The 56964-nt window shown below is 65.1% G+C and carries 53 protein-coding genes and 1 pseudogene (2 of these 54 running past the window's edge); 34 read left to right on the forward strand and 20 right to left on the reverse strand.

Annotation, left to right across the window (positions count from 1 at the left end; all coding sequences use genetic code 11):
* The 11 genes from I6F09_RS13965 to I6F09_RS14015 form a co-directional block, all read left to right on the forward strand.
* Nucleotides 1–172, forward strand: partial view of an SDR family oxidoreductase gene (locus tag I6F09_RS13965; RefSeq protein WP_225188297.1) — the 3' end only. Its footprint begins 578 nt before the window's first position; 172 of the gene's 750 nt are visible here — the last part of the coding sequence; its start codon lies beyond the left edge, outside the window; it ends in the stop codon at nt 170–172.
* Nucleotides 169–1605: an NAD(P)/FAD-dependent oxidoreductase gene (locus tag I6F09_RS13970; protein ID WP_225188298.1), complete on the forward strand. Its 1437-nt coding sequence runs from the start codon at nt 169–171 to the stop codon at nt 1603–1605. The genes I6F09_RS13965 and I6F09_RS13970 overlap by 4 nt, the downstream gene beginning before the upstream one ends.
* Before the next feature lie 119 nt (nt 1606–1724).
* On the forward strand, nt 1725–3344 hold the full coding sequence (locus tag I6F09_RS13975) for an ABC transporter substrate-binding protein (RefSeq protein WP_225111837.1): 1620 nt from the start codon (nt 1725–1727) through the stop codon (nt 3342–3344).
* A 28-nt stretch (nt 3345–3372) separates the two neighbouring features.
* Nucleotides 3373–4407 (forward strand): ABC transporter permease, encoded by a 1035-nt coding sequence (locus I6F09_RS13980; RefSeq protein WP_036005288.1) that lies wholly within the window; start codon nt 3373–3375, stop codon nt 4405–4407.
* Nucleotides 4404–5252 carry an ABC transporter permease gene (locus tag I6F09_RS13985; protein WP_036005271.1) on the forward strand — a complete coding sequence of 283 codons (849 nt, stop codon included), beginning with the start codon at nt 4404–4406 and terminating at the stop codon, nt 5250–5252. The genes I6F09_RS13980 and I6F09_RS13985 overlap by 4 nt, the downstream gene beginning before the upstream one ends.
* Entirely contained in the window at nt 5249–6919 is a 1671-nt protein-coding gene (locus I6F09_RS13990; RefSeq protein WP_225188299.1) for an ABC transporter ATP-binding protein, read from the forward strand. Before I6F09_RS13985 ends, I6F09_RS13990 begins: the two co-directional genes overlap by 4 nt.
* A 149-nt stretch (nt 6920–7068) precedes the next feature.
* Nucleotides 7069–8673: an ABC transporter substrate-binding protein gene (locus I6F09_RS13995; RefSeq protein ID WP_225188300.1), complete on the forward strand. Its 1605-nt coding sequence runs from the start codon at nt 7069–7071 to the stop codon at nt 8671–8673.
* 17 nt (nt 8674–8690) lie between these two features.
* A complete protein-coding gene (locus I6F09_RS14000) occupies nt 8691–9632 on the forward strand; it encodes an ABC transporter permease (protein WP_036023577.1) in 942 nt (313 codons plus the stop codon).
* Nucleotides 9629–10552, forward strand: a complete 924-nt coding sequence (locus I6F09_RS14005; protein WP_036034858.1) for an ABC transporter permease — start codon at nt 9629–9631, stop codon at nt 10550–10552. The genes I6F09_RS14000 and I6F09_RS14005 overlap by 4 nt, the downstream gene beginning before the upstream one ends.
* A gap of 31 nt (nt 10553–10583) precedes the next feature.
* Nucleotides 10584–11573, forward strand: coding sequence for an ABC transporter ATP-binding protein (locus tag I6F09_RS14010; protein WP_036023586.1), 990 nt, complete (start codon nt 10584–10586; stop codon nt 11571–11573).
* Nucleotides 11570–12562 (forward strand): oligopeptide/dipeptide ABC transporter ATP-binding protein, encoded by a 993-nt coding sequence (locus tag I6F09_RS14015; protein ID WP_225188301.1) that lies wholly within the window; start codon nt 11570–11572, stop codon nt 12560–12562. The genes I6F09_RS14010 and I6F09_RS14015 overlap by 4 nt, the downstream gene beginning before the upstream one ends.
* 251 nt (nt 12563–12813) lie before the next feature.
* Here I6F09_RS14015 and I6F09_RS14020 read toward each other — a convergent pair whose 3' ends face one another.
* From I6F09_RS14020 to I6F09_RS14070, 11 genes and pseudogenes are all read right to left on the reverse strand, one after another.
* A complete protein-coding gene (locus I6F09_RS14020; protein WP_036034851.1) occupies nt 12814–13101 on the reverse strand; it encodes a YciI family protein in 288 nt (95 codons plus the stop codon).
* A gap of 76 nt (nt 13102–13177) precedes the next feature.
* Nucleotides 13178–14152: a sugar ABC transporter substrate-binding protein gene (locus tag I6F09_RS14025; RefSeq protein WP_036034848.1), complete on the reverse strand. Its 975-nt coding sequence runs from the start codon at nt 14150–14152 to the stop codon at nt 13178–13180.
* A 41-nt stretch (nt 14153–14193) separates the two neighbouring features.
* Entirely contained in the window at nt 14194–15171 is a 978-nt protein-coding gene (locus I6F09_RS14030) for an ABC transporter permease (RefSeq protein ID WP_036005199.1), read from the reverse strand.
* Entirely contained in the window at nt 15168–16118 is a 951-nt protein-coding gene (locus I6F09_RS14035) for an ABC transporter permease (RefSeq protein ID WP_225188302.1), read from the reverse strand. The genes I6F09_RS14030 and I6F09_RS14035 overlap by 4 nt, the downstream gene beginning before the upstream one ends.
* Nucleotides 16111–17634: a sugar ABC transporter ATP-binding protein gene (locus tag I6F09_RS14040; protein WP_225188303.1), complete on the reverse strand. Its 1524-nt coding sequence runs from the start codon at nt 17632–17634 to the stop codon at nt 16111–16113. The genes I6F09_RS14035 and I6F09_RS14040 overlap by 8 nt, the downstream gene beginning before the upstream one ends.
* A 10-nt stretch (nt 17635–17644) precedes the next feature.
* Nucleotides 17645–19037 (reverse strand): annotated as a pseudogene (locus tag I6F09_RS14045) (FAD-linked oxidase C-terminal domain-containing protein).
* Between the two features lie 50 nt (nt 19038–19087).
* Nucleotides 19088–19972 carry an intradiol ring-cleavage dioxygenase gene (locus I6F09_RS14050; RefSeq protein WP_225188304.1) on the reverse strand — a complete coding sequence of 295 codons (885 nt, stop codon included), beginning with the start codon at nt 19970–19972 and terminating at the stop codon, nt 19088–19090.
* Between the two features lie 14 nt (nt 19973–19986).
* A complete protein-coding gene (locus I6F09_RS14055; RefSeq protein ID WP_225188305.1) occupies nt 19987–20889 on the reverse strand; it encodes an NAD(P)-dependent oxidoreductase in 903 nt (300 codons plus the stop codon).
* A 20-nt stretch (nt 20890–20909) separates the two neighbouring features.
* Nucleotides 20910–22274: an amidohydrolase family protein gene (locus tag I6F09_RS14060; RefSeq protein WP_225188306.1), complete on the reverse strand. Its 1365-nt coding sequence runs from the start codon at nt 22272–22274 to the stop codon at nt 20910–20912.
* A gap of 4 nt (nt 22275–22278) precedes the next feature.
* Complete coding sequence (locus I6F09_RS14065) at nt 22279–23358, reverse strand: maleylacetate reductase (RefSeq protein WP_225188307.1); 1080 nt, start codon at nt 23356–23358, stop codon at nt 22279–22281.
* Nucleotides 23355–23678, reverse strand: coding sequence for a Dabb family protein (locus I6F09_RS14070; protein WP_036034831.1), 324 nt, complete (start codon nt 23676–23678; stop codon nt 23355–23357). The genes I6F09_RS14065 and I6F09_RS14070 overlap by 4 nt, the downstream gene beginning before the upstream one ends.
* Before the next feature lie 107 nt (nt 23679–23785).
* On the opposite strand from I6F09_RS14070, the gene I6F09_RS14075 reads away from it, so the two are divergent.
* The 7 genes from I6F09_RS14075 (at nt 23786) to I6F09_RS14105 (ending at nt 32301) form a co-directional block, all read left to right on the forward strand.
* Entirely contained in the window at nt 23786–24709 is a 924-nt protein-coding gene (locus tag I6F09_RS14075; protein WP_036005170.1) for a LysR family transcriptional regulator, read from the forward strand.
* Nucleotides 24710–24720: 11 nt separating this feature from the next.
* Nucleotides 24721–26166: a xylulokinase gene (gene xylB / locus I6F09_RS14080; RefSeq protein WP_225188338.1), complete on the forward strand. Its 1446-nt coding sequence runs from the start codon at nt 24721–24723 to the stop codon at nt 26164–26166.
* Nucleotides 26167–26304: 138 nt separating this feature from the next.
* Nucleotides 26305–27828, forward strand: coding sequence for a sugar ABC transporter ATP-binding protein (locus I6F09_RS14085; protein ID WP_057029954.1), 1524 nt, complete (start codon nt 26305–26307; stop codon nt 27826–27828).
* Nucleotides 27821–28861: a ribose ABC transporter permease gene (locus I6F09_RS14090; RefSeq protein ID WP_225128960.1), complete on the forward strand. Its 1041-nt coding sequence runs from the start codon at nt 27821–27823 to the stop codon at nt 28859–28861. The genes I6F09_RS14085 and I6F09_RS14090 overlap by 8 nt, the downstream gene beginning before the upstream one ends.
* Nucleotides 28862–28961: 100 nt before the next feature.
* Complete coding sequence (locus I6F09_RS14095) at nt 28962–29909, forward strand: ABC transporter substrate-binding protein (protein WP_036023609.1); 948 nt, start codon at nt 28962–28964, stop codon at nt 29907–29909.
* Nucleotides 29910–30059: 150 nt separating this feature from the next.
* Entirely contained in the window at nt 30060–30527 is a 468-nt protein-coding gene (locus tag I6F09_RS14100) for a MarR family transcriptional regulator (protein WP_225172487.1), read from the forward strand.
* A 67-nt stretch (nt 30528–30594) separates the two neighbouring features.
* On the forward strand, nt 30595–32301 hold the full coding sequence (locus tag I6F09_RS14105; protein ID WP_225172488.1) for an FAD-dependent oxidoreductase: 1707 nt from the start codon (nt 30595–30597) through the stop codon (nt 32299–32301).
* On the opposite strand, the gene I6F09_RS14110 is transcribed toward I6F09_RS14105, so the two are convergent.
* The 3 genes from I6F09_RS14110 to I6F09_RS14120 all read right to left on the reverse strand — a co-directional run bounded on the left by I6F09_RS14110 (nt 32266) and on the right by I6F09_RS14120 (nt 36557).
* The gene (locus tag I6F09_RS14110; RefSeq protein WP_225188308.1) at nt 32266–33798 is read right to left on the reverse strand and encodes a hypothetical protein; all 1533 of its coding nucleotides are present in this window, start codon (nt 33796–33798) and stop codon (nt 32266–32268) included. The genes I6F09_RS14105 and I6F09_RS14110 overlap by 36 nt on opposite strands.
* A 29-nt stretch (nt 33799–33827) precedes the next feature.
* Nucleotides 33828–35003, reverse strand: coding sequence for a glycosyltransferase family 4 protein (locus tag I6F09_RS14115; RefSeq protein ID WP_225188309.1), 1176 nt, complete (start codon nt 35001–35003; stop codon nt 33828–33830).
* Between the two features lie 207 nt (nt 35004–35210).
* A complete protein-coding gene (locus tag I6F09_RS14120; RefSeq protein WP_036005142.1) occupies nt 35211–36557 on the reverse strand; it encodes a polysaccharide biosynthesis C-terminal domain-containing protein in 1347 nt (448 codons plus the stop codon).
* 409 nt (nt 36558–36966) lie between these two features.
* Between I6F09_RS14120 and I6F09_RS14125 the strand changes: the two genes are divergently transcribed.
* Nucleotides 36967–38184: an NAD(P)/FAD-dependent oxidoreductase gene (locus tag I6F09_RS14125; protein ID WP_225188310.1), complete on the forward strand. Its 1218-nt coding sequence runs from the start codon at nt 36967–36969 to the stop codon at nt 38182–38184.
* Between the two features lie 20 nt (nt 38185–38204).
* On the opposite strand, the gene I6F09_RS14130 is transcribed toward I6F09_RS14125, so the two are convergent.
* Nucleotides 38205–39341 (reverse strand): GNAT family N-acetyltransferase, encoded by a 1137-nt coding sequence (locus I6F09_RS14130; RefSeq protein ID WP_225111852.1) that lies wholly within the window; start codon nt 39339–39341, stop codon nt 38205–38207.
* A 174-nt stretch (nt 39342–39515) separates the two neighbouring features.
* On the opposite strand from I6F09_RS14130, the gene I6F09_RS37550 reads away from it, so the two are divergent.
* Entirely contained in the window at nt 39516–39647 is a 132-nt protein-coding gene (locus I6F09_RS37550) for a hypothetical protein (RefSeq protein WP_276573861.1), read from the forward strand.
* 6 nt (nt 39648–39653) lie between these two features.
* On the opposite strand, the gene I6F09_RS37555 is transcribed toward I6F09_RS37550, so the two are convergent.
* Nucleotides 39654–39776 (reverse strand): hypothetical protein, encoded by a 123-nt coding sequence (locus I6F09_RS37555; RefSeq protein ID WP_260346694.1) that lies wholly within the window; start codon nt 39774–39776, stop codon nt 39654–39656.
* A 236-nt stretch (nt 39777–40012) separates the two neighbouring features.
* On the opposite strand from I6F09_RS37555, the gene I6F09_RS14135 reads away from it, so the two are divergent.
* Both I6F09_RS14135 and I6F09_RS14140 read left to right on the forward strand, forming a co-directional pair.
* The gene (locus tag I6F09_RS14135; protein ID WP_128262436.1) at nt 40013–40273 is read left to right on the forward strand and encodes a hypothetical protein; all 261 of its coding nucleotides are present in this window, start codon (nt 40013–40015) and stop codon (nt 40271–40273) included.
* A 166-nt stretch (nt 40274–40439) separates the two neighbouring features.
* Nucleotides 40440–41651: a c-type cytochrome gene (locus tag I6F09_RS14140; protein ID WP_249784482.1), complete on the forward strand. Its 1212-nt coding sequence runs from the start codon at nt 40440–40442 to the stop codon at nt 41649–41651.
* Between the two features lie 30 nt (nt 41652–41681).
* Here I6F09_RS14140 and I6F09_RS14145 read toward each other — a convergent pair whose 3' ends face one another.
* Nucleotides 41682–43652: a 4Fe-4S binding protein gene (locus tag I6F09_RS14145; protein WP_225188312.1), complete on the reverse strand. Its 1971-nt coding sequence runs from the start codon at nt 43650–43652 to the stop codon at nt 41682–41684.
* Between the two features lie 164 nt (nt 43653–43816).
* Here I6F09_RS14145 and I6F09_RS14150 point away from each other — a divergent pair, with 164 nt between their 5' ends.
* The 10 genes from I6F09_RS14150 (at nt 43817) to I6F09_RS14195 (ending at nt 52986) form a co-directional block, all read left to right on the forward strand.
* Nucleotides 43817–44557, forward strand: a complete 741-nt coding sequence (locus I6F09_RS14150; protein ID WP_225188313.1) for a biotin/lipoate--protein ligase family protein — start codon at nt 43817–43819, stop codon at nt 44555–44557.
* Complete coding sequence (locus tag I6F09_RS14155; RefSeq protein ID WP_225188314.1) at nt 44554–45093, forward strand: DUF6505 family protein; 540 nt, start codon at nt 44554–44556, stop codon at nt 45091–45093. The genes I6F09_RS14150 and I6F09_RS14155 overlap by 4 nt, the downstream gene beginning before the upstream one ends.
* On the forward strand, nt 45090–46097 hold the full coding sequence (locus I6F09_RS14160) for a DUF6352 family protein (RefSeq protein WP_225188315.1): 1008 nt from the start codon (nt 45090–45092) through the stop codon (nt 46095–46097). Before I6F09_RS14155 ends, I6F09_RS14160 begins: the two co-directional genes overlap by 4 nt.
* Nucleotides 46094–46609 carry a DUF3305 domain-containing protein gene (locus I6F09_RS14165; protein WP_225188316.1) on the forward strand — a complete coding sequence of 172 codons (516 nt, stop codon included), beginning with the start codon at nt 46094–46096 and terminating at the stop codon, nt 46607–46609. Before I6F09_RS14160 ends, I6F09_RS14165 begins: the two co-directional genes overlap by 4 nt.
* Nucleotides 46606–47229: a DUF3306 domain-containing protein gene (locus I6F09_RS14170; protein ID WP_036005117.1), complete on the forward strand. Its 624-nt coding sequence runs from the start codon at nt 46606–46608 to the stop codon at nt 47227–47229. Before I6F09_RS14165 ends, I6F09_RS14170 begins: the two co-directional genes overlap by 4 nt.
* A gap of 129 nt (nt 47230–47358) precedes the next feature.
* On the forward strand, nt 47359–48138 hold the full coding sequence (locus tag I6F09_RS14175) for a molecular chaperone TorD family protein (RefSeq protein WP_036005115.1): 780 nt from the start codon (nt 47359–47361) through the stop codon (nt 48136–48138).
* Between the two features lie 29 nt (nt 48139–48167).
* Nucleotides 48168–48377: a twin-arginine translocation signal domain-containing protein gene (locus tag I6F09_RS14180; RefSeq protein ID WP_036005112.1), complete on the forward strand. Its 210-nt coding sequence runs from the start codon at nt 48168–48170 to the stop codon at nt 48375–48377.
* 14 nt (nt 48378–48391) lie between these two features.
* Nucleotides 48392–51334: a formate dehydrogenase subunit alpha gene (locus I6F09_RS14185; protein ID WP_225188317.1), complete on the forward strand. Its 2943-nt coding sequence runs from the start codon at nt 48392–48394 to the stop codon at nt 51332–51334.
* A 13-nt stretch (nt 51335–51347) separates the two neighbouring features.
* A complete protein-coding gene (fdh3B, locus tag I6F09_RS14190; protein WP_036005105.1) occupies nt 51348–51944 on the forward strand; it encodes a formate dehydrogenase FDH3 subunit beta in 597 nt (198 codons plus the stop codon).
* Between the two features lie 40 nt (nt 51945–51984).
* Complete coding sequence (locus tag I6F09_RS14195; protein WP_036023646.1) at nt 51985–52986, forward strand: formate dehydrogenase subunit gamma; 1002 nt, start codon at nt 51985–51987, stop codon at nt 52984–52986.
* A gap of 15 nt (nt 52987–53001) precedes the next feature.
* Here the strand turns inward: I6F09_RS14195 and I6F09_RS14200 are convergent, their stop codons facing one another.
* Both I6F09_RS14200 and I6F09_RS14205 read right to left on the reverse strand, forming a co-directional pair.
* A complete protein-coding gene (locus tag I6F09_RS14200) occupies nt 53002–53202 on the reverse strand; it encodes a hypothetical protein (RefSeq protein WP_036023649.1) in 201 nt (66 codons plus the stop codon).
* A gap of 72 nt (nt 53203–53274) precedes the next feature.
* Nucleotides 53275–53427, reverse strand: coding sequence for a hypothetical protein (locus I6F09_RS14205; RefSeq protein WP_225188318.1), 153 nt, complete (start codon nt 53425–53427; stop codon nt 53275–53277).
* A gap of 108 nt (nt 53428–53535) precedes the next feature.
* Here I6F09_RS14205 and I6F09_RS14210 point away from each other — a divergent pair, with 108 nt between their 5' ends.
* Nucleotides 53536–54615: a HoxN/HupN/NixA family nickel/cobalt transporter gene (locus I6F09_RS14210; RefSeq protein WP_225188319.1), complete on the forward strand. Its 1080-nt coding sequence runs from the start codon at nt 53536–53538 to the stop codon at nt 54613–54615.
* Nucleotides 54596–56908: a TonB-dependent receptor gene (locus tag I6F09_RS14215; protein WP_225188320.1), complete on the forward strand. Its 2313-nt coding sequence runs from the start codon at nt 54596–54598 to the stop codon at nt 56906–56908. Before I6F09_RS14210 ends, I6F09_RS14215 begins: the two co-directional genes overlap by 20 nt.
* 46 nt (nt 56909–56954) lie before the next feature.
* Here the strand turns inward: I6F09_RS14215 and I6F09_RS14220 are convergent, their stop codons facing one another.
* A protein-coding gene (locus I6F09_RS14220) for a UDP-glucuronic acid decarboxylase family protein (RefSeq protein ID WP_225188321.1) crosses the window boundary here: on the reverse strand, nt 56955–56964 show its 3' portion. It continues 1055 nt past the right edge of the window; the window shows 10 of its 1065 coding nt (coding positions 1056–1065); the start codon falls outside the window, past its right edge; it ends in the stop codon at nt 56955–56957.

The following is a 56964-nucleotide window of genomic DNA, read 5'->3' on the forward strand; positions in this document are numbered from 1 at the left end:
CCGCCACGCCAATTCGGACGAGGTGCGCGAGGCCTCGCGCAGCCGCCACGCCATGAAGCGGTTTGGCGTGCCTGAGGAGATCGCGCAAACCGCGCTGCATCTCGCAAGCGATGCCTCGTCGTTCACAACCGGTACCGTGATGGTGGTCGACGGAGGCTGGCTCGCCGCATGAGTGAGGCGCTGGCCCAGCTCGAAGCCGAGATTCACGCCGATCTGGCGATGATCGCGCATCCCGGCGCGGCGTGGCTCGAACCGAAAGCGGGGCCAGACGGCAAGGCGGCGCTGGATGTTCTCATCATCGGCGCCGGCCAGTCCGGCATCGCCATCGGCTTCGGCCTGCTGCGCTCGCGCGTCAGCAACATCCTGCTGATCGACAAGGCCGAGGAGGGCAAGGAGGGCCCGTGGCTCACCTACGCCCGCATGCCGACGCTGCGCAGCCCGAAGGACTACACCGGCCCGGATCTCGATATCCCCGGCCTGACTTACCAGTCCTGGCACGAGGCCCGCTTCGGCAAGGCGAGCTGGCAGGAGCTCGGCCTGATCGCGCGCGAGCATTGGGCGGAGTATCTGCTCTGGCTGCGGCGCACGGTCGGCTTGCCGGTGCGCAACGCTTGCGAGCTCAAGGAGATCGCGCCGGCGGCTAACGGCCTGCTCGCTGCGCGCGTGAAACGGGCAGGAGAGGTCGAAACGCTCTATGCCCGCAAAATCGTGCTGGCAACAGGGCAGGAGGGCATGGGCGGCTGGATGATTCCGGAGCAGCTAGTGCATCTGCCGGCGAGCTCTGTTGCAACCGTCGCCGACGACATCGATTTCGAAAGCCTGCGCGGCAAGCGCGTCGCCGTGATCGGTGCCGGCGCCTCCGCTTTCGACAATGCGGCGACTGCGCTGGAGGCCGGTGCCGCTGAAGTGCACCTGCTGTGCCGCCGTGCGCAGATCCAGGTGATCCAGCCCTATCGCTGGCTGACCTTTCGTGGCTTCCTGCGTCATCTCAGCGATCTCGACGATGCCTGGCGCTGGCGCTTCATGCGCAAGATCCTCGAGATGCGGGAAGGATTTCCGCAGCCGACCTATGACCGCTGTGCGCGTCACGCCAACTTCACACTGCACGAGGGTGCGCCGGTCGAAGCCGCGCGCAAGACCGATAACGGCGTTGAACTCCAGATGCCGCGCGGCGCCATCACCGCCGATTTCGTCATCTGCGGCACCGGCATCGACATGGACTTTGCCGGCCGCGGCGAGCTCGCCCAATGTGCCGGCAACATCGCGACCTGGGCCGACCGCTACCAGCCGCCGGAAGACGAACGCAACGAACGGCTCGGCCGCTTTCCCTATCTCGCCGACGACTATGCCTTCACCGAGCGCGAGCAGGGAATGACGCCGTGGATCGCCGACATCCATCTGTTCGCCATCGCCTCGACCATGAGCTTCGGTCCGTCGGGATCGTCGATCAATGCGATGACGACGGCCGTTCCAAAGCTGGTCCACGGCCTGACGCGCGGCCTGTTTCGCGCCGATGTCGAACGGCACTGGGATTCGCTCAGCGCCTATGACGTGCCGCAGGCCGTGGTGACGCGTCATGCGCGAGAAATGGGGGAATCGCTGTGATCACCCATGCGCCGCCGCGACCTCGCGTCCCTCGAAATGTCCGATCGGACTGGCGCGCAACTTGCTTCCTTCTGAACCTGCCTTGCTGGCGTTCTCGTTCGAAATTCAGGGAAAAACCAATGCGTTTTGTGTCTTTCAGACTGGCGACCTCAGTTCTCGCTACCACTGCGCTGCTGCTCATCGCCACTGCGCCGTCGCAAGCGCAAACCAGGGCAGAGACCTTGCGCTACGTCACCGGCGCCTCCGTCAACACGCTCGATCCCAACATCCCCGGCTCGACCCGCGAATCCTTCGCGTTGAGCATGAGCACCTATGACCGGCTGGTGGCATTCGGCCGCAAGCAGCTCAACGGCAAATGGGTGTTCGACCTCGACACGATCACCGGCGAGCTCGCCGAATCCTATGACGTCAGTCCCGACGGACTGAAGATCACCTTCCGCCTGCGCAAGGATGCAAAGTTCCAGGACGGCTCACCGGTCACGGCCGAGGACGTCAAGTGGTCGCTCGACCGCTGCGTGACCGCGCCGATCCTCGGCAAGGCGCAGCTGCTGACGGGCTCGCTGACGTCGGCCGATCAGTTCAAGGTGATCGATCCCCTCACCATCGAGGTGACGCTTCCAAAACCCGACAAGCTTGCGCTGCCTAATCTTGCTACCGTCTACCCGATGATCATCAACTCGAAAGTGGCAAAAGAGCACGCGACGGCTGACGATCCCTGGGCCACGGCCTGGCTGAAGGAGCACACCGCCGGCAGCGGCGCCTATGCGGTCGAGAGCTTCAAGCCGGGCGAGCAGGTGATCATCAAGCGCAACGAGGCCTGGAACCGCGGATCGCCGGGCAAGCCGGCGTACTTCAAGCGCGTCATCGTGCAATCGGTGCCGGAGCCGGCGACCCGCGCCAACCTCGTCGAGCGCGGCGATGCCGATCTCGTGCTCGACCTGCAGGCGAGCGACGTACAGTCGCTGGAGGCCAAGGGCAAGCTCAAGGTAATCTCGACGCCGCAATACAATGCGGTCACCTACGTCTCGATGAACAACCAGATCCCGCCCTTCGACAACGTCAATGTCCGCCGCGCCATCGCTTCCGCGCTGCCCTATGAGGACATGTTCAAGGCGGCCCTGTTCGGCCGCGGCGCGCCGCTGTTCGGCGCGACTTGGCCGGACGGCAAGCCGGCGAACGGCATCTATCCGTTCCAGCAGCCGGTGAAGATGGATCTCGACAAGGCCAGGGAATACCTCAAGGCTGCAGGTCTGCCCGAAGGCTTCTCGACCACCTTCAGCTTCAATGTCGGCCAGGCCGCGACGGCCGAGCCGATGGCCGCCCTCGTCAAGGAGTCTCTTGGCAAGATCGGCATCAAGGTCGACATCCAGAAGCTGCCGGACGCGCAGATGTCGACGCAGATCAACGAGAAGAAGCTGCCGTTCTTCACCGAAGGCATCGTCGCCTGGCTGCCGTCGACCGACTATTTCTACCGCAACTTCTACACCGGCACTCAGCGCTGGAATTACTCTTCGATCAACAATCCGGACCTTGCCGCGATTGCGCAGGAGGCCCGCTTCGAGCCGGATAAGGCCAAGTACGAGGAAGCCGGCCGCAAGCTCAACGCGATGCATGTCGACCTGATGCCGCAGATCATGCTGTGGCAGCCCAATCAGGACGCGGTGATGGCGCCGTCGATCGAAGGCTACACCTATGAGTTCCACCGCCAGGTGGATTATCGGGATGTCAGCCGCAAGTGACATCCGCGGCCAGCAGGGACGCTGAATGGTGACGACCGGTCTTGGTGCAACGATGGTGCGGGCGGGCAGGCGGCTCTTGTCGTCGCTGCCGGCACTGTTCGGTGTGCTGGTCTTCACCTTCCTGTTGATGCGCGTCCTGCCCGGCGACCCCGCGGTGTTCTTCGCCTCGGGGCCCAATGCCGGCAAGGAGGAGATCGAGCAGATCCGCAAGCAGATGGGGCTCGACAAATCCGTGCCGGAGCAGCTCGTGTTCTATCTCTCCGACATCGGCCACGGCAATCTCGGCCGCTCGATGATGACGGGACAGCCGGTGCTGAAGGACCTGCGCGAGCGATTGCCGGCCTCGCTCGAGCTCACCTTCACCGCACTGTTGATCGCGCTCATCGCGGCCGTGCCGCTTGGGGTGCTGGCGGCGCTGCGGCCGGGATCAATCATCGATCACGGCGTGCGGCTGTTCTGCGCACTCGGCGTCTGCGTGCCGACCTTCGTCTCGGGCCTGCTCTTGATCTATGTCTTCTATTATCTGTTCGGGCTGGCCCCTGATCCGACCGGGCGCATCGACGTCTTCACCTCGCTGCCGCCGCAGCGCACCGGCTTCCTCTCGATCGATTTCCTGCTCGCCGGCGACGTCGAGGGCTGGTGGGCGGCCTGCAGGCAGTTGATCCTGCCGGCGGTGAGCATGGCGCTGTTCGTGATCGCGCCGCTGGCGCGGATCACGCGGGCCTCGATGCTGGTCTCGCTCGGCAGCGATTTCGTGCGCACTGCGCGCTCGGTCGGATTGTCCTGGCGCAAGGTGGTCGTCACCTATGCGCTCCGCAATGCGATCCTGCCCGTCATCACCATCGCCGGCATCGTGTTCTCGACCATGCTGGGCGCCAACGTGCTGGTGGAGAAAGTGTTCTCCTGGCCGGGCGTGGCCTCCTATGCGCTCGACGCGTTGCTGTCCTCCGACTATGCGCCGGTGCAGGGTTTCGTGCTGCTGATGGCCAGCCTGTTCGTGCTGGTCAATCTCGTCGTGGACATCTGCTACGGCATCGCCGATCCCAGGGTGTCGATCGAATGACCAGCGCCACACTTCGCCATTCGGTCTGGATCCTGCGCGGCAATCCGCTCACGGCGGTGGCCGCGGCCGGGGTGACGCTGTTCGTCCTGGTCGCGATCTTCGGACCGTGGATCGTGCCCTACGATCCCGTGGCCTCGAACGTGTCGGAGGCCCTGCTGCCACCGAGTGCGGCGCACATTGCCGGTACGGACCAGCTCGGCCGCGACGTGTTCAGCCGTCTCATCATCGCTGCACGGCTCGACCTTGCCATCGCAGTCTCCGCGGTCGGAATCTCGTTCGTGATCGGGGCCGTCGTCGGCGCGTTCTGCGGCTATGCCGGTGGACGGCTCGATCGCGCCGTCGGCCGCTTCGTCGACGTGATGATGGCCTTTCCGTTGTTCGTGCTGGCGATGGCGATGGTCGCCGCGCTCGGCAACCGGATCGAGAACATCGTGATCGCGACCGCGATCATCAATCTTCCGTTCTACATCCGCTTCGCACGGGCCGAGGTCAACGTCCGCCGCAATGTCGGCTGGGTCGAGGCCGCGCGCGCCTGCGGCGAGAGCCATTTCTCGGTGGTGCTGCGCTTCCTGCTGCCGAACATCCTGCCCGCAATGGCTGTGCAGATCTCGCTCAATCTCGGCTGGGCCATTCTCAATGCCGCCGGCCTGTCGTTCATCGGTCTCGGCGTCAAGCCGCCGACGCCGGAATGGGGCATCATGGTCGCGGAAGGGGCGCGCTTCATCTCGACCGGACGCTGGTGGCTGGTGGCCTTTCCGGGCCTTGCGCTGATGCTGGCGGTGCTGTGCTTCAACCTCCTCGGCGACGGGATGCGGGACATTCTCGATCCGCGGATGCGCACATGAGCGAGGACCTGCTCAGGATCGACAACCTCCACGTCGCGTTCTCGACGCGGCGGGGCATGGTCGAGGCCGTGCGCGGCGTCACGCTCACGGTGAAGGCCGGCGAGATGCTCGGCCTCGTCGGCGAGAGCGGCTCGGGCAAGTCGGTCACCGGCTTTGCGACGACGCGGCTGCTCGATGCAGCCGGCCGCGTCACCGGCGGCAAGATTCTGTTCCGTGGGCAGGACGTCACCAAGCTCCGCGGCGATGATCTGCGACAGCTGCAGGGCGCCGCGATGTCGATGATCTTCCAGAATCCGCGGGCGGCGCTCAATCCGATCCGCGCGATCGGCCTGCAGATCGCGGACGCGATCCTCACCCACAAGCGTATCTCGAAAGAGGCCGCGCGTGCCGAGGCGCTGGACCTGCTGCGCGCCGTTCAGATCCGCGATCCCGAGGCGCGGATGAACGCCTATCCGCACGAGCTCTCCGGCGGTATGTGCCAGCGCGTCATGATCGCGATCGCGATCTCCTGCAATCCTGCGCTGTTGATCGCGGACGAGCCGACCACCGGCCTCGACGTTACCACGCAGAAGGTGGTGATGGATCTGCTGGCAGACATTGCCGCCGCGCGAGGCATGGCCACGATCCTGATCACGCACGACCTCGGCCTTGCGGCACGCTACTGCCGCCGCATTGCCGTGATGGAGCGCGGCCGCATCGTCGAGGAGGCGAGCCCCGGCATTCTCTTCAGCGCGCCGCAGCACGCCTATACCAGACGCCTGGTAGCGGCGTCGCCGACGGCGACGTCACGGATCGAAGATCTCGTGACGGAGGAGGACAGAGAGCGTTACGCCAACGTCGTCACCAGACCCAGGCAGGAGCGAGCGCACGGCACGCCGCCGCTCCTGGAAGTGCGCAAGCTCGCCAAGCGTTTCGATCAGGGCTCCGCTGCGGTTGCCGACTTCTCGATGACGATGGCGGGCGGCGAGAGTGTCGGGCTAGTCGGCGAGTCCGGCTCGGGCAAGAGCACGACCTCGCGCATGATCTGCCGCCTGATCGATCCGAGCGAGGGCGACATCGTGTTCGACGGGCAGTCGATCGGGCACGTGGCGGCGCGCGATTTCCACCGCTCGCCGTTGCGCAAAGACATCCAGATGGTCTTTCAGGACCCCAACGAGAGCCTCAACCCGCGCTTTACGGCGTTCGATTGCATTGCCCATCCCTTGATGCGGCTCGACGGCATGCGCGCGGGCGAAGGCTTGCGCAAACGGGTGGAAGAATGCGCCGAGCGAGTCGGGCTGCCGCTCGATCTGTTGCCGCGGTTTCCGCATCAGCTCTCCGGCGGGCAGAAGGCCCGCGTCGGCATCGCCCGCGCCATCGCCTGCCGGCCGCGGCTGCTGGTGCTGGACGAGCCGACCGCCGCACTCGACGTCTCGGTGCAGGCGGTTGTGCTGCAACTGCTCGATCGCCTCAGGCGCGAGAACGACATTGCGCTGCTGTTCGTCAGCCACGATCTCAACGTCGTGCGCATGCTGTGCGACCGCACCATCGTGCTGCGCAACGGCGGCATCGTGGAGCAGGGCGAGAGCCGGGCGTTATTTGATAATCCAAAGACCGACTACACGCGCAAACTGGTCGAAGCGATCCCGCATATCGAGACCGGGCCGACGCTGGCGGCCGCTCTGTGAGCCCCGACTCGCATTCCTGGACCGCCAAATGGCGAGATCCCGCTGGCGAAGCCGCATTTAGTGGCATACCATTTGCTTGCAAATGGGCTCGGTTTCACTTGCCCTTTGCCAATGAATAGCTGGCATCACGGCACTTCTGGGAGGACTTCATGGATCGCAGGACGGTATTGAAGGGACTGGCTGGCGCGGGCAGCCTGGCATTGACGGGTGGCCTGTCGGCCCCGGCGATCGCTCAGGGTGCCTCGGCGCGCACCCTGCGTTTCGTGCCCCAGGCCAATCTCGCCAATTTCGACCCGATCTGGGGCACGCAATATGTCGTGCGCAATGCCGCCGCGATGGTTTGGGACACGCTCTACGGCATCGATTCCTCGTTCCGGCCGCAGCGGCAGATGGTCGAGTCCGAGGAAGTGACCGACGACGGCACCACCTGGACGTTCAAGCTGCGACCCGGCCTCAAGTTCCACGATGGCGAGCCGGTGCTCAGCAAGGACGTCGTGGCAAGTCTGACGCGCTGGTCGGCGCGCGATCCGATGGGCCTGATGATCAAGGCGCTCCAGCAGGAGCTCACGGCCGTCGACGACCGCACCTTCAAATGGGTGCTGAAGCAGCCTTTCCCGAAATTGCTCTATGCGCTCGGCAAGAACAATTCGCCTTGCAGCTTCATCATGCCGGAGCGCATCGCGCAGACCGATCCGTTCAAGCAGATTTCCGAATATATCGGCTCCGGTCCGCTGAAGTTCGCCAAGAGCGAGTGGGTCCCCGGTGCGAAGGCCGTGTTCGAGAAATTCGCCGACTATTCACCGCGGCAGGAGAAGGCGTCCTGGCTTGCTGGCGGCAAGCAGGTGATGGTCGACCGCGTCGAGTGGGTGATCATGCCGGATCCGGCAACCGCGGCGGCCGCGTTGCAGAACGGTGAGATCGACTGGTGGGAGAACCCGATCGCGGATCTCGTTCCGGTTCTGAAGAAGAACAAGAATATCAGCGTCGATATCGGCGATCCCCTCGGCAATATCGGCTCGTTCCGCATGAACTTCCTGTATCCGCCGTTCAACGACGTCAAGGCGCGGCGTGCGGTGCTGATGGCGCTCAGCCAGGAAGACTACATGCGCGCGATCGTCGGCGACGACAATTCGCTGTGGAAGTCGCTGCCCGGCTACTTCACGCCGGATACGCCGCTCTACACCGAAGTGGGCGGCGAGATCCTGAAGGGCAAGCGCGATCTGGACGCCGCCAAGAAGCTGCTCGCCGAGAGCGGCTATTCCGGCCAGCCGGTGACCTGCCTCGTCGCGCAGGACCAACCGATCACCAAGGCAATGGGCGACGTCACCGCCGACCTTCTCAAGAAGCTCGGCATGAATGTCGACTTCGTCGCAACCGATTGGGGCACCGTCGGCTCCCGCCGCGCACAGAAGACGCCTCCGGGACAGGGCGGCTGGAACATGTTCCACACCTGGCACGCCGGCGCGGATTGCGTCAATCCGGCTCCCTACACCGCCATCCGTGCCAACGGCGACAAGGCCTGGTTCGGCTGGCCCACCAGCGCGGCCACCGAAAAGGAGGTCGCCTCGTGGTTCGAGGCCAAGAACATCGACGAGGAGAAGGCCGCCATCGGCCGCCTCAACAAGGCGGCGCTCGATGACGTGGTTTACGCGCCGACTGGTTTCTTCCTGAGCTACACCGCGTGGCGCAAGAACGTCTCCGGCGTTGCCAAGGGACCGCTGCCGTTCTTCTGGGGCGTGTCGAAGTCCGCATGATCGTGCGCTGAGGCCAGATGCTCTCCTACATCCTCCGTCGCATCGTTGCGACCTTGCCGGTCATGGCGATCGTCGCGCTGTTCGTGTTCAGCCTGCTTTACATCGCGCCCGGCGATCCGGCCGTGGTGATCGCGGGCGATCAGGCAAGCCCGGAGGATGTGGAGCGCATCCGCCAGAGCCTCGGGCTGGACCGGCCCTTCCTGGTCCAGTTCGGAGGCTGGGTCTGGCGCATCCTGCACGGCGATCTCGGCACCTCGATCTTCACCAACCTGCCGGTCTCGGCGATGATCGGGCAGCGTCTCGGACCGACGCTGTCGCTGATGATCGTCACGCTGCTGCTGACGATCGTGGTGGCAGTGCCGCTCGGCGTGGTGGCGGCATGGAAGGCCGGCAGCCTGATCGATCGCGTCATCATGGGCTTTGCCGTGTTCGGATTCTCGCTGCCGGTCTTCGTGGTCGGCTACATGCTCGCCTACATCTTCGCGCTGGAGCTGGAATGGCTGCCGGTGCAGGGCTACACGCCGCTGGCCCAGGGTTTCTGGCCATGGCTGGAAAACCTGATCCTGCCGGCGATCGCGCTCGGCTGCGTCTACATCGCGCTGGTCGCCCGCATCACGCGGGCAGCCATGCTCGAAGTGCTGCAGCAGGACTATATCCGCACCGCCAAGGCCAAGGGCCTCGGGCAGGGCGGCATCCTGTTCATTCACGCCCTGAAGAACGCGGCGGTGCCGATCGTCACCGTGATCGGGATCGGCATCGCGCTCCTGATCGGCGGCGCGGTCGTGACCGAGAGCGTGTTCGCGATCCCCGGCCTCGGCCGCCTCACCATCGATGCCATCCTGCGCCGTGACTATCCGGTGATTCAGGGCATCGTGCTGCTGTTCAGCTTCGTCTACGTCCTCGTCAATCTGATGATCGACGTCGTCTACACGCTCGTTGACCCGAGGATCCGCTATTGACCGACACCACCGTTAATCCGCATTCGCTTCCGGCCGGCCTCGTCCTTGCGCCGCAACTGCCCGAGATCCTGCGGCCGGTCAGGATACGGCGCGGCTTCGTCGGCCTCCTGCGCGGCCACCCGACGGTCGCGATCGGCGGCGCGCTGCTGCTGATGCTGGTGCTGATCGCGATCTTTGCGCCATACCTCGGCACGGTCGATCCGACCGCGCTTGCGCCCGCCAAGCGCACCCGCGCGCCGTCGGCCGATTTCTGGTTCGGCACCGACGTGCTCGGCCGCGACATCTATTCGCGCGTACTGTTCGGCGCGCGCGTCTCGCTCACGGTCGGCTTGTCGGTCGCGATCTGCGCCTCGGCGATCGGCCTTGCCATCGGCATGGTCTCCGGCTTCATCCGCTGGGCCGACGGCATCCTGATGCGGTTCATGGACGGGCTGATGTCGATTCCGCCGATCCTGCTGGCAATCGCGCTGATGGCCCTGACGCGCGGCAGCGTCGGCAACGTCATCCTGGCGATCACCATCGCCGAGATCCCGCGCGTCTCGCGCCTCGTCCGCAGCGTCGTGCTGTCCTTGCGCGAGCAGCCCTATGTTGACGCGGCCGTGGCCTGCGGCACGCGCACGCCGATGATCATCCTGCGCCACATCCTGCCCAACACGGTTGCGCCGATGCTGGTCCAGGCGACTTACATCTGCGCCAGCGCCATGATCACGGAGGCGATCCTGTCCTTCATCGGCGCCGGCACACCGCCGACCATTCCGTCCTGGGGCAACATCATGGCCGAGGGCCGCGCGCTCTGGCAGGTGAAGCCCTACATCGTGTTCTTCCCGGCGGCGTTCCTGTCCGTCACCGTGCTCGCCGTGAATCTGCTCGGCGACGGTCTTCGCGATGCGCTGGACCCGCGCATGGCCAAAAGCCTGTGATGTTGTCTGTGATGGATCGAGGCTGATTGCGATGGCTTTGCTCGAAGTCGAGAACCTCCAGACCCATTTCCGCACGCCCGGCGGCATCAACCGCGCGGTCGACGGGGTCTCCTTCCATGTCAATGAGGGTGAGACGCTCGCCATCGTCGGCGAGTCCGGTTGCGGCAAGTCGGTGACGTCGATGTCCTTGATGCGGCTGATTCCGGAGCCGCCGGGCCGGATCGCAGGCAGCATCCGCTTCGCGGGCAGGGATCTGCTGAAACTGTCCGATCGCGAGATGCGCGCGATCCGCGGCAACGACATCTCGATGATCTTTCAGGAACCGATGACGAGCCTGAACCCGGTGCTCACCGTCGGCCGCCAGATCCGCGAGACCTTGATGATCCATCAGGGCCTCGACAAGCAGGCGGCGGAGGCGCACGCGGTCGAGATGCTGACACTGGTCGGCATTCCCGAGCCGAAACGGCGCGTCGGCGAATATCCGCACCAGCTGTCAGGCGGCATGCGCCAGCGCGTGATGATCGCGGTCGCGCTGGCCTGCAATCCCAAGCTTCTCATTGCGGACGAGCCGACCACCGCGCTCGACGTGACGATCCAGGCGCAGATCCTCAAGCTGATGCTGGACCTGAAGCGCCGGGTCGGAGCGGCCATCATCCTGATCACCCACGATCTCGGCGTCGTCGCCGAGATCGCCGAGCGTGTCATGGTGATGTATGCCGGCCGCAAGGTCGAGGAGGCGCCGGTGGCCGAGTTGTTCCGTTCCCCGCGCCATCCCTATACGCAAGGCTTGTTGGGTGCGGTGCCGAAGCTCGGCTCTTCGCTTGCGGGCACCGCGACGCGGCTCGCCGAGATTCCCGGGCAGGTGCCTGATCTGCGCAAGCCGATCACGGGCTGCGTCTTTGCCGGGCGCTGTGCGCTCGCGACCGATCTCTGCCGCCAATATGCGCCGGGGCTGGAGGAGAAGGGCCCCCGCCACATCGCTGCGTGCCATTACGCCGCCAAGGGAGCGATCGCGGCATGAGTGTTCCGCTGCTCCAGGTCAACGACCTCAAGAAGCACTTTCCGATCAACAAGGGCCTCTTCGGACGGCAAACCGAATTCGTCTACGCGGTGGACGGCGTGTCGTTCGAGATCGCGCGCGGCGAGACGCTGTCCCTGGTCGGCGAGTCCGGCTGCGGAAAATCGACGGTCGGCCGCGCCATCCTGCGACTGTTCGAGATCACCTCGGGCCAGGTCATCCTCGACGGCCAGAGGATCGACGACGCCGCACCGGGCACGATGCGCCAGATGCGCCGCCGCGTGCAGGTCGTGTTCCAGGATCCGTTCTCGAGCCTCAATCCGCGCATGCGCGTGCGCGACATTCTCGCCGAGCCGATCCGCAATTTCGGCCTCGCCAAATCCGCAGAGGATCTCGAGGTCCGTGTCACATCGCTGATGGACACGGTGCGCCTGCCGCGCGAGGCGCTGAACCGCAGGCCGCACGAATTCTCCGGCGGCCAGCGTCAGCGCATCGGCATCGCGCGGGCGCTTGCGGCCGAGCCCGAGCTGATCGTCTGCGACGAGGCGGTCTCCGCGCTCGATGTCTCGGTTAAGGCGCAGATCGTCAATCTCTTGCAGGATCTGCAGCGCGAGTTCGGCCTCGCGCTGCTCTTCATCAGCCACGATCTCGCCATCGTCGAGCACATGACCCACCGCGTCGCCGTGATGTATCTCGGCAAGATCGTCGAGGTGGCTCCGCGCCGCGAGATCTTTGCCGCGCCAAGGCATCCCTACACCAAGGCGCTGCTTTCGGCCGTGCCGCTGCCGGAGCCCGGAGCCCAGCGCAATCCCATCATCCTCAAGGGCGACGTGCCGAGCCCGATCAATCCGCCGAAGGGATGCCGCTTTCACACCCGTTGTCCGTTCGTGTTCGATCGCTGCCGGACGGAGGAGCCGACGCTGCGCGCGACCGGAGCCGAGCAGTGGGTGGCCTGCCATCTCGAAGAGGCCGCGCCGGCAATGAGCAGCTGAAGGGACCTGACGCCAGTGCGCGTCGCACACTCACGCCGACGCGTGGCGGTGCCTGGACGGAGGACCGGACTGACATCGGGTGATGATTGCATTATGTCCCTGTTTTGCCCGACGAGTCAAAATCCACCGCCGATCTGGGTCGGCATTGGCCTCGAATGCGAGGCCGCGCGGTGCATCTGAAATTCGTCAGCAAGAACAAGCCCCGTTCTACTGTGCATGGGGTTGTTTTCGCACTTTTGTGGCGGCGGACCTCAACCCTGCCGGCGCAGGAAGCCGGTGATCGTGACCTTGTCCCAGATGTCGGCCGCGGCAAACGGATCTGCACGGTTGAAGGCTTCGACCTCGGCGCGGCCGGGGGCCTCGATCAGGAACAGGCTGCCGATCATGGTCTGGCCGTCGTCGGAGACGAGCGGACCGGACATCACGATCTTGACGCCGAAGCGCGAGGTGTCGCTGAGGAAAGCCTTGTGGGCATCGTAATTGGCGAGCCTGGTCGGCAACGCGCCGGTGCGGTCGAGGGCGTGAATGGCGAACAGCATGCTGTCTCCGTTTCTTGGCTTCATTCTTGGGACGGCCGCGGGCTGCGGCCGTCCGGTCTTGATGTGGGGGGATGGCCTACTTCGCGCTGAGCTTGCCGGCGTCCTCGAAGGTGGGGCAGGTCCGCTGCTCCAGCGGCACGTCGAACGGCCCGTAATTGTCCTTGGTGATCACTGTCGGCTTCAGCACGATCTCGCTGATGACAGGCTGGCCCCGCAAGGAGCGGATCGCCATCATGGTGCCGAGGCAGCCTTGCGCAAAGCCGTTGTAGTCGCCGCTCGCCAGCAGCTTGCCGGACTTGATCGCGTCGATCGCCTCCTTGGTGCCGTTGATGCCGATCACCTGCGCCTTGCGGTTGGCACCGTCGAGCGCCTCGATCGCGCCGACCGCCATGGCATCGTTGGCGGCTAACACGCCGTCGATCTGCGAATTGGACTGCATCAAGTTCTCCATCACCTGGAGCGCCTGGAGCCGCTGGTAGTTGCCGGGCTGCGAGGCCAAAAGCTTGGCGCCGGGGGCTTCCTTCAGCGCGTCGTTGAAGCCGCGGACGCGGTCGACATTGGTCAGCGAGCCCTTGACGCCTTCGATGATGACGATGTTGCCCTTGCCGCCGAGCGTCTTCAGCAGGAAGCGCGCGGTCTCCAGCCCAAGGCTGTAATCGTCGGCGCCGACGAAGGACAGGAACTTGCCGCCGGCAGAACGGTCGGTGATGTTGACGACCGGGATCTTGGCTTCGTTGATCTTCTCGACGCCCGGTACCATCGCCTTGTAGTCGACCGGCGTGAACACGATCGCGCTCGGCTTCTTCACCACGACGTCCTCGATCTGGCTGAGCTGCTCGGGGATCGAGTCCGGCTTGGTCGGGATGTACTGCAGCGTCTTCGCGTTCAGCACCTTCGCCATGTTGTCGGCGCCGACCCGCACCGTCTGGAAGAACGGATTGGTCTGGTTCTTGGTGAAGACGGCGATGGTCTCGCCGTCGGCACGCGCCGCAGTGGTGAGCGCAGTCGCCATCAGCAGCGGCAGCGCCATATAGCCCAGTTTACGTTGCATGTTGCCTCCATCCCTCATTTTGCTTGTTGGATTGCTAGAACTCATTGCGCGCGACGGCGGGTCTTCATGTCGAGCCAGACCGCGAGAATGACGATGACGCCGGTGACGAGCGGCTGCCAATTGGCGCTGACCGCGAGCAGGTTCATGCCGTTCAGCACCAGGGTCAGGATCAGCGCGCCGATGAAGGTGCCGAACACGGTGCCGACGCCGCCGAACAGCGAGGTCCCCCCGATCAGAACGGCCGCGATCGCCGGCAGCGTCAGGCTCTCGCCGATATCGGCCTCGGCCGAATTGAGCCGCGACAGGAAGATGATCGAGGCAAGTCCCGCCATGGTGCCTGAGACCGCGTAGACCAGCAGCAGGCGGCGCGCGACGGGAATGCCTGATAGTCGTGCGGCGACAGGATTGGCGCCGATCGCGTAGATCTCCTGGCCCCAGACCGTGCGCTGCGCGAAGAACGTCCCGATGCCGAGGAACACCAGGAGCAGGTAGACCGGAATGGGCAGGCCGAACAGATAGCCGCTGCCGATCTGGCGGAAGCCGGCCGGGAAGCCGTGCAGGGTCTCGCCCGCCATGTACCAATAGGTGAGGCCGTTCAGCACCCAGAGCATGCCGTAGGTGGCGATGAAGGAGGGGATGCGGAGCGCCGTGACCATGACGCCGTTGATCAGGCCGACGAGCCCGCCGCAGGCAAGTCCGGTGAGGATGCCGAGCGCAGGCGAACCGGTCGTGTGGATCACGGTACCGGCGAGGCAGGCGGACAGCGCGACATTGGCGCCGACGGAGAGATCGAGGCCTGCGGTCAGCACCACCAGCGTCAGGCCGGAGGCGATGAAGAAGGTCAAGCTTGCCTGCCTCAGCACGTTGAGGATGTTGCCGAGGCTCAGGAAGGAATCGCTGAGCACGGCCAGCACCGCGCAGATCAGGAAAGCCGCGAGCAGGCGATAGAATAGCTGGACCGCGTCCTGCGACAGGAAGGAGCGGGGCGGCGCCATGGCGCCCTTGGTGATGTCGGTCATGTGCGGCTCCTGAGGCCGTCGAGGAACAGGGCAACGATGACGAGCACGCCGACGCTGGCGACCTGCACCGAGGAGGGGAGCGAGATCAGGTTCAGCCCGTTGCGCAACACGCCGACGGAAAGGACTCCGAGCAGCGTACCGAGTAGCCAACCATTCCCGCGCTCGAACGAGGTGCCGCCGACGGCGACGGCCGCGATGGCATCGAATTCCAGGCCGAGGCCGGCGGTGGGATGGCCGGAGTTCATGCGTGCGGTCATCAACAGGCCTGCGATTCCGGCCATGGCGCCGCCGATCGCGTAGACCGCGATCAGCAGCCTGTTGGGGGATAGCCCGGCATAGCGCAGCGCCTCGCGGTTGCCGCCGAGGGCGAAGATGTAGGTGCCGAAGCGGGTGTGATAGAGCAGGCCGTGAAAGGCCGCATAGGTCACCAGGGCCATCACGATCGGCACGGGAATGCCTGCTAGCGTCGCCGAATAGATGTCGCGCACGCTGTGGGGAATGCCGACCACGCTCTGGCCGTCGCTGACGATCAGCGACAGGCCTTGCGCCATGCCGAGCGTGCCGAGCGTCGCGACGAAGGGAGGTATGCCGAGAATGGCGACCAGCCAGCCGTTGGCGAGGCCAAAGGCCGTGCCGACCAGAAGGCCGGCGCCGAGGCCGAGCAGCATCGACTTGGTCGCAAGCGACACGATCGCGACGCACAGCGAAGTCAGCGTCAGCACCGCGCCCATCGACAGGTCCAGCCCCTCCGTCATGATGATCAGGGTCATCGGCAGCGCGAGCATGGTCAGGATGGTCGATTGCACCAGCACGTTGGAGAGGTTGGCGACCGACAGGAAGCCGGGCGCGATCACGCTGAACAGCACGATCAGCAGCACCAGCACCATGGCAACGCCGGGAATGCGCTGCAGCGGATTGGGTTGAGCGACGACCGCGACCTCACGCATGATGCATCCCCAATCGCACGATGTTCTCCTCGGTCAATTCGTTGCGTGACAAATGTCCCGCGATGCGCCCCTCGCGCATCACATAGGCGCGGTCGCAGACATGGCAGATCTCGACCTGTTCGGACGAGATCATCAGCGCCGCCGCGCCGTCCGCGACCAGGCGGTCGATCAGCGCGAAGATCTCCGACTTGGCGCCGATGTCTATGCCTCGCGTCGGCTCATCGAAGATGAAGAGTTTTGAGCCGGCGGCGAGCCATTTGCCGATCACGACCTTCTGCTGGTTGCCGCCCGAGAGCAGGCCGACGGTCTGGCGTGCGCTTGGTGTCGCGATGCGGAGCTGCCGGATCAGGCCGTCAGCGGTACGCTGGGCCGAGCGTTGGTCGAATAGCCCGCTCGGAAACAGCTTTTTCAGCGCCGACACCACCAGATTGTCGCTGACGGATCGCAGCAGCGCGAGGCCTTCGCTCTTGCGGCTCTCCGGGATCAGCGCGATGCCGCGGCGGGCGGCGAGATCCGGCTCGCCGGAAATGCTCTTGCCGTCGAAGATGATCTCGCCCGAGGTCACGGGATCTGCGCCGAAGATGGCGCGGGCGACCTCGCTGCGGCCGGAGCCGACCAGGCCGCATAGCCCGACGATCTCGCCCCGGCGTACCTCGATGTTGATGTCGGAGATGCCGGTGGGCGCGCTCAGGCCCTTGACCTCGAGCAACACTTCGCCGGGCTTGTCGACGAAATGGCGCGGATAGGTCATGTCGATGTTGCGGCCGACCATCATGCGCACCAGCTGGTCCGGCGTGACGTCGGCGGGCCGGACGCCGTCGATGCGGCGGCCGTCGCGCAGCACGGTGATGCGATCGCCGAGCGTGAACACCTCGGCCATGCGGTGCGAGATATAGACGATGGACACGCCGTCCGCCTTCAGCCGCGCGATTAGCGCGAACAGGAGCTCGGTCTCGCGGTCGGACAGTGCCGCGGTCGGCTCGTCCATGACGAGGATGCGGGCGTTCTGGCTGATCGCCTTGGCGATCTCGACCATCTGCTGCTGGGCGACGCCGAGCTTGTCGACAATGGTGGCGGGATCGATGTCGAAGCCGATCGTGTCGAGCACGCGCCTTGCGTCGGCCAATATCCTGCGGCGGTCGATGGTGCCGGGAATGCGGCCCTTCGGCTCGCGTCCCAAGAAGATGTTCTGGGCGATGTCGAGATGGGGGACCAGCGAGAATTCCTGGAAGATCACGGCGATGCCGAGCTTCTGCGCATCGGCAGTCGAGGAGATCGCGACGCGTTCGCCGTTGTAATAGAATTCGCCGGCGTCAGCGCGATAGGCGCCGCACAGCACTTTCATCAGGCTCGACTTGCCGGCGCCGTTCTCGCCCAGCAGCATATGGACTTCGCCGGGGTAGACGGCAAAGGACACGTCGTCCAGCGCCTTGACGCCCGGAAACTCCTTGCTGATGCCGCGCAGTTCCAGCAGCGGCGTGGGCGAGGTGACCTCGATGGGGAGCGCGTCGCTCATGGCTTGTTGCTCATGTTTTGGCTCTGCCAGCAAAGATCTTTCCGGGGTTCATCAATCCGTCGGGATCGAGCGCCGCCTTGATCGATCGCATCACGTCCACGGCCTCGCCGAGCTCGTCGGTCAGATAGTCGATCTTGCCGAGCCCGATGCCGTGCTCGCCGGTGCAGGTGCCGTCCATGGCGATGGCACGCGCGACCATGCGGGCCTGCAGCGCCTTGGCGCCCTCGACCTCCTCCGGTCGTGTCGGGTCGATCAGGATCAGCATGTGGAAATTGCCGTCGCCCATGGCCGACGATCGGCGCGGTAAAGCCGTGCTCGTCACCGTCGCGACGCGTCTCCGTCAGGCATTCCGCCAGACGCGAGATCGGCACGCAGACGTCGGTGATCACAGCGCGCGCTCCGGGCCGCAAGCCAAGGCCGGCGTACAGGGTGTTGTCGCGGGCATGCCAGAGCCGGCTGCGGTCTTCCTGCGCCTTGGCCCAGGCAAAGCCATGGCCGCCATGCTCGGCCGCGATCGCCTGCGCGGCTTCGGCCTGCTCGGCGACGGAGGTTTCGGAGCCGTGGAATTCGAAGAACAGCGTGGGGGCCTCGCGATAGCCGAGCTTGGCGTAGGCATTGATGCCGCGCATCATGACATCGTCGAGCAGCTCGATGCGGGCCACGGGGATCGCGGACTGGATCACGGAGATCGCGGTGTCCACCGCATCGTGCAGGGTGTCGAAGCTGCAGACTGCCGCCGAGATCGCCTGCGGCACGGGATGTACCTTCAGCGTGATCTCCGTGATGACGCCGAGGGTGCCCTCCGCGCCGACGAACATGCGCGTGAGGTCATAGCCGGCGGCCGATTTGCGCGCCCGCCGGGCGGTGCGGATCACGCGGCCATCGGCCAGCACCACCTCGAGCGCCATGACGTTGTCTTTCATGGTGCCGTAGCGCACCGCCATGGTGCCGGAAGCGCGTGTCGAGGTCATGCCGCCGATCGATGCGTCGGCGCCGGGATCGATCGGGAAGAACAGGCCGGTATTGCGCAGCTCCGCATTGAGCTGCTTGCGGGTGATGCCAGGCTGCACCACGACGTCCATGTCGCTGTCGTGCAACGTCAGTACCTTGTTCATCCGCGCGAAGTCGAAGCAGACGCCCCCCGCGACCGCGGCCGCATTGCCTTCGAGCGAGGTGCCGGCGCCGAACGGGACGATCGGCATGCCGACGCCGGCGCAGAGCTTGACGATTTCGGCGACCTCCTGCGTGGTCTCGGGGAAGACCACGATGTCGGGCGGCAGGCTCTGATAGTGCGACTCGCTCTGCCCGTGCTGATCGAGCACGCCGCGCGCAACGCTCGCGCGCGGACCGATCATGCCGGTGAGGCGCTCGGCCAAAACGCCCGTGCTGATCCGCGGTCCCATCCTCAGCTCCCGTCCCTGTTTTACGGACTCTTGTTGGTCCGTTGTTGAGCTTAAGCGGCTCTTGCGTTGCTTGCGACCTGCTTCAGGCCGAAATCATAGTTGAGATGAAAATAGTCGCGCTCCACCATGCGACCATCCGGCGCACGGCCGGCGGGATGACGGACGAACTCCCGGATCAGGCTGTCCTTGACGCCGAACACCACGTCGCTGTCGAGATATTGGTCGCCGGCAACGAAGACGTGCGTCACCAGCTGCTCGAAACCGGGCGCTGAGATCATGAAGTGCACGTGCGCCGGGCGCCAGGGATGGCGTCCCTGCACCTCGAGCATCTCGCCGACCGGTCCATCATGCGGAATCGGGTAGGCGGCCGGCTTGATCGACCAGAAATGGAAGCGGCCGTTGGCGTCGGTATGGAAGCGGGCGCGCATCGCGAGATCGCCGATCTTGTCGAGCTGCTGCACGTCGTAATAGCCGTCGTCGTCGGAGTGCCAGACGTCGACCACCGCGCCCACGAGCGGCTTCCCGTCCACGGTCGCGACCGAGCCGGTGACCAGCATCGGATCGCCATCCATCGGCCCGGAGATGTCAGCGCCGCTGTCCTTCTCCGGCGCAGCCTGGACGAAGAACGGCCCGAGCACCGTGGTCTCGGTCGCGCCTTCGGGCACCGGATGGTTGATGGCATCGACCAGCATGGAGACGCCAAGCGTGTCCGACAGCAAGATGAATTCCTGGCGCTTGTCGTTGCACATGTGCCCGGTGCGGGTCAGGAAATCGATGCCGAACTCCCACTCCTTCTGGGTGGGCCGCACCTCGCGGACGAAGGCGTGCAAGTGCCGCACCAGCGCTTCGCTCACCTGCTTGATGCGTGGATCGGTCGCGCCCGCGATCCGCTCCAGAACGGCGTCCGTGATCGTGTTTTCGTTGAAGTTACGCATGTGTATCTCCGCGATCAGGGTTTTGGTTCGCCGAGGCCGGACAGCCGTTCGAGATGCTTGACGGTCGCGATGAAGTCGGTATCGCCGTCGCCCTGCGCGACCAGCGCGCCATAGGTCTCGCGCACTTGCGCGGCGAGCTGCAGCGGCACGCCGACGGCGTGGCCGGCGCCCAGGATCAGGTCGAGATCCTTGGCCATCTGCCTGCAGGAGAAGGTGGACTCGAAGTCGCGAGTCCGCAGCGGCGCGGTCTTGTACTTCACCATGGGAGAGGCGACCGCGCTGTCGTCGAGCACTTTTAGGATGTCCTGCCAGGCGATGCCGCCCTTGCGCGCCAGCGCCAGGCTCTCGGCCATCATCGCCGCAGACACCGCGATCATCAGGTTGACCGAGAGTTTTGCGTAGCGCGCTTCCTCGGCCGGGCCGAGATAGGTCTGGGCGCGGGTGAATGCGGTGAACAGCGGCTTTGCGCTCTCAAAGGCGTCTTTCGGCCCCGACACGAAGCAGCTCAGCGCGCCGGTGTGAACGATGCTGGCATTGCCGGAGACCGGCGAGCGCAGATAGGAAATGCCGCGTGCCAGCGCGGCGGCTGCAACCTCAGCCGAGGCTTCGACACTCACGGTGCTGGTTTCGATCAAGACGGCACCGGGCGCCATCGCGGCGATCAGGCCGGCGGAGCCGAGCAATGCGCCGCGCAAAGCAGCGTCGTCGGGCAGAGACGTGATCACTGCGGCCTTGCCGCTCACGGCCTCGGCCGGCGAGGCGGCAATCGCAATGCCCTGCGCGCGCGCCTCGTCGATGCGCGCCGCGCTCTGGTCGAACGCGGTAACGGCAAAGCCCGCCTTGGCGACGAGCACCGACATCGGCAGGCCCATCTTGCCGATCCCGATGAAACCAACTGTTTTCAGAGCGTCAGTCATTGTTCTTGTCCATTGGCGCCTCAGGCGGCGCGTCCCTGTCGTTCAATATCCTGCACCAGCCGCCGGCCGGATTGCGCCAGCAACTCCTTCTTCGTCTCCAGCCCGTCAACCAGCAGCCAGCCGTTGCGCTTCTTCCAGGCGCCGCCGATCATGACGGCCTCGATGTTGGCGAGGCTCGTCTGCATCACGACAGTTGCGATCGGGTCATGCACCGGATGAAGATTGAGATCGGAGGCGTTGATGATGACGAGGTCGGCGAGCTTGCCAGGCGTCAGCGAGCCGATCTGGTGCCCGCGGCCGAGCATGCGGGCGCCTTCCGTCGTGACCCAGCGCAGCGCTTCGCGCACGGGAATCGTGGTCGTCGCCGGAATGGCACCACTCGCCTTGCGCGATTCCGCATTGTCGAGCGCCCGCTGCATCGAGAGCGCAACGCGCGCGACGGAGAGGAGATCGCCGGCCAGCACGGATTCGAGATCAATCCCGACCGTCGGCCGCACGCCGCGCTTCAGGAGGCGGCCGGTGATCGGAAAGCCATGGCCCTGGATCATCTCGTTCTCGGGCGTCACCGAGAACGATACGCCGAGATCGACGAGACGATCGAGCAGATCATCGGGCAGATCGTTGCCGTGGACGATGTTGATGCCGGGGCCGACGAGGCCGGCCTCGAGCAGCTTCTCCCAGCCGTCGGGCGTCTTGGCCGGACCGCCGCCCTGATGCATCGAGGCGATCAGGTTCAGCTCCCGCGCCAGGCGGAAATCGTGCATGGCGACGTCGAGCGTCGAGTAATGCGGGCCGAGAATGGCGAGCCCGAGCGTGACGAGGCCGTCGCGGTCGGCGAGGGGGCCCGCCAGCAGCCGCTCGACCTCGCGGCGCGGATGCGGCACTTCCGAGAAATGCGGCTCGCCCGGCTTCGGCTCGGGCTTGGGCGAGCCGTGGAAGAACGCGGCGCGGATGCCGCTTTCGATCAGGCCGCGCAAGGCGGCGTCGGTATGGTCCGACGTCGGGTTGTTGTGGCACCAATCGACCAGCGTGGTGACGCCGTGATTGATCTGGTTCAGCGCGCCGACGAGGGTTGCGATGTAGATATCGTCGGGCCGGAACACGGTGGCGAGGCCCGCATGCATGCGGCGGAAATATTCCAGCAGCGTCCAGTTCGCGGCAAAGCCGCGCAAGCCGGTCTGCCAAGTGTGCATATGTGCGTTGATCAGGCCGGGAATGACGATGCGGCCCGTGCCGTCGACGACCGCCGTGTCGGCCGCAGCGTCGATCGACGGGCGCACCTCGGCGATCCGGCTGCCCTCGACCAGCACATCGCCGGTCGAGAGATCGCCGATCGCGTCATCCATGCTGATGACGGTGGCGGATCTGATCAGGGTGCGCCGCATCGCTTCAAGCTGCCGCTTTGATGGCGCCGGGTGGCTCGCCGGTCCAGGCGCGCGCGATCAACTCGCGAATGGCGCCACGCTCGAGCGGGCGCGGATTCCAGTAGGCATTCGTGACTGCGAGGTCAGCCGCCTTGTCGATGCCGCCCTCGGGCATGCCGACATCGCGTAGCGCGACCTTCGCACCCAGCCGCTTCGCAAGTTCGAAAAGCCCCCGAGCTGCATCGGCTGCCCCGATCGCGCGCGCGATCCGCACCATCGCGTCGGGCACGGCCGGCGCGTTGTAGGCCAGCGCATGCGGCAGCACGATGGTGTGCGTTTCGGCGTGCGGCAGGTCGAAAGTGCCGCCGAGCGTGTGACAGAGCTTGTGATGCAGCGCCATGCCGACAGTGCCGAGGCAGACACCGCACAGCCAGGCGCCATAGAGCGCCTCAGTGCGGGCCTCCCGATCGTCGTTCCTGGCGACAATGGCGGGCAGGGCGCGCGCCAGCGCGCGGATGCCTTCTTCGGCCATCAGCGAGGTGACAGGGTTGGCGTCGCGCGCGTAAAGCGCCTCGACGGCATGGGCGATCGCGTTGATGCCGGAGGTTGCGGCGAGGCTCGCCGGCAGCGTCAGCGTCAGGTCGACGTCGTAGATCACGGTCTCCGGCAGCACGGCTGCATCGCGCACCGTGGTCTTCAGCCCGTTCTCGGTCTGGCCGACGATCGGCGTCATCTCCGATCCGGCATAGGTGGTGGGAATGCAGAGCTGGTTTACACCGGCGCGCAAGGCCAAAGCCTTGCCGAGCCCGGTGGTCGAGCCGCCGCCGAGCGAAACGACGCAATCGGCTTCGCATGCCTTCATTGCCGCGAGCGCGCGTTCCGTGACCTCGACCGGCGTGTGCATGGTGGCGCCGGAAAAGATGCCGGCATAGAGCGGGCCGAGCGCGGCTCCCAAGCTCTTGCCTTGTGCCTCCTGCTGCGGCGTCGTCAGCACCAGCGCACGCTTGCCGCCGAGCCGCTCGACCTCGGCCTTGGCTGAGGCAAGCGTGCCGCTGCCGAACACGACGCGGCAGGGCAGGTTTTCGAAGGTGAACGAACCGATCATGCGCCGGTCTCTTTGATGGGATAATCGACCTGGAAGCGCCCGATCCGCAAGTCGCCCAGCGCCTCGCGCACGCGCAGATGCTCCGGGTGGTTGGCATAGGCGGCGAGCGCCGCCTGGTCGGTGAATTCGGAGAACAGCACCACGTCGCAGGCGTAATCGACCGCGCTGACGTCCATGCCGACTTCGATATGCGTGAGGCCGTCGATCCGGCCTTTGAGGCCCTCGAACAGGGTCTTGACCTTGAGCCGGGCGGCGGAGCGCTCCGCGGGCGTCTCCCCGCGCAGTCGCCACATCACGATGTGCCTGATCGGGCCCGACATTTCCTGATTTCCTCGCCTGCAATGGTGCTTTGTTGGCGCCATTTTGCCTTGCAGAAAACGGAAATAAAGGTCAAAATTTGTAAGTCTCTTTTCCTGTTTATGCAAAAATGGACCGGCTGCTTCAACTCGAGGTCTTCTCCAAAACCGCTGAGCTCGGCAGCCTTTCCAAGGCCGCCGAAATCCTGCGGATGTCGAACGCCGCTGCGAGCCGCCATCTCAGCGCGCTGGAGGAGCGGCTTGCGGTCCGGCTGATCGAGCGCAACACGCGCCGGCAATGGCTGACCGAAGCGGGACAGGAACTGCTGCAGCGGTGCAGCACGCTTCTGAACGAGCTCGCCGAAGCCGAGGACGCCGTCTCCGACCGCGCGCTGTCGCCGAAGGGCATGCTGCGCGTGACGAGCTCGCTGTCCTTTGCGATGATCTACCTCGCGCCGATGCTGCCCGCCTTCCGCGCGCTCTATCCCGATCTCAGCGTGCAGATCATCAGCGCGAACCGCTACCTCGACTTCATCGAAGCCGGCATTGACGTTGCGATCCGCACCCGCGAGCACGAGCCGGATTCAAACATCGTCGTCCGCCGCATCGGTCAGATGCACCGCGTGCTCGCGGCCGCTCCGTCCTATCTGGAGAAGCACGGCCGGCCCGAGCATCCCGCCGATCTCGCCCGCCACAACATGCTGATCTACAACCTCGCCAATGATCCCTATTCGCTGCGGCTGAGCCAGGGCAGCACGACGCAGACGATCCGGATCGCGCCGACGCTCGACAGCAACGACGGCCAGATCATCTGTGGTGCGGCGCGCGCGGGGCTCGGCATCCTGATCCAGCCGCTCTATATCGTGCAGGGCGATATCGCGGCTGGCCGGCTGGTGCCTGTCCTGAGTGATTGGCAGCTGCCGTTGCTCACCATGAACATCGCCTATCAGAACCGAGTCAGGCTGCCCGCCAAGATCAGGGTGTTCTCCGACTTCCTCGTCAGCTACATCCGGGAGCATTCAGAGCCGGGGATCTGGATCGACGCGGCGAAGTGAGCGGAAGCAGCATGTATCTCGGCATCGATCTCGGCACGTCGGCGGTCAAGACGGTTCTCGTCGACGATGCCCAGCGCGTGATCGCAAGCGAGAGCCGGTCGCTCGCGACCGTCTCGCCGCAACCGGGCTATTCCGAGCAGGATCCGGCGCAGTGGATCGATGCGACCTTCGCCACGCTGGATGCCCTCAAGGCGTCGCATGCCGATGCGTTGGCGGCGGTCGCAGGCATCGGGCTGTCCGGCCAGATGCATGGCGCCACGCTGCTCGATGCAAGCTTGAGGCCGCTGCGGCCCTGCATCCTCTGGAACGACGGACGCTCTGCGACTGAGTGCCGTGTCCTGGAGCAACGCTGGCCCGCCTTGCGCGAGGTGACGGGCAACAAGGCGATGCCGGGCTTCACCGCGCCAAAACTGCTCTGGATCGCCGCGCACGAGCCCGAGATCTTCGCGGCGACGAAACTCGTTCTTCTGCCAAAGGCCTATCTGCGACTGGTGCTATCGGGCGAGGCTGTCGAGGACGTCTCGGATGCCTCGGGATCCCTATGGCTCGACGTTGCGCGCCGCGATTGGTCGGACGCCGCGCTGGCAGCGAGCGGCTTGTCGCGCGAGCACATGCCGCGCCTGGTCGAGGGATGCGCGCCCGCAACCACGCTGCGCAGCGAACTCGCGCGGCGCTGGGGGATGATCAGGCAGCCGGTGATCGCGGGTGGGGCCGGCGACAATCCCGCGGGCGCCATCGGCATCGGCGCAATCCGGCCGGGAGCCGCTTTCGTGTCGCTGGGAACCTCGGGTGCGCTCATGGTCCCGACCGACCGGATCGCCGCCAATCCCGACCGTGTCGTGCACACGTTCTGCCACGCCATTCCAGGGATGTGGATTCAGGCCGGCGCGATCCTCTCGGCCGCTTCCTGCCTTGCCTGGCTCGCGCGCCTGTTCGGCGCCGCCGAGGCCGAGCTGCTGGCGCCGCTTGGAGCACGACCGCCGGCGCCGTCGCCCGTGAGCTTCCTGCCTTATCTCGCCGGTGAGCGGACGCCGCACGACGATCCCGTTGTGCGCGGCATGCTGGATGGCCTGAGCCATGGCACCGATCGCGCGGCGATCGTGCAGGCGGTGCTCGAAGGCGTTGCCTTCGCGCTTGCCGATTGCCGCGATGCGCTCGCGGATGCCGGCATCGGGATTGCGGAGGCCGACGTGATTGGCGGCGGTTCACGCTCTACCTTCTGGCTCTCGGTGCTGGCGAACGTGCTGAGCATTCCGATGCATCGCTTTGCCGGAGGTGAAACCGGCGCCGCGTTCGGTGCGGCGAGATTGGGGCGGCTTGCTGTCACGGGTGAGGCAATCGGTGACGTATGCATGCAGCCGCAGCGCATCGAAACATTCGAGCCCGACGCTGCACTGGTCGATGCCTACGCTGAACGGCTTCCCGCCTGGCGCGACCTGTATCGGCCGCGCCACTAGCTGGCCCAATCTGGTTTGCATACTTCGGTATATTCGCCTTCGGTATTGCCCTGCGTCACCCGCTTTTGTTTAATGACCAAACCGCGTTGCCGAGAAACGAGACGCGGGTGGGAAACGCATTGTGCGCCGGGAGGCACGATGAACGATCCGATCCTCGAGATGCGCGGGGTCTCGAAGACCTTCTTCGGCATCAAGGCGCTGCGGGCCGTCGATCTCACCGTCTATCCCGGCGAAATTCACGCCCTGATGGGTGAGAACGGCGCCGGCAAGTCGACGCTGATGAAGATCCTGTCCGGCGCCTACCGGCCCGACCCGGGCGGCGAGATCCGCATCGAGGGCAGGGCGGTGCGGATCGAAGGCCCGCTCGGCGGCCGCGCGGCGGGCATCTCCATCATCTACCAGGAGCTGTCGCTCGCTCCCAATCTCAGCGTTGCCGAGAACATCTATCTGGGACGGGAGATATCGCGGTCAGGCTTGCTGGCGCGCGGCACCATGCGCGAGGGCGTCGGCCCGATCCTGAAGCGCCTGGGCGCAGACTTCCTGCCCTCGACGCTGGTGGCGCATCTGTCCATGGGGCAGCGGCAGCTGGTCGAGATCGCCCGTGCGCTGCACGTCAGATCGAAAATCCTCATCATGGACGAGCCGACCACCTCGTTGTCGGCCGCCGAAAGTGAGCGGCTGTTCGCGTTGATCCGCCAGCTTCGCGCCGAGGGCCTTGCCATCATCTACATCTCGCATCGCATGGACGAGGTCTATGCGCTCGGCGATCGCGTCACCGTGCTGCGCGACGGCCGCCTGGTCGGCTCGCTCGACAAGCCCGAGATCCGCGCCGACACCATCGTGCGCTTGATGGTCGGTCGCGACGTCTCCTCGTTCTACAAGAAGGACCATGATCCGGAGGCGGGGCGGGGGCATCCCGTGCTCGCGGCGATCGACATGGCCGATGGCGGGCGCGTCAAGGGCTGCTCTCTCACCGTGCATGCGGGTGAGGTGGTCGGCCTCGCCGGCCTGATCGGCGCCGGTCGCACCGAGCTTGCGCATCTCATCATCGGCGCGTCGCCAAAAACCTCCGGCCGGCTCGAGCTGGAGGGGCGTCCGGTCGAGATCCGCACGCCGGGCGAGGCGCTCGAGGCCGGCATTGCCTATCTGACCGAAGACAGGAAGGCGCTCGGCCTGTTTCTCGACATGTCGTGTCTGGACAACATCAACCTCGCCGTGCTCGGCCGCGATGCGAAGCTCGGCTGGTTTCTGGACCGCGACAAGGCACGCGAGCGCGCCGACCGCGCGTTTGCAGGCCTCAGCATCCGCGCCGCCAATGCTGGCGTTCCCGCCGGCGGCCTGTCAGGGGGCAACCAGCAGAAGGTGCTGCTGTCGCGGCTGCTCGCCATCGCGCCGAAGGTCCTGATTCTCGACGAGCCGACGCGCGGCGTCGATGTCGGCGCCAAGTCGGAAATCTATTCGATCATCGACAATCTCGCCAAGGCCGGCACCGCGATCCTCGTCATCTCGTCCGATCTGCCCGAGATCATCGGCATCTGCGACCGCGTCATCGTGATGCGTGCCGGGCACATTGCCGGCGAGGTCAGCCGCGGTCCGAATTCGCCGCTGGCGCAGGAAGACATCATGGGGCTTGCCACGGGGATGGAGCATCTCGATGCCTGACAATGGTGCTGCGGAGGCAAAGCCGGCATCGACGACGACCAATGGCGCTGCCGCGGAAACAAGACGCCAGCGGATGAGGATGCTGATCAGCGCGCTCGGCATGTTGCCGGTGCTGCTGATCCTCTGCATCGGCTTCAACGTGCTGTCCGAAGGCCGCTTCTTCACAGGACAAAATCTCGGCATCGTATTGCAGCAGGCCGCTGTGAACACCGTGCTCGCCGCCGGCATGACCTTCGTCATCCTCACCGGCGGCATCGACCTGTCGGTCGGCTCGATCCTGGCGGCCTCCGCGATGGCGGGTTTGACGCTCTCCAAGATGCCGGAGCTCGGAATGCTGTGGCTGCCGGCCGCACTGCTCACCGGCCTCGTCTTCGGCATCGTCAACGGCGCGCTGATTGCGCTGCTGCGCCTGCCGCCCTTCATCGTCACGCTCGGCTCGCTCACCGCGGTGCGCGGCCTGGCGCGGCTGCTCGGGGCCGACACCACCGTGTTCAATCCCTCCATTCCCTATGCCTTCATCGGCAACGGCTCGTTGACGCTCATTCCCGGAGTCGCGTCGATCCCATGGCTCTCAGTAATCGCCTTGCTCGTCATTCTCGTCTCCTGGCTGGTGCTGCGCCGGACCGTGCTCGGCGTGCATATCTATGCCGTGGGCGGAAACGAGAGCGCAGCGCGGCTTGCCGGCATCAAGGTCTGGGCCGTCCTGATCTTCGTCTACGGCATCTCCGGACTTTTCGCCGGGCTCGGCGGCGCCATGCAGGCGGCGCGGCTCTACGCAGCCAACGGACTCCAGCTCGGCCAGTCCTATGAGCTCGATGCAATCACCGCGGTGATCCTCGGCGGTACCTCGTTCGTCGGCGGCATCGGCTCGATCTGGGGCACGCTGGTCGGTGCGCTCATCATCGCCGTGCTCTCGAACGGGCTCATCCTGATCGGTGTCTCCGACATCTGGCAATATGTGATCAAGGGCCTGGTGATCATCGGTGCCGTGGCGCTGGACCGCTACCGGCTGCAAGGCTCCGCGAGAACGTGAAAGGTCTGGCGCGCAACGGCGTGCGCATGGTTGAGACGAGATTCCGTTGCGGCAACTGGTCTGCCGCGCCGGGGACGAAGACAGACCAGGGAGGAAGTCCATGTTGAAGACGATCATGCTCGCCGGCGCCGCCATGGCGCTTGCCCTCACCACCGCACCATCCTTCGCCAAGGAGCTCAAGTCGATCGGCGTCTCGCTGGGATCGATGGGCAATCCGTTCTTCGTCGCGCTGTCGAAGGGCGCCGAGTTCGAGGCCAAGAAGACCAATCCCAACGTGAAGATCACGACGGTCGGCTTCGAATACGACCTCGGCAAGCAGGTCACCCAGATCGACAATTTCATCGCCGCTGGCGTCGACCTGATCCTGCTCAATCCCGGCGATCCCAAGGCGATCGGGCCGGCCATCAAGAAGGCGCAAGCCGCAGGCATCGTCGTCGTCGCTGTCGACACCGCGGCCGAAGGCGCCGATGCCACCGTGACCACGAACAACGTGCAGGCCGGCGAGATCTCCTGCCAGTACATCGTCGACAAATTGGGCGGCAAGGGTGACGTCATCATCGAGAACGGGCCGCAGGTCTCCGCCGTGATCGACCGTGTGGTCGGCTGCAAGAACGTGTTCGCGAAGAATCCCGGCATCAAGGTGTTGTCGAGCGACCAGGACGGCAAGGGCTCGCGCGAGGGCGGCCTCACCGTCGCGCAGGGCTATCTGACCCGCTTCCCCAAGATCGACGCCATATTCGCCATCAACGATCCGCAGGCGATCGGCACCGACCTTGCGGCACGCCAGCAGAACCGAACCGGCATGATCATCACCGCCGTCGACGGCGCGCCCGATATCGAGGCCGCGCTGAAAGATCCGCAGTCGCCGCAGATCCAGGCATCGGCGTCGCAGGACCCGTTCTTCATGGCACGGCGGGCCGTGCAGGTCGGCGTCGGCATTCTCAACGGCCAGAAGCCGGCTTCGACCGTCGAGCTGCTGCCGTCCAAGCTGGTGACCAGGGACAACGTTGCCGCGTACAAGGGCTGGACCTCGGATCGCTCGCAGTAAGGCATCGGGGCGTTCGAAGCACGAGAGCTGGCGGGTGGCGGTTCGATCGCGCCGCCCGCCGCCGATACCTCGCGTGCTCACCAGTAGCACGCAGCCATGCCTGTGCTAGCTTTCCACGATCTCGTTCGGTCGATTCGGAAAGCAGATCCGGTGAAATCCACGACGTCAGGCACCGCGTGGCGGCATGCCAATATCGGCCGCCTGCTCAATAACGCGGTGCGGCGCTTCGAAGGCCGTGTGCTCGAATTGATGACCGAGCGGGGCCACGACGAGACGCGCATCGCCCATGTCAGCCTCACGCGCAATCTGGACGTGGAGGGGACGCGGCTCACCGAGCTCGCCCGCCGCGCCTCCATGAGCAAGCAGGCGATGGGCGAGCTGGTCGACCAATGCGCCGCGCTCGGCCTCGTCGATCGCATCGCCGATCCGACCGACCGGCGCGCGCGCATCGTCGTGTTCACGCCGGCCGGACGTAAATGGCTCGATGCGTTCCGTGATGCCGTCGACATCGCCGAGCGGGAGATGCGCGTCGAGCTCGGCAAGGCCACGATGGATGCAATCCTGAAGGGGCTCGCGGTGTATGGCACGGAATCCGACACGCTCGATGATCCGGATTAGTCAGGCATCTTGACGAAATAGTCAGGTGTCCTTACCATACAGGTTGGTGTTGGTAGGGAGAAGCATCTTGGAAATTCGTCTGACGGCCGCGGTGCTCATCGTTGGCGGGGGCCCTTGCGGGCTGATGCTGGCCAACGAGCTCGGCCGCCGCGGCGTGTCCGCGATCCTGGTCGACGAAAAGCCGGGCACGGCCTTCAACCCGCAAGCCAATGCGACGCAGGCGCGCTCGATGGAGCATTATCGGCGGCTGGGCTTTGCCGACGAGATCAGGCGCGAAGGTCTGCCCGCGGACTACCCGACCGATGTCGCATATTTCACGCGCTATACCGGATACGAGCTGGCGCGGTTCGCGCTGCCGTCAGCGTCGCGGGCGGGTGAGCTGATCAAGGGCATGTCAGGCTCCTGGAGCGCGGCGGAGCTGCCGCATCGGGTCTCGCAGAAATATGTCGAGGCGGTGCTGCGCCGCCACGCCGAACGGCTGCCCGGAATCCAGCTCAACTACGGTCACCGGCTGATCGGCTACACGGAAAGTGATGACGGTATCGCCGGCAATATCGAATGTCTCGACGATGGCAGCCGCTTTCGGGTCCGCGCCGACTTCCTGGTCGGGGCCGACGGGCCGCGCTCGATGGTCCGGCAATCGCTCGGGATCGTCTATGGCGGCGAGAGCGGGACGCAGCGCGACTTCATGGGCGGCCGCATGCTGGCGGTCTATCTCCGCTCGCCCGATTTCTACGCGCGCGTTCCCCACGCGAAAGCGTGGATGTACAATTGCTTCAACGGCGACCGCCGCGCCTTCATGGCTTCGGTGAACGGCCGCGATGAGTTTGCATTCCACACCCAGTTGCGACCGGCCGAGGACGAAACTGCGATCACGATCAACCAGGCCAAAGCCGCGTTCCAGCGCGCCTGCGGTGCGCCGATCGATTGCGAAGTTCTGTCCTTCCTGACCTGGACCGCCGGTCACGCATTGGTGGCAAGCGGGATGCAGCGGGGCAGGGTCTTCCTCGGCGGCGACGCGGCGCATCTGTTCACGCCGACCGGCGGGCTCGGCTACAACACCGCCATCGAGGATGCGGTCAATCTCGGCTGGAAGCTCGCAAGCGTCGTCAAGGGCGTGAGCCCGGCGGCACTGCTCAATAGTTACGAGGTCGAGCGGCGTCCGGTGGCGCTCCGCAACACCGATCATGCGCGCCGCTTCGCCGATTCGCTTGGCCTCTTCGCGCCGGCGCCGGAGATCGAGGATGCCACGGAGGCCGGCCACAAGGCGCGGCGAATCGCGGGTGCCTATCTCAATCAGCACGCCCGTGCCGAGTTCAACATCCCCGGCGTCACCTTCGGCGGACGCTACGACGGCTCCCCAATCATCGTCCCCGATGGTAGCGAGCCGCCGCCGGATGCTGCCAACGTCTACGTTCCCACCGCCTCTCCCGGTGGCCGCCCACCGCATGCGTGGCTGGAGGACGGCATGTCGCTATACGACCAGTTCGGATTCGAATGGACCTTGCTTCAGTTTGGGGACGTCATGTCGGCCCATGCGTCATTCGCTGACACCATTCGCGCGATCGGGGCCGACGTAAAGCTCGTCACGCTACCCAGATCGTTGCGCGATCTCTATGAGGCGGATCTCGCCCTGATACGTCCCGACCAGATCGTGGCTTGGCGCGGCAACGCATCGCAGGCCGGAACGATCGCACGCGTTCTTAGCCGCGTACTCGGGCGCGAAGACGCGCGGCTGCTAGCCGGCGGTGGAGGGATTGGTTCGCGCAGGTGACACGGCCGATGGAAATGCGCTCGTAAAGAGACTGGTCTTGGGCTGGACGCGCGATCCGTCGATCAGCTCGAGCCGCCCGCAGCGATTCAAGGTGTGCAGCTTCCTGCCCGGCCATGCCGGTCCGGGTTTCAGAGTGTGGCGGACGACCTGCTTGAATACCGTCGGCGACAGCTCGACCACTTCCGCCAGGGCAAGCGCTGCGCCGTATCCGTCGGTGCAATCCTGGACCGGTCGCCACAGTTTGTCATCGAGCGTGAAGTTTCCTGCCGGCCGCGTGCTGGCGCGGTCGATCAAGACGGGATTGCTGGCGTGGGGAAGCCAAGGCCCCAAGAGCCGATCGGCGTAATAGATCGCCAGCGAATCCGAATAGCCACCCGTTCCGTCGCGCCAGGCGCCAAACAGATAATACAGGCCGTTGTGGCGCGTGATCGTGACGTCGGCCAGCTCGAGTCCGGAAAGGAGCGTTGCGTATCGCTCCCATTTGTCCGGAAACCGAGTGCATTTGTAGAGGGCGACGTCCCCGCGGGTCGAGCTCTCCGGGATCATCCACAGCTCGCCATCGTCCTCGATCAGGAACGGATAGGAGAGGTGACAGGGCTCCTCCAGCACCGGCATCACCTCGCCGATCGGCCCCGCGTCGTTGAACGCGATCGCGGAAATGATACCTTTTCCGACACGGTGATCGAGATCCTCGAAGAAGGCGAAGGTCCGTCCCTGCCACGTGACGGGAAAGGGATCGGCGTAGAAGTGGTTTCCAGGATCTCCCAGAACGTTCCAGCTTGGACCTGACAGGTCTCCGGTCTGCCAGACGCCCGGGCCGTCGTTGAAGCGCCATCCGATATGCCAATGCGGGGCATAGCAGCAGAGGCGATAGATCTCCTTGGCGATCGATACGGCAAGGCCGCGCGCCACGTAGCCAACGGGTCCGCGGTGCGGGACAGTTGAAGCGGGGCGCGGCAGGTGCGGCACGATGCGCGGCCTTCCCGACAGGATCGCCGCCAGCATGGTGAGGGTCCGCGCCATGATCGTTTCGAGCGCACCACTGAGGCCCGCAGCAATCTCACCGGACGGATGGCCGCGGTCGAGGACCGAACCGTCGATCTCGTTGACGATCTCGATCACGGGCAGGTCGCCGGCGAGGATGGCGGCGAGCGCGGCATTTTCGCCTGCGACGCCGTTGAACAGCGGCCGCAGATACAGCCGGGCCGGGCTCGCCGGATCGCACGGGGCATTCGTGAAATCGACGATTACGTCGGCGGTGCCGATGCTGACCCGTGCTGGTTCGGAGCTGATCGTCAGCCTGTCGGCGGCGCTGTGCTTGCCCTTGTGCAACACGATGCGTTCGAGCTCGAACAGCGCATCGAGACCCGCCGGCCGCGGCTCCGCCGTTGCCGTCCATGCAACTTGCACCGGCATGTCCCGGCCGTCGACCGACAGCGTCCTGCGGTCCATCCAGCGCCGCGCATAGTCACGTTCACAGCGAAACTCGATGATCATGTCGAGCCAATCTGTTCCGACGTATCAGGTCAAACGACCCGGTCGAGAATCCGGACGTATTCCTCGACCATGGCATCTACCGAATAGCGCAGCCGCAGGCCTTTGGCGTTTTGTCGCAGCTCGTCACGTAATTGCTTGTCGGTTACCAGCCTGGAGACCGCCGCGGAGAGCTTCGCATGATCGGAGGCATCGACGAAGAGCGCCGTCGGTCTGCCCTCGTAGGACAATACCTCGCGCAGGACGGGAAGATCGGTCACGACGGAGGGAACACCGGCGTTGGCAGCCTCGACCGCGGCCAGACCGAAGGTCTCGGCCTGGGTCGGAAAGACGAACACGTCGAGACAAGCAAGGAAGTCCGCCATCCGGCCAGGAGGAATCTCTCCCAGCAAATGCAGACGGTCCGCGACGTTCAAGTCGTTCGCGAGCTGCCTCAGCCGGGCCTCGTCGGCTCCCTGGCCGGCCAGCGCAAGATGCCAGGACGGTTGATCCGGCAGCAGACCGATCGCCAGATCGAGCCGCTTATGCGGATGCAGCCGTGCCGCGCAACCGAGCAGGACGCGGTCCGGTGGCAGGTTGAATTGACCTCGTGCCGCCTCCTTCGACAGGGTAAGGGCCTTGTCGTCGAAGCCGTGCGGCACATGCACCATGCGCGACCGGTAGGCCGCGGGGTAGCGCGAATATTCGCGCTCCATGTCCTGCGAATTGAGCGTGATGCAGTCGAAGAAGCCGAGGCTGCCCATGGCGATGTCGGCGGTGCGGACCGGCCAGCTCATCGCCAGCGCGGATGAAACCTGATTGGCGACGACGGGTGCACGGCTGACGAGGCGCGTGACGCCGGCGCCGATGACGTTGCCGAAATGCTGGAAGGTCAAGACGGCGTCGGGCTTGGTGGTTCTGATGTGGCGGCCGAGCGTCCACAGCATCCGCAGCAGCGCCAGCGGATTGCCCGGCCGGCTCGGCGCGCAGTAGAGCGTGGCGGGCGGTTCGTCAAAGGAGTCCGATTTGCGGAAGAAGAACAGATTGGTGACCCGGTGACCGCGCGCGGTCAGCCCGGCGCCGAGCAGCCGCGAGATCTCCTGTGCACCGGCGTTCTCGGCCTGGGTTTGCGCAAGAAGCACGTGGAGTTTTCGCCCACTGCCGTTCGGCCGCGCAGGTGCCGTCGCGCTCGTCTCGTCCAGGTCTTTGTTCGGCTGATAATGGAGCACGGATCCCGACCCGCTAAAGCAACGAAATCTTCACCTTCTTAACTCCGTACCTATCATGCGGGCATCCCGCGGACACCGGCTAGCAACAAACGGAGTTAATGCGGCGCGGATGGCGACGGTGTCGTTGGCGCAGCATTTCCGCTGGTTCCCGGCTGGCGCGTTAACCAATCGGTCCTGCGCGTTCACCCCGGCGGCGCGTGCTGACACCTAGTCACGCGAGTCAGCGCTGCGAACGGCATAATTGCCGCGCCTCGATGCTGGGAAGCGCAAGAGCACCAGAACGGAAGGATCCACCCCGCTGCGCCGGCGGCAGAGGACGTTCAGGGCGATGGTCGCGAGCGCGAGCGACACGGTCGTCGAAATCGCCGCGCCAAGCACGCCGAGGAAGGGGACCAGGACGAGAAATCCGACGAGCCGCAGCCCGACGTTGGCAGCGACCACCGGCACATAGATTCGTTCATGACCGGTCAGCTGCAGGATCGCAGCAGCCGGGCCGCCCGCCGCCTGGATGGCGGTTCCGATTGCAAGCACGATCAGGACCGAATGCTGCTCGGCGAAATGAGGTCCGAACAGGTTGAGGAGATAGGGGCCGCCGATCCAGATCGTGGCGAGACCGGCGACGACGCAGAGCCCAGTCACTTCCGCCATCAAGCGCGAGGTCCGCTCGAACTCCCCGTGGTTCTTGCTGAAATAGAGCGACGGGAGCCGGCGCGCACCGAACGTGTAAAGCGCCGCGGACACCATGGCGAAAATGTTGGCGAGGCGCGAGGCGGCAAAGTAGATTCCCGCGGTCGTCGGATCCAGCATCCAGTAGACCAGAATGACGTCGAGATACTGATTGGCGACTTCGAGGATCGATGCGAGCCAGAAGTGCAGGGCACTTGATCGCCAGCGTGACGTCTCCGAGCGCGCCGGCGTACTGCGCAGATCCGGCAGCACGCGCGCGACGGATACGATCTGCGCAACAAGGCCAACCGACATGGCGACCGTCATCGCCGCGAACAGCTCGGCCGGATCGAGTTGGCGATGGGCGAGCAGCATGACGAGCAGGAACACGACGACGAGGGCCCGCCAAAGGAACTCGCGGTTTCCTTCGCCCATGAGAATGCTGACCAGCGAGCGCGCGATTTGGCTGCCGAGCATCAATCCGGCATTGACGGCCGTGTAGGCCGACACCGCAAGGATCAGCAGCCACCAGTCGCCTCTCATGCTCGCGACGATCGCGATTCCGCCGATCACGATCAGCATTGCGAGCGAGGCGATCTTCAAGCTCGATTGCAGCACGCCCTTGGTAAGGTCCGGCCTTTCGCCGACCTGATATTCGTTCAGGAATCGCACCAGCAGGGATTCCTGGCCGACCAGTCCCACGACGGCTGCGATCTGCGCGACCGACAGCCAGGTCGCAAAGATGCCGAAGCCGTCAGGCGACATCGTCCGCGCAGCCAGCGAGAACAACGCGAACGCGAGCACGCCGCTGCCGACCTTGAGCAGGATGGTCCCGGCAACGCCGCGCGTGACGTCGCGCCGCATGAACTGGAGAATGGATGCGATCATGGAAGGGTTAAGGGAGCCGCGCTCCCCTGACGAGACATGTTCCGATACCGGCGAGAACCTAGCATGTCGAGCAATCGCGAGTGTTAATGGACGAGTTGGAGGATTTCGGCGATCGCGGTGATACGGGTTGCTTCGTTCTGGAACATCGCTGTCTCCATTGTCCAACATCTGCGAGTTTCAACTCGCGCGACGGACGGCATAACGCCGCATCGACGACTGAGAAGGCGAGATCCGGGGCTCGCGTGCAGAATGGTTTCGGGACAGCAAGACGCGTGCCGCGGCGAGTCGGCGAACTGGGCACCTGCGGTCATTAACCTCAATCTCAGGAAATGTTCGCACCCGGCCCTGCGATGCGACATCAGGCGAGAGAATTGCACTGCAGACGCTGTTAACCGTGGGAGCCGGAGCCATGACGAGAACCGTGACCGAGCCGGTCGACGGGGACGAGACCGCAACCATCGACTCGGACGTGGCCATCGTCGGTGGCGGTCTTGCGGGATCGCTTGCGGCGGCCGTGCTGGCGCGGGCAGGGCGTCGCGTCGCTCTGATCGACAAGCGGGCAGTCCATCCGGATGAGTTTCGGGTCGAGAAGATCGGCGGCCATCAGCTGGAGCTGTTCGGTAAGCTCGGCTTTCTCGATGCGCTCGAAGATGTCGCGTGCCGATATGATCAAGTGCTCAACATCCGTGAGGGCAAGGTGGTCGATGTCAGCGTCGGCAGGGCTTACGGATTTGCCTATGCCGATCTCGTCGCAATGGCGCGTCGCCAGCTTCCGGATCCTTCCAACCTGATCGTCGACGAGGTCACAGCGATTGGCAGCAGCGGCGATGTCCAGCATCTCGAGCTCGCCTCCGGGCGGCGCGTGACGGCGCGCCTCGTCGTTCTGGCCACCGGCATGGCGGGAGCCCTGGGCTACAAGCTCGGCATCAGGCGGCGCGTGCTTGCCGAGCGCCATTCGGTGTCGTTCGGTTTCACGATCGCGCGCCAGGATGGCACCCCGTTCGATTTCGAGGCGTTGACCTGTTACGGCGAACGCACCGCCGATGGCATCGACTATCTCAGCCTGTTTCCCGTCCACGCCGGAATGCGTGCCAATCTCTTCATGTTCCGCGATCCGACCGATCCTGTTATGCGCGAGTTGCGCCGCGAACCGGAGGCGACAATCTTGCGCCTGCTGCCGGGATTGCGGAGCTACCTCGGCGATTTCCGTGTGACCGATCGCGTCCAGAACTGGGTGATGGATCTGACCGTCGTCGAGGGGCATCTCCGGCCCGGAATCGTGCTCATCGGCGATGCGTTCCAGACCAATTGTCCCGCGGCCGGAACGGGTGTCGCCCGCCTGCTCGTGGACGTCGACCGTCTCTGCACCGAATATGTGCCGCGATGGCTCATGACTGCAGGCATGGGCCTGGAGAAGATCTCGCAATTCTATGCCGATCGCGACAAGATCGCGGCGGATCAGCAATCGCTGAAGATGGCACGCTTCCGCCAGGCGCTGACCTCGCGCAACGATATCGGCTGGGACGTGCGGCGACGGTTGCACTTCCTGCGGCGCAGTCTTGCACACCGCGTCGATCAGATGCATCCGGGCTGGCTTGGCCGCGTCCGCGGCGTATTGCGCGCCTGATCTCTGCGACCCCCCGCCGGTCAGCGCGTGGGCCTCGCGGTGTGGGCGGGCTGAACCTTCAAATCGGAGAGCCGCTTGGCCGCCAGCTTGAGCCAGGGCGCCTGCTTCAGCGCGAAGAGGGCGATCGCGCCTACGGCGCTGCCGACCTGCGTGACCTCCCACATCGGTGAAGCCTGTGCGCCGAACGATTTCTTGTATGGCTCGTCGCCGATGGTGAAGTCGAGCATCTGATCTCCGCGCTCGATACAATCCCGCGCCACTTGTTCGAACATCAGCGCGCCGATGGACTGGCTCTTGTAGCCGGCGATGTCGAAGGCGCTCATGATGACGAGGAAGCTGTCGCGGTGGCACAATCCGAGCACGGCGGCGATCACTTCGCCGTCCATCTTCATGGCATAGAGGCGAACGAAGGACCCGAGGCCCCGAAGGGCGACGTCGGAATAGAAGCCGTAATATTCGGGCCGCTGCAGCAGGTCTCCGTCGCCTTGTGCGTGAAAGCGCGGGCCGCGAAACTTCCTCATCACCTCCATCGTCTCGAGCACGGCGGCGCTGTCGCTGCAGCATGAGAAGCTCAGCGCGCCCTTCTTCTGCAGCTGGCGATATTTCTTGGCGAGCTCCTTCTGGTAGGAGCGATCCATCGCACTGGCCCGCCATTGCTCGTACGGCGCGACCAGAACCGTGGCATAAGCATTGGTGTTCATCGAGACACGGCGGGACGTGGCGAGGAGGTCCTCGATCGGAAGCCGTCCGTCAGGCAGCTTGGCCATTCGCAGCAGATCGAAGGGGCGGACAAGGCGCCGAATCTGCGCGCATGCAGCCGCATCATGGAGCAATTGCGAGAACACGTCCGGGCTGCAAACCGGTGCCAGATAGTCGGAAACGCGCAAGTCGGCGAACTCGACGGTCCGTATCGGACCGCGCCGGATCCGGAGCAGCGGCAGCACCATGGCAAGGGCGCCGGTGTCGCGGTAGCGCACCACGACGACCAGAGCCGTTGCATCCGTTTCCGGCGCGAGCCTGGTGTAGAGGCTATGCAACCAGACCGGATGCTGGAAGGCAGTGGCAGCCGAACGATCGAACAGCTCTGCATATTCCGGAGACAGAAAGTCGAACGACGGCTCGATGGCGATGTCGAACGTGTTGCTGGGCTTATTCATGCGCACAAGGAAACCGGATCATCCGCGAACGTCGTTCGAACCGTAGCTGCGCTTATACCAGGGCCGTTACAGGTCAGACACTGCCGCCGCGCGATTTGCGTCAATGCGTTCAACCATGCTCGTATGGTTACCAAATTCTAAAGCCGGAGACAGAAATGGCGCGTGGAGCGCACCTTGCGCGGTGCCATCGTCTGCACGGCGCAGGCAATGATCTACGATCCACGGCTGCAGGAAGCTATGGTTCGCAAGGTCGAGCTCGTTCCCTCCGCTCCGATCCTCGGGCCGATCGGGCTCAAGCGCGAGTGAGCCTTCTTAGAGACGCACCCCGGTGGTGGCAAACGCGTGCGCGGCGGGCTCCTGCACGCGATCGAGGATCACCATCCCACCAACCGCGATCACCACGGCCGCGACGCAGCCAAGCAAAAAAGCCTTCATCCTCCGCCTCCCTCGATTGGACCACGCCATCTATACGACAGGGCCTGCGGCGAGCAAGCTCGTCGATCGCATCAGCCATCCGCCCGCTATGGGCTTTTGAACACGGGATCGGCGGAAAGACGCATCGCCCATCGAGCTAAGGGACCGGAGCTCGGTGCTGCTGCGCTGCACGATCCGGAACGGATGCGGGTCTTGCAAGTTTTCTGCAGGCCTGGTGAGCGCATCGGAGGCTTGGCGTGAAATTACCGAGAACGATCCTGTGCTTCGCAGCACTTTGCATTGTCGAGGGCGCCTTGGCCCAGCCGGCGCAAACCAACTCGCCGACGGGGCAAACGCCTCCCGAGGACAAGGGCCAGCTCCAGCCGCAAGGTTGGACGGGTCCGATCAATACCGGCTCGGGTGGTGCGCCGCCCGAAAGCCCCCAGGGCCAGAGTCCGCCCGGAATGCAGCCCGCGCCGGAGGGGTCGTCCAAGACCACGACGGCACCGGCCAAGTAGACTGTTTCAAGTAGACCGTTCCAGGATATTCATTTCCGTTGCCTCTTCTGGCAATCTCGAGCGGGTGAATGTCAGCAGGCGGCCAGGAATGAACAGATCGGCTCTGTGCACGAAGGTGGCCGCATTGCTGTGGACCATCTTTGCCGCATCGTCCGTGCATGCCGACATGGTCGGACACGGCGGCCCGATACGGGCTCTCGCCATTTCGCCCGATGACGACAGCCTTCTCTCCGGCAGCTTCGACACCGCCGTCATCCGCTGGTCGCTCAGGACAGATACAGCAGAGCACGTGCTGCGGTATCATGCCGATGGGGTCAACGCCGTCGCCTTTCTCAAAGACGGCCGCATGATCACGGCCGGCGCCGATGCGCGCATTGCGGTGTGGACGGCGGGCCGGCCGGAGCCGGACCGGGTGCTGGAGGGACATGTCGCACCGATCGCGGCGCTTGCTGTGTCGTCCGATGGGACGCTTCTCGCATCGGCGTCATGGGACCAGACAGTGCGGCTCTGGTCGCTGTCGGACGGCACATCCCGCGTGCTCGAAGGGCATACGCAGAACGTCAATGGGGTCGCTTTCCTGCCGGACGGCAGGCTCGTCAGTGTCGGCTACGATCTTGCGCTGCGCATCTGGCGTTTGCCGGATGGCCAACCTGACATCGTGACTTTGCCGGCGCCGCTGAACGCGGTGGCTGTCGCGCCGGATGGTGAAATCGTCACGGGCGCGGTCGATGGCAGGCTGCGCATGCTGACAACGGACGGCAAGGTCAGCGGCGAGGTCGCGGCCAGTCCGACGCCGGTGGTGGCCTTGGCCATGTCGGCGGACGGTGCGCTGGTCGCTGCGGCCGGGATCGGCGGCACGGTGGCGATCATCGATCGCAAGTCGCGCAACCTGCTGCGCACCCTGGTTGGGCCCGGGCTGCCGGTGTGGGCGGTCGCCTTCCTTGCCGATCGCGAGACACTGATGACGGGTGGTGCGGACGGCAGGATCAGGCGCTGGAATGCCCGCACCGGCAATCCCATCGGTTCAAGCCTGGTCGGCACACCGGCCGACCCGCTTGCGGCCTATGCCGGCGATCACGGCGCCGATGTGTTTCGGGCCTGTGTTGCCTGCCACACGCTCTCGGACAAGGAGGTGCAGCGCGCGGGTCCCACACTTGCGGGACTCTACGGCCGCAAGATCGCTTCGGTGCCGGGATATCGCTTCTCTGATGCACTGAAGACGATGGACATCGTCTGGACGCCGGAAACCGTCGCACGATTGTTCGAAATCGGGCCGAATGCCTACACCCCCGGCACCAAGATGCCGGAGCAGCGCATCGGCTCGGCCGAGGACCGGCGCGCGCTGACCGACTTTCTGGGCCGCGCGACGTCGCGATGATTGCCTTGCGCCGATTCGACGGCGTCCGCTTTAGTCCTTGCCGTTGCGTTCGCGGAGATAATCATCCGTCGTTCGCGGCGGCGTTCGTTCCGGAACGCCCTTGAACGGATCGAATTGTTGTTCGCTCATGACCACGACGCGGCAGTCCGCGCACATCCTGAGCGCCTCGATTCGCTTGTCGCCGGCCGGATACATCCAGTGCCGGCCTTCGAGCTTGGCGGCGATGCGGTCGATCGTGCTCTTGACGCCGAAGGGCGTGCCGCAGCGGACGCAGAGCGCGGGCTCCTCTTCCTTGATGACAACGGCGGGCGCGCGCGCCGCCCGGAAATCGATCTGCGGCTTGAGGCTGATGACCTTTTCCGGACAGGTGCTCTGGCACAGGCCGCACTGCACGCAGGCATCCTCGATGAATTTCAGCACCGGCCGCTCGGGATCGTCGCGCAATGCGCCGGTCGGGCAGGCCGAGACGCAGGACAGGCACAGCGTGCAGCCATCGGCCTCGACGCTGATTGCGCCGACCGGCGCACCTTGCGGCAGCGCGATGACGTCCACCGGCTGCGGCGCCAGCCGATGCAACTCGCTGAGGGCGAACCGCAAGAGGTCGCGCCGCTTGCCGACGGTCTTGAAAGTTGCCGGCGTCGGGACCGCGGCGAGCGTGCCGATATCAGTCAAATGCGCGCCGAGCGCGTCGGGATCGTCGGTTTCGATGGTGGCGAGGCGACGGCCCGCAAATCCAAGGCCGCCGAGGATCGCCTCAGCCATCGCGATCGTCTGCGTCAATCCGGTCACGTCGTGGCGCGGCTTGCCACGGAGCAGGAAGCGCACGGCAGAGACGCCATAGGCGAAGGCGCCGACGATCGCCTCCAGCCCGACCTGCGTGAGCTCGTTGACGGCAAAGGGAAGCACGTTCGCCGGCAGGCCGTCGCCATGCCGCGCGAGGGCGTCGATCAACGGCGTGCCGTGCGGGCTGTCGTGAAAGAGCAGCACCGCATTCGCGCCGCCGGCCTCGCGATAGGCGAGCAGCATGGCGCGAAGTTTATGGAGCAGCGTATCGGCGGGCGGCAGCGCGTAGGAGACCGCGCTGGTCGGGCAGGCCGCCGCGCATTGGCCGCAGCCCGCGCAGATATTCGGATCGATTGCGATATGATCGCCGACGGGCGTGATCGCCCCGGTCGGGCAAAGATCGAGACAGCGATGGCAGCCCGTACGCTTCGAGCGCGAATGGGCGCAAAGCGCCGGCGCAACCTCGACATATCTCGGCTTGTCGAAGCTGCCGACGAGATCGCGCGCGGTCAGCACCGCGCGCAGCACCGCGGCGGGATCTTTCGTGTCGGCGCGGAGATAGCCGTCGCGCAGGTCGTGGGCGGGAAACATTGGCAGACCGCCGGAAAGATCGAGCACGATATCGCAGCGCGAGGTGACCCCGCTTCGCGGCGAGTCGAGCACGAAGCGATCGCGCGAGGAGGGGCGGGGACGCGCATAATCGTCGATTACCAGCTCGAACGCGCCGAAATGTCCCTTCGCGGAGCGGATCGTGCCCTTCACGATCGGGAACACCGTGGCAACCGGCGGCACCGTGTCATCGAGCTGCTTCAGCATCACGGTGACGTCGAGGTGATCGGCAAGCAGGCGGCCGGCCTCAATCGCGGCCTCATCGCGCCCGTAGATCAGGATGACGCCCTCGCTCGACAAGGTGACGAGCGGATAGTCCGGGGCGGGGATGGAGGCGGATGCGAGCAGGGCGGCCATTTTTGCGCCGGCGTGCGCGCCGTCGCGGGACCAGCCGGCCGTCTCGCGGATATTGACGAAGCCGATCGCGTCAGGCCGCTCGCCGGCCTCGTCCGAAAATTGCGCCGCCTGCTGCGTGCAGGCGACCGTCAACACGCCTTCTGTCGCGGCCATGTTGCGGAAATGATCGAGCTCCGCCCCGCAGAGGTGGCGGAAGCTCTTGACCTCGCTGTTCGGACATGCGCGCCGGATTGCAGCCACGTCGAGGCGCATCGTGTCTTCGCACGAGCAGATCAGGATGGTCTTCGACGGCTGCTCCAGGTTAACTCCTCCGCCTTTCGGACGACGACGACGGACTCGCGCCGGCCCTTCGCCTCGTATAGACATTATCCATCGGGAAGAAAAGGAAAGCGGAGGACGGTCTGCCGTCGATCCCAGTGAGCCATGTTTCCACGGCGGAACCGATCCACCTGCCGCCGCCGTTCACATTGGTGCGATTGCGCGAGAGCGGCGACGCTTTTGCCCATGCATGCCGCATCGCACCGGAGAGCGGCGCCGGAACGCTCGTCTATGTCGGCCGCTTCGACCTCGCCGAGTTCGCCGTGGTGCTCGAGCCGGCCGAGCCGTTGCGCAGCGCGCGGCGTGCGTTCTACGCAGGCATGGTCGCGCTCACCGACGCGCTTCGCGCCTATGCACCGCCGAGCAAGCCGATCACGATCGGCTGGCCGGATGCGGTCAGGATCGACGGGGGGCTGGTCGGCGGCGGACGGATGGGTTGGTGTTCCGGAGCTGACGAGGACGCGCCGCCGCCCTGGCTGGTCTTCGGCGCGATGATACGGACGGTTGCCATGAATGATGACGATCCAGGCGTCCACCCGCTGGCCTCGGCGCTTGACCAGGAAGGCTTTGGCGAGGCGGGCGCGGCGCAGATCACGGAAAGCTTCGCCCGGCATCTGATGCTGGCGCTGGACGGCTGGCGGGTCGACGGCTTCGACAGCGTCGCGCGCGACTATCTCACGCGGATGCCGCGTGAAAGGCAGACGATACAGCGCATAGATGATTGCGGCGACCTCCTGACGCGCCGCATCGGGACGGAGACGATCGAACGAAGCGACCTGGTCCGGGCGCTCGCGGTGCCGTCCTGGCTCGATTCGGCCCTCGGAGGACCGCGCCTGTGAAACTCCTGCGCACGATCGCGCTCGATCCCTCGGACACTTTCGTGTTCGACGTGGCGGCAGAGCCGGGCGAATGGGCCGTTTCCGGCGCCTTCCGCTTCTGGGATTGCGATGGCGCGAAGCTCGAGGGCAAGGCCCGCGCGGCGTTTCGCGGTGGGTTCCTCGGGGTGCAATCCTGGGGCTGGTCGACGCTGGCGCAGATCGTTCCGGCGACCGCGGACGATTACCACGGCCTGGTCGATCTGCTGGCGAGGCAATTGGTCGATCGTTTCGGCGCGCCGGATATGGCGGCGGCGAAAACGGCGGCCGAAGAGGAGGTCGCTTTTGCCCAGTCGCTCTGCAGCCATCCCATCAGCTCGCTTATTGCAGTGCACCGCACCTCGAGCGACGGGGAGGTCCGCGAGTCGTTCCGCCGGCTGCAGCTTCGGGAAGGCCAGGAGCATGGCAAGGCGTTCTCGTTCATCGAGATGGAGGACGACGTCGAGCCGGACGGCGATCTCAGGCTTGCGGATCTCGGCCGGGAGCCGACCGTCCGATGAACGATTTCTGGATCTCCTGTGGTCACCACCTGCTCGATCGCGACGAGGGCGGCGGCCTGCGTGTCACGGACGAATTTCTCAAAGCCTATTTTGCCCGTCCCGAGCTGATGCCGCCGGACGACGCGTGCCCGGTCGAACGCCGGCTTCATCGCGATCTGCTCGCCGACCCGCGCCAGGCCGTCGGCGCCGGCGAGATCGCCGCGATTACCGATGCTGATGCCAGGGAGAATTGGCAGTTCGTGCTGGCGTTCCGCGATCTTCTGCTGCGGCATCCGACGCTCGAAGCGGCCTATCTTGCCTGGCTCCGCTCAGGGGCGAACGATCTGCCGCCGCTGTTCGTCAACCAGCTCGTGCACGTCATCCTGCGCAACGCGCTCGACGGCTGCGACGACCCGTTCGTGCTGCGCGCGGCCGAATTGTTCTTCCGGATCCAGCGCGTTCTCCCACATGAGCACGCTTTGTTGCTGGGAGACGAGGAGGTCGTCGGCGGCCGGAGCCCGACCCCGGTGCTCTCGCTGATGTCGATGCTCGGCGCCACCACCGGTGCGGTGGTCGAGGTGTTTGGCGAGGAGAATGCCGAGGCCTATTGGCACCGGAGTGACCAGTTCGACATGGCCCTCGACCTGACCGCCGACGGCCGCGGACCTGTAGCGCTGGCGCAGGCGATGACGCGTTGGGTCTCCCATCTGCTCGGCATCGATGTCGTGATCGAGCCGCTACGGGCGCTGCACGAGGCGAAGCTGAGCTGGTATGTCGGGCTCGATGCCGATGCCACAAGGCTCGGCGACCGTCTGTGGCACGGCGAAGAGCTCGGCGAGCGCGACGCCGATCGCGTGCTGGCGCTGTTCCGGCTGACGTTTGCGGATTCCAGCCGTGCCCTCGACGATGTCGGGGATGAGCCGGTCTACCTGATCCTTTCGATGACGGCGGATCAGAAGCTGCGGATGAAGCCACAGAATCTGCTGACCGGATTGCCGGTGAAGCGGCTGGAGATGGCGACATGAGCCCCGCGGCATTGCCGTCCCTCTCGATTGCCGTCGGCGTCGTAGTCGAGCGGCGCAAGGCCGACTCGCCTTGGGTCGATTTCATCTGGCGCGGAATTGCTGTCCTGCCGGACGAGCCGTCGACCGAGCCATGGACCGTGCTTCGCGAGCAGGACGGCACGACCCTGTTCTATGCCGGAAGTGCGACCATCGATCTCTATCCGTCGGAGACGACGCGCTATCGCGACAATCTCGCTTCCGGCGGTCCGAGCATCTGGGTCGTGTTGTCGCCTGCGGAAGGCGTCTGGCCCTATGCAGTCACCGCGGTGACCGCCGACCCCGCCGAGGGCGAAGGCTTTACCGAAGCCGCCGACAATCTCGTCGAGGCCGTGCCGATGCCGGAAGTGCTGAGCGAGGCGATTGAAAGCTTCGTGGCCGAGCACCATGTCGAGCGCGAATTCGTCAAACGCAAGCGGCGCCGTGCCGATCCGGAGGCGCTGGCGCGGCGCGAACATGAAGGCGGAAAGGAATGAGTGAGGAGGACTTCCTTGCGCGTTGGTCCCGCCGCAAACAGCAGTCGCGAGCGGAGCCGGCGAAACCTGCCCCGGCGCAGCCGACGCCGCCGTCCGAGGACAAAGAGGACGAGACGGAGTTCGATCTGTCGAGCCTGCCGTCGATCGACGAGATCAATGCTGCCACCGACATCACGGCCTTCCTCGGCAAGGGGATTCCTCGCGAGTTGAGCCTTGCGGCTCTTCGCCGCGCTTGGGCGACCGATCCCGCGATTCGCGACTTTGTCGGGCTCGCGGAGAATGCATGGGACTTCAACGACCCGACGGCGATGCCGGGATTTGGCCCGCTGGATTGTTCCTCGGAGGAGCTGGCCGCACTGGTCGATCGCATTGTCGGCGGCGTGCGCGAGGCGGCCAAGTCTGCGGCCCAGACTCTTGCTGAGGCGTCGATCGGAACGGCGGATTCTCCGGCGGAATCGCATCAAGCCGATGTGGCACTTGTTTCCAACGTCGTCGAGCCGCCCGATGAGACGCGGCACCTGGCAATCCCTGCTGCAGTGCAACCGACAGTGGGTGAAAGACCTGCGGATTCTGCAGAGCCTGTGAGGTCCCGCACGCATGGTGGTGCACTGCCGCGCTGAACCACGACCAAAGACTATAGGTACAGGCTATGGCAGGCGATTGACCGTTGCTGGAACCCGGATTACGCTACCTACTGCTTTGTAACAAAAGCGATAATCAAGCAGACGGGACTGGGATGGGAGGTCCACGTGCGCGATGACGGACTTGATCGAGCGATCGATGCCGCAGGCGGCATCGCTCAGCTTGCACGCAAAATAGGCATCAGCCAGCCCTCCGTCTCGAATTGGACCCGTGTGCCCGCACAACGGGTGGTTGCAGTCGAAACGGCGACTGGCGTCTCCCGAAACGATCTGCGGCCCGATCTTTACGGTGAGCAAGCCGGCTCCGCCGAACTCGTCGATCCCATCGATGCGGCGCGCGCGCAGGAATACGTCTTGCTCGCGGCGCTGCTGTCTGCGCCTCCGTCGAAGCGCCTGCTCGATCAGCTCGCCGCGCTCAGCGGAGACGCGACGCCGCTCGGTCGCGCGCATGCGGCGCTTGCCGAGGCCGCCTCGAGCGCCGTCCCAGCGAAGGTTGAGCGGGAGTATTTCGATTTGTTCGTCGGGCTCGGCCGCGGCGAATTGCTGCCTTATGCCTCCTATTATCTCACGGGCTTTCTCAACGAACGGCCCTTGTCGCGCCTGCGCGGCGACCTGATGACGCTCGGCATCGAGCGTATCGCCAACGATTCCGAACCCGAAGATCACGCTGCCATCCTGTGCGAGATCATGTCGGGCCTTGCCGATGGCCGCTTCGATGCCTCGCACGAGGCGCAGCGCGCCTTCTTCGAAAAGCACGTGTCGCCATGGATGGGGCGATTGTTCGCCGACATCGAGAACGCGGGGACTGCCCGTTTCTATCGCGCAGTCGGCGCGCTCGGCCGCACTTTCATCGAAATCGAGACGGAAGCATTTACATTCGCCAGCTGACCGAGGCGCTTCGGTCCGGGAGAGATGCGATGAGTGACGAGACGAAAGCAAAGGTCGGACGCCGCGATTTCCTGCGCAAGGTCGGCTTGGGTACCGCCGGTGCCGGCGCGGCGCTTGCAACACCGTTGGTCGGGTCCGCCCAGGCCGACAGTGAAACCAACGATGAGAAGCGCAAGGCGCGCTACAAGGAATCCGATCACGTGAAGACGTTCTACCGCGTCAATCGTTATCCGGCCTGAGAGGGAGGCTGCCCGTGCTTATCAAGCGAACACACCAGCGTTCCGATCGCCGCGGTTCCGTCGCCGAATCCCTTGCGGGACAGGGCGGGGGACTTGATCGCCGCACGTTCCTGCGCAAGTCCGGCCTGGCCGGCGGCGCGCTCGCCGCGCTCGGGGCCATGCCGGTCGGCAACGTGCGAAAGGCGGAGGCGGCCGCCGCCGGCCCGCTCGCGGCCGGCGCCACCGTCAAGAAGAGCATCTGCACGCATTGTGCCGTGGGCTGCACGGTGACGGCGGAAGTCCTCAACGGAGTCTGGATCGGGCAGGAACCGAGCTGGGATTCGCCGATCAACCGTGGCTCGCATTGCGCCAAGGGCGCCTCGGTGCGCGAGCTCGTGCACAGCGATCGCCGCCTGCGCTATCCGATGAAGCTGGTGAACGGGCAGTGGACGCGCGTGTCGTGGGACACGGCGGTGAACGAGATCGGCGACAAGCTGCTGCAGGTTCGCGAGAAGTCGGGCAGCGATTCGGTCTATTGGCTCGGCTCGGCCAAGATGACCAACGAAGGAGCCTACCTGTTCCGCAAGTTGGGCGCGTTCTGGGGCACCAACAACACCGATCACCAGGCGCGGATCTGCCACTCCACCACCGTCACCGGCGTCGCCAATACCTGGGGCTACGGCGCGATGACGAACAGCATCAACGACATGCGCAACTCCAAGACGATGCTGTTCATCGGCAGCAACGCGGCGGAAGCGCATCCGGTCAGCATGCAGCACCTGCTCGAATCCAAGGAGCTCAACAAGGCGAATTTCATCGTCTTCGATCCGCGCCTGACCCGCACCGCGGCACATGCCACCGAATATGTCCGCATCCGTCCCGGCACCGACATTCCCGTGCTCTACGGCATGATGTGGCACATCCTGAAGAACGGCTGGGAGGACAAGGAATTCATCGCCCAGCGCGTCTACGGCTTCGACGACCTGCGCAAGGAGGTCGAGAAATGGAATCCGCAGGAGGTCGAGCGCGTCACCGGTGTGCCCGCCGCGCAGCTCGAGCGCGTCGCCAAGACGTTCGCGACGGTCAAGCCCGCGACCATCATCTGGTGCATGGGCCAGACCCAGCACACGGTCGGCACCGCCAACGTGCGGGCGAGCTGCATCGCGCTGCTGATGACGGGCAACGTCGGCAAGGCCGGGGCCGGCGCCAACATCCTGCGCGGCCATGACAACGTGCAGGGCGCGACCGATGTCGGCCTCGATATCGTGACGTTGCCGTTCTATTACGGCCTCGCGGAGGGCGCCTGGAAGCACTGGTCCCGGGTCTGGGAGGTCGACTACGACTATCTCGTCTCGCGCTTCGACGAGAAGAAGCAGATGGAGACGCCAGGCATCCCGCTGACGCGCTGGTTCGATGCGGCACTGTTGCCGAAGGCCGACGTCGCACAGAAGGACAACGTCAAGGCCGTGTTCGTGCAAGGCCACGCCAGCAACAGCATCACGCGCATTCCCGAATCGCTGAAGGGCCTGAAGGCGCTGGAGCTGCTGGTGATCGCCGATCCGCACCCGACCACCTGGGCGTCTCTGGCGATCGAGGCCGGGCGCAAGGACGGCGTCTATATCCTGCCCGTGGCGACGCAGTTCGAATGCGCGGGATCGCGCGTCGCCTCCAACCGCTCGATGCAATGGGGCGAGCAGATCGTCAAGCCGATCTTCGAATCCAAGGACGACCTCGAGATCATCTATCTGCTGGCGAAGAAGTTCGGCTTCGCCGACAAGATGTTCAAGAACATCAAGGTCGAGAACAACCTTCCGGTCCCCGAGGACGTGCTGCGCGAGATCAACCGTGGAAGCTGGTCGACCGGTTATTGCGGCCAGTCGCCGGAGCGCATCAAGGCGCACATGAAGAACCAGCACAAGTTCGACCTGGTGACGATGCGCGCCCCCAAGGACGATCCGGAAGTCGGCGGCGATTATTACGGCCTGCCTTGGCCGTGCTGGGGCTCGCCCGAGGTGAAGCATCCCGGCTCGCCGCTGCTCTACAACAACAATCTGCACGTCATGGACGGCGGCGGCGCATTCCGTCCGCGCTTCGGCATCGAGCGCGAGGAGAAGCTGCCCGACGGCACGACGCGCAAGGTCAGCCTGCTCGCCGACAAGTCCTTCTCCAAGGGATCGGAGATCGAGGACGGCTATCCCGAGTTCACGCTGGCGAGCCTGAAGAAGCTCGGTTGGGACAAGGATCTCACCGAGGCCGAGATGGCGACCATCCAGCGGGTCAACCCGGCCAATCCGGATGCGGTGTCCTGGGCGCTCGACCTCTCCGGCGGCATCCAGCGCGTCGCGCTGAAGCATGGCTGCGTGCCCTTCGGCAACGGCAAGGCGCGCATGAATGCGTTCGGTCTACCGGATCCAATCCCGGTGCACCGCGAGCCGATCTACACGCCGCGCGTCGACCTCGTCGAGAAGTATCCGACCTTGCCCGATGCCAAGCAGTTCCGTCTGCCCAACATCGGCTTCTCGGTGCAGAAGGCGGCGGTGGAGAAGGGGATCGCCAAGCAGTTCCCGCTGATCCTCTCCTCCGGACGTCTTGTCGAATACGAAGGCGGCGGCGAGGAAACCCGCACCAATCCGTGGCTCGCCGAATTGCAACAGGACATGTTCATCGAGATCAGCCCGGCTGATGCCGCCGATCGCGGCATCAAGGACGGCGGCTGGGTCTGGGTGAGCGGCGCTGAGAACAACTCGCGGGCCAAGATGAAGGCGATGGTGACCGAACGCGTCGGCAAGGGCGTCGCCTGGATGCCGTTCCATTTCGGCGGCTGGCTCGGCGGTAACGACCTGCGCAAGAACTATCCTGCCGGCACCGATCCGATCGTGCTGGGCGAGAGCGCCAACACGATCACGAGCTACGGCTACGATCCTGCAACCGGCATGCAGGAGCCGAAGGTCACGCTTTGTCAGATCGTCGCAGCCTGAGAGGAGCACGCACATGGCTCGGATGAAATTTCTCTGCGACGCTGATCGCTGCATCGAGTGCAACGCCTGCGTCACCGCCTGCAAGAACGAGCACGAGGTGCCCTGGGGCATCAACCGGCGGCGTGTCGTCACCATCAACGACGGCAAGCCGGGTGAGCGCTCGATCTCGATGGCCTGCATGCACTGCACGGACGCGCCCTGCGCGGCGGTGTGTCCGGTGAACTGCTTCTACACCACGGCCGATGCCGTGGTGCTGCACTCCAAGGACCTCTGCATCGGCTGCGGCTATTGCTTCTACGCCTGTCCGTTCGGCGCGCCGCAATATCCAAAGGTCGGAAACTTCGGCTCGCGGGGCAAGATGGACAAGTGCACCTATTGCGCCGGCGGCCCGGAGGCTGACGGCAGCAAGGAGGAATACGCGAAATACGGTGCGAACCGGCTGGCCGAAGGCAAGCTGCCGCTCTGCGCGGAAATGTGCTCGACCAAATCCTTGCTTGCGGGCGACGGCGAGATCATCGCGCAGATCTACAAGGAGCGCGTCATGAAGCGCGGCTATGGCTCGGGTGCATGGGGCTGGAAGACCGCTTATCGCGAGGCGATCGAGTCCTGAAGTGGCAACAGAAGGGCGCGCAAATACCGGGGAGGACGTGATGGCGTCATTTGGAAGGTTCATTCGCCTGGCGTTCGGCGTTTGCACGCTGCTTCTCTTGGCGATGGCGGCGCCTGCGAGTGCTCAGCAGGTCAATCCGACTGCAAGCTCGGTCAAGGAGCAGCAGCTTCTGCAGGAGCTGAACCGGATTCAAGGGCGTGTCAGCATTCCGGATCAGCGGTCCGGCGTTCTCGAGCAGCCGCAGGGGCGGGAATGGCGGGAATTCCGCATGGTGACGCTGCCCTGGATCGGCGGCGTTGCCATCATCGGCATGATCGCCCTGATCATGATCTTCTATCTCACCCGCGGCATGGTTCGGCTGGAAAGCGGCCACTCGGGCCGCACCATCGTGCGCTTCAACGGTTTCGAACGTTTCGTGCACTGGATGACGGCAACCTGCTTCATCATCCTGGCGATCTCCGGCCTCAACGTCACCTTTGGCCGGCAACTGCTATTGCCGCTGATCGGTTTCGAGGCCTTTTCCGAATGGTCGCAATGGGCCAAATACGCCCACAATTATCTGAGCTTCCCGTTCACGCTGGGGGTCGTGCTGATCTTCCTGATGTGGATCGGCGGCAATATCCCCAATAAGGTGGATATCGAATGGGCCAAGCGGGGTGGCGGCCTGATCGGGCATGACCATCCACCGGCCAATCGCTTCAATGGCGGCCAGAAGATGATCTACTGGATCGTCGTGATCGGTGGTGGGCTCGTCGCGGCGAGCGGCTATGCGCTGATGTTCCCGTTCTACGGCACGGGTATCGAAAGCATGCAGATGGCCCAGATCGTCCACTCCATTGTGGCGGTCCTGTTCGTCGCGGCGATGATCGGGCACATCTATATCGGCACTATCGGCATGGAAGGTGCGTTCGCGGCCATGGGCTCGGGCGAAGTCGACGTCAACTGGGCGCGCGAGCACCACAGCCTCTGGCTCGACGAGCAGATGGCGCGAACGGGACCGAACGATGGGCAGCGGCAACCTGCGACCGCAGCGGCCGAATAAAGCGAGCCTGCCGGCCTACCGCAGCTCTTTCGCAAACAAGACGGAGCGGTCCTGCAGCTCCTGCTCGGGAAGCTTGTCGGCCCGTCCCGTCTGCATATCTTGAATGGACGCCATGCCGGGCTGACCGAAATGAGGCACTGGATGCGGCCTGAACACGCTATTGGCCGCACCGGCGAGAAGCATGGCTGCGATTAGCGAGAGCATGAGGAGTTTCATGCGCGTCTCCGTCTGCCATCTCCACCCGGCACGATGAATACATCGGGATCGTCGAATCGGATGTGAGCGGCTTCACAGCAACGGGTTCCAGTTGCGTGGGTCGAGCTCCCCCTGACGACCGTCAACTTCGGCGTCAAACTGGATATCTGCTTGCCAATGCGAGCGCCCATCCCGCATCGGCGCGGTGATCCCGCTGACGCCGAATTCCTCCATCAGGCCCGCCATTTGGCTCGCATTCCGTCGGCTCGTCAGGGGGCAGGCCGAAACTGGTCCGGCTCTTGCTCTTGCCAGTATGAGAAATTTTGATAAACGTCATACTGTAAGGGCGAGCGAATGGAACGAGCAGCGATGCGGACTTTGCGGGCGGTCGAGCCCGGAACGGTGGCGCTGCTTGGCGGGCTCGTCGCCGCCAACATCGCCGCATGGGCCTGGGCCTTCACGCTGTTCGGCGACCGGCCGACGGTGATGGCGACGGCCTTGCTAGCCTGGGTGTTCGGCCTGCGTCATGCCGTCGATGCCGATCACATTGCCGCGATCGACAACGTCGTGCGCAAGCTGATGCACGGCGGCGAGACGCCGCGCAGCGTCGGCCTCTATTTCGCGCTCGGCCATTCCACCGTCGTCGTGGTGGCGACCATGCTGCTGGCACTGGGCGTCGTGAGCCTCGGCGGCGACAGTCTGCTCAAGGAGATCGGCGGTCTCATCGGCACCTCAGTCTCGGCCCTGTTCCTGCTTGCGGTTGCCGCGATCAACCTCGTCATTTTCGTCGGCCTGTGGCGGACGTTTCGCGCGGCGCGGGAGCAGGGCGTTCACGATGCTGCGCAACTCGATGCGCTGCTTGCCAGCCGCGGTATTCTGGCCCGGCTGCTCGGCCCGATGTTCCGCCTGGTGACGAAGCCCTGGCACATGTATCCGCTCGGCTTCCTGTTCGGCCTCGGCTTCGACACCGCGACGGAGATCAGCCTGCTCAGCATCTCCGCCAGCGAAGCCGCGCGCGGCGCCTCGCTCGCCGATGTGCTGGTTTTCCCCGCGCTGTTCGCTGCAGGCATGGCGCTGGTCGACACTGCCGATTCCGCGCTGATGGTGAGCGCCTATCGCTGGGCCTTCGTCGATCCCTTGCGCAAGCTCTGGTACAATCTCACGATCACCGGCGCCTCCGTCGCGGTTGCACTGTTCATCGGCGGGATCGAAGCGCTCGGCCTGATCGGCGAGCGGCTCGGTCTCTCCGGCGGCGCATGGGTGCTGGTCGAGGACCTCAACGAGTCGCTTGCCAATGTCGGCTTTGTCGTGATCGCGCTGTTTGCGGTCGCATGGCTCGTCTCGGTCGTGCTCTATCGCCGCATGTTCGGGAACGAGCCTCGCCGCGCCGGCACGAAAGTTTTGGAATGCACCGATGCGACCGAGGCGGCCTGAGCACGATCGTCACGGCGGCGTGTTGACGGCACTCTCGGTCCTGGCGCTGCTCGCGGATGACGGCCGCGCCCTCGCACAGAGCAATGACACCTCACGCGAACTGCCGCCGGTCGAGGTCAGTGGCGGCGCCACGCCCGGGCGCAAGATGACGGCCGCATCGCGCCGTGCCGCCAGATCGCCCGCGGCCGGCCGCCGCATCTTCGTGTCTCCCGCGACGACGCAGGCGTCCGATCCGCGCAGTGCCGGCTCGGGTGCAAGGGCCGCAGCCGGCATGGCCAGCGAGATCACCGTCTCCGGCGACGAGATCAACGCGCGCCCTTTCACACGGCCGGGCGAGGCGCTCGAAGCCGTGCCCGGTCTGATCGTGACGCAGCATTCCGGCGAGGGCAAAGCCAACCAGTATTTCCTGCGCGGTTACAATCTCGACCACGGCACCGATTTGGCGATCATCGTCGACGGCGTCCCCGTCAACATGCGCACCCACGCGCATGGTCAGGGCTATGCCGATCTCAACTGGCTGATCCCGGAAACCATCGCCGCAATGGACGTGCGCAAGGGACCTTACTTCGCCGACGAAGGCGACTTCGCCTCGGTCGGAAGCGTTCACATCGGCCTGATCGACAGCACAAGGCGGCTGGCGCAGGTGAGCGCCGGCAGCTTCGGTTACCGCCGTCTGCTCGGCATGGATTCCGCGAAAGTTGGCGACGGTTCGCTGCTGGTGGCCGGCGAGATCGGGACCTACGACGGCCCGTGGGACAATCCGGACAAATTGCGAAAGCTCAACGGCCTCGTGCGCTACAGCCAGGGCACCGCGACCGACGGCATGTCGCTCACCGGCATGGCCTACGTCAACAAATGGAATTCGACCGACCAGGTGCCGCAGCGCGCCATCACCAGCGGCCTGCTCGGCCGTTATGGTTCGGAAGATCCGAGCGACGGCGGCCACGCCAACCGCTTTGCGCTGTCCGGGCGCATCGCGCAGACCGACGACGTCGGTTCATGGAAAGCCAACGCCTATCTGGTGAAGAGCCAACTCGACCTCTTCAATAATTTCACTTACTTCCTTGACGATCCCGTGCTCGGCGACCAGTTCCACCAGCACGACGACCGCTTGATGGCGGGCGCCAATGTCTCGCGCACGCTGGACGGCTCCTTGGCCGGCCTGCCGATGCAGACCACCTTCGGTCTGCAATCGCGTTATGATGCGATCGACCTCGCGCTCACCAATACGTTCCGTCGCGGCTTCATCGGCAATATCCGCAGCGACAAGGTCGGCGAGGGCAGCGTCGGGGTCTTTGCCGAAAACACGGTGCGCTGGACCGACTGGCTCAGGACGACGTTGGGCTGGCGCGGCGATTATTACGCCGCCGACGTCATCTCTCTGTTCAACGCCGCAAATTCCGGTCGCGCCGATGCCGCGCTCGGCAGCCCGAAATTCAGGATGGTGCTTGGTCCGTTCAATCATACGGAATTCTTCCTCGGCGCCGGCTACGGCATGCACTCGAACGATGCCCGCGGTGCGACCACGACGGAGGATCCCACCGATCCCGCGACAAGGCTCACGCCGTCGCCGCTCCTGGTGCGCACCAGAGGCGCGGAGGTCGGGGTTCGCAGCAGGATCGTTCCCGGCCTCGAGAGCTCTCTCAGCCTCTTCATCCTGGACCAGGATTCCGAGATCCTGTTCTCCGGCGATGCCGGCGATACCTCGGCAACCCGCGCCAGCCGCCGCTACGGCTTCGAGTGGACCAACCATTACCGGCCGCGGTCCTGGATCGACATCGATGTGGATCTTGCAATGACGCATGCGCGCTTCCGTGGCCATGACGGCGAGCAGGCCGCGGTCTATGCCTCGCTCGCCGGCTATCCCGAGGCGCAAATCGGCAATGCGCCCGGCAACTACATTCCCAACGCCCCGGCGATGGTGGCATCGGCCGGAATAACGCTTGGCGAAAAGACGGGGTGGTTCGGCAGCGCGCGCTGGCGCTATATCGGCGCGAGCCCGTTGACCGAGGACAATGCGTTCCGCTCGCGGCCGACCGGCATCGCCAACGCGCGGCTCGGCTACCGCAGCGAGAACGGCTGGCGCATCCAGTTCGACGTGCTCAACCTGTTCAACAGCAAGGCGAACCAGATCACCTATGCCTATGGCTCGCTGTTGAAGACCGACACGCTCTACAATCTCTGCGCCGCCAATGCCGCACCGGCCGCAGTCTGCGGGAACGGCGTGATGGACTATGTGCTGCACCCGGTCGAGCCGATGGCGTTTCGGGTCACTGTGGCCGGAACGTTTTAGGCCTGTTGCGCGAGCACACTGGGCTAGCCTGTCAAAGGATTTGCCTTCACGGTTGC

Origin of the sequence: Bradyrhizobium sp. IC3195, assembly GCF_020193585.1 — a bacterium.
Classification (GTDB): Bacteria; Pseudomonadota; Alphaproteobacteria; order Rhizobiales; family Xanthobacteraceae; genus Bradyrhizobium; species Bradyrhizobium yuanmingense.

What these genes read in the sequence shown, in the direction of transcription:
- I6F09_RS13970 (WP_225188298.1), top strand. Translation starts at nt 169, where the DNA reads ATGAGTGAGGCGCTGGCCCAGCTCGAAGCCGAGATTCACGCCGATCTG.
- I6F09_RS13975 (WP_225111837.1), top strand. Translation starts at nt 1,725, where the DNA reads ATGCGTTTTGTGTCTTTCAGACTGGCGACCTCAGTTCTCGCTACCACT.
- I6F09_RS13985 (WP_036005271.1), top strand. Translation starts at nt 4,404, where the DNA reads ATGACCAGCGCCACACTTCGCCATTCGGTCTGGATCCTGCGCGGCAAT.
- I6F09_RS13990 (WP_225188299.1), top strand. Translation starts at nt 5,249, where the DNA reads ATGAGCGAGGACCTGCTCAGGATCGACAACCTCCACGTCGCGTTCTCG.
- I6F09_RS13995 (WP_225188300.1), top strand. Translation starts at nt 7,069, where the DNA reads ATGGATCGCAGGACGGTATTGAAGGGACTGGCTGGCGCGGGCAGCCTG.
- I6F09_RS14000 (WP_036023577.1), top strand. Translation starts at nt 8,691, where the DNA reads ATGCTCTCCTACATCCTCCGTCGCATCGTTGCGACCTTGCCGGTCATG.
- I6F09_RS14010 (WP_036023586.1), top strand. Translation starts at nt 10,584, where the DNA reads ATGGCTTTGCTCGAAGTCGAGAACCTCCAGACCCATTTCCGCACGCCC.
- I6F09_RS14015 (WP_225188301.1), top strand. Translation starts at nt 11,570, where the DNA reads ATGAGTGTTCCGCTGCTCCAGGTCAACGACCTCAAGAAGCACTTTCCG.
- I6F09_RS14020 (WP_036034851.1), bottom strand. Translation starts at nt 13,101, where the DNA reads ATGCTGTTCGCCATTCACGCCCTCGACCGCACCGGCGCGTTGCCGACC.
- I6F09_RS14025 (WP_036034848.1), bottom strand. Translation starts at nt 14,152, where the DNA reads ATGCAACGTAAACTGGGCTATATGGCGCTGCCGCTGCTGATGGCGACT.
- I6F09_RS14030 (WP_036005199.1), bottom strand. Translation starts at nt 15,171, where the DNA reads ATGACCGACATCACCAAGGGCGCCATGGCGCCGCCCCGCTCCTTCCTG.
- I6F09_RS14035 (WP_225188302.1), bottom strand. Translation starts at nt 16,118, where the DNA reads ATGCGTGAGGTCGCGGTCGTCGCTCAACCCAATCCGCTGCAGCGCATT.
- I6F09_RS14040 (WP_225188303.1), bottom strand. Translation starts at nt 17,634, where the DNA reads ATGAGCGACGCGCTCCCCATCGAGGTCACCTCGCCCACGCCGCTGCTG.
- I6F09_RS14050 (WP_225188304.1), bottom strand. Translation starts at nt 19,972, where the DNA reads ATGCGTAACTTCAACGAAAACACGATCACGGACGCCGTTCTGGAGCGG.
- I6F09_RS14055 (WP_225188305.1), bottom strand. Translation starts at nt 20,889, where the DNA reads ATGACTGACGCTCTGAAAACAGTTGGTTTCATCGGGATCGGCAAGATG.
- I6F09_RS14060 (WP_225188306.1), bottom strand. Translation starts at nt 22,274, where the DNA reads ATGCGGCGCACCCTGATCAGATCCGCCACCGTCATCAGCATGGATGAC.
- I6F09_RS14065 (WP_225188307.1), bottom strand. Translation starts at nt 23,358, where the DNA reads ATGATCGGTTCGTTCACCTTCGAAAACCTGCCCTGCCGCGTCGTGTTC.
- I6F09_RS14070 (WP_036034831.1), bottom strand. Translation starts at nt 23,678, where the DNA reads ATGTCGGGCCCGATCAGGCACATCGTGATGTGGCGACTGCGCGGGGAG.
- I6F09_RS14075 (WP_036005170.1), top strand. Translation starts at nt 23,786, where the DNA reads ATGGACCGGCTGCTTCAACTCGAGGTCTTCTCCAAAACCGCTGAGCTC.
- xylB (WP_225188338.1), top strand. Translation starts at nt 24,721, where the DNA reads ATGTATCTCGGCATCGATCTCGGCACGTCGGCGGTCAAGACGGTTCTC.
- I6F09_RS14085 (WP_057029954.1), top strand. Translation starts at nt 26,305, where the DNA reads ATGAACGATCCGATCCTCGAGATGCGCGGGGTCTCGAAGACCTTCTTC.
- I6F09_RS14090 (WP_225128960.1), top strand. Translation starts at nt 27,821, where the DNA reads ATGCCTGACAATGGTGCTGCGGAGGCAAAGCCGGCATCGACGACGACC.
- I6F09_RS14095 (WP_036023609.1), top strand. Translation starts at nt 28,962, where the DNA reads ATGTTGAAGACGATCATGCTCGCCGGCGCCGCCATGGCGCTTGCCCTC.
- I6F09_RS14110 (WP_225188308.1), bottom strand. Translation starts at nt 33,798, where the DNA reads ATGATCATCGAGTTTCGCTGTGAACGTGACTATGCGCGGCGCTGGATG.
- I6F09_RS14120 (WP_036005142.1), bottom strand. Translation starts at nt 36,557, where the DNA reads ATGATCGCATCCATTCTCCAGTTCATGCGGCGCGACGTCACGCGCGGC.
- I6F09_RS14125 (WP_225188310.1), top strand. Translation starts at nt 36,967, where the DNA reads ATGACGAGAACCGTGACCGAGCCGGTCGACGGGGACGAGACCGCAACC.
- I6F09_RS14130 (WP_225111852.1), bottom strand. Translation starts at nt 39,341, where the DNA reads ATGAATAAGCCCAGCAACACGTTCGACATCGCCATCGAGCCGTCGTTC.
- I6F09_RS37555 (WP_260346694.1), bottom strand. Translation starts at nt 39,776, where the DNA reads ATGAAGGCTTTTTTGCTTGGCTGCGTCGCGGCCGTGGTGATCGCGGTT.
- I6F09_RS14140 (WP_249784482.1), top strand. Translation starts at nt 40,440, where the DNA reads ATGGTCGGACACGGCGGCCCGATACGGGCTCTCGCCATTTCGCCCGAT.
- I6F09_RS14145 (WP_225188312.1), bottom strand. Translation starts at nt 43,652, where the DNA reads ATGCGCCTCGACGTGGCTGCAATCCGGCGCGCATGTCCGAACAGCGAG.
- I6F09_RS14160 (WP_225188315.1), top strand. Translation starts at nt 45,090, where the DNA reads ATGAACGATTTCTGGATCTCCTGTGGTCACCACCTGCTCGATCGCGAC.
- I6F09_RS14165 (WP_225188316.1), top strand. Translation starts at nt 46,094, where the DNA reads ATGAGCCCCGCGGCATTGCCGTCCCTCTCGATTGCCGTCGGCGTCGTA.
- I6F09_RS14170 (WP_036005117.1), top strand. Translation starts at nt 46,606, where the DNA reads ATGAGTGAGGAGGACTTCCTTGCGCGTTGGTCCCGCCGCAAACAGCAG.
- I6F09_RS14180 (WP_036005112.1), top strand. Translation starts at nt 48,168, where the DNA reads ATGAGTGACGAGACGAAAGCAAAGGTCGGACGCCGCGATTTCCTGCGC.
- fdh3B (WP_036005105.1), top strand. Translation starts at nt 51,348, where the DNA reads ATGGCTCGGATGAAATTTCTCTGCGACGCTGATCGCTGCATCGAGTGC.
- I6F09_RS14195 (WP_036023646.1), top strand. Translation starts at nt 51,985, where the DNA reads ATGGCGTCATTTGGAAGGTTCATTCGCCTGGCGTTCGGCGTTTGCACG.
- I6F09_RS14200 (WP_036023649.1), bottom strand. Translation starts at nt 53,202, where the DNA reads ATGAAACTCCTCATGCTCTCGCTAATCGCAGCCATGCTTCTCGCCGGT.
- I6F09_RS14205 (WP_225188318.1), bottom strand. Translation starts at nt 53,427, where the DNA reads ATGGCGGGCCTGATGGAGGAATTCGGCGTCAGCGGGATCACCGCGCCG.
- I6F09_RS14210 (WP_225188319.1), top strand. Translation starts at nt 53,536, where the DNA reads ATGGAACGAGCAGCGATGCGGACTTTGCGGGCGGTCGAGCCCGGAACG.
- I6F09_RS14215 (WP_225188320.1), top strand. Translation starts at nt 54,596, where the DNA reads ATGCGACCGAGGCGGCCTGAGCACGATCGTCACGGCGGCGTGTTGACG.